Annotated in this window: 56 protein-coding genes and 2 pseudogenes (1 of these 58 running past the window's edge); 27 read left to right on the top strand and 31 right to left on the bottom strand. The window is 48.5% G+C overall.

Going from position 1 to position 57,671, the window contains the following annotated elements; genetic code table 11:
* The 3 genes and pseudogenes from C7B65_RS04245 to C7B65_RS04235 form a co-directional block, all read right to left on the bottom strand.
* Positions 1–154, bottom strand: partial view of a class I SAM-dependent methyltransferase gene (locus C7B65_RS04245; protein WP_244913158.1) — the beginning only. 572 nt of this gene lie to the left of the window's left edge; the window shows 154 of its 726 coding nt (coding positions 1–154); the start codon lies at positions 152–154; the stop codon falls past the left edge of the window.
* Position 155: 1 nt separating this feature from the next.
* A complete protein-coding gene (locus C7B65_RS04240) occupies positions 156–2,309 on the bottom strand; it encodes a caspase family protein (RefSeq protein ID WP_106253924.1) in 2,154 nt (717 codons plus the stop codon).
* A gap of 467 nt (positions 2,310–2,776) precedes the next feature.
* Positions 2,777–3,330 (bottom strand): annotated as a pseudogene (locus C7B65_RS04235) (ISKra4 family transposase); the annotation flags it as partial.
* 167 nt (positions 3,331–3,497) lie between these two features.
* On the opposite strand from C7B65_RS04235, the gene C7B65_RS04230 reads away from it, so the two are divergent.
* The 5 genes from C7B65_RS04230 (at position 3,498) to C7B65_RS04215 (ending at position 7,128) form a co-directional block, all read left to right on the top strand.
* On the top strand, positions 3,498–4,781 hold the full coding sequence (locus tag C7B65_RS04230; RefSeq protein WP_106253923.1) for a PKD domain-containing protein: 1,284 nt from the start codon (positions 3,498–3,500) through the stop codon (positions 4,779–4,781).
* 102 nt (positions 4,782–4,883) lie between these two features.
* The gene (locus C7B65_RS04225) at positions 4,884–5,282 is read left to right on the top strand and encodes a hypothetical protein (protein ID WP_106253922.1); all 399 of its coding nucleotides are present in this window, start codon (positions 4,884–4,886) and stop codon (positions 5,280–5,282) included.
* A gap of 497 nt (positions 5,283–5,779) precedes the next feature.
* Entirely contained in the window at positions 5,780–5,914 is a 135-nt protein-coding gene (locus C7B65_RS29175) for a ribbon-helix-helix protein, CopG family (RefSeq protein ID WP_106253921.1), read from the top strand.
* Positions 5,915–6,012: 98 nt separating this feature from the next.
* Positions 6,013–6,165 carry a hypothetical protein gene (locus C7B65_RS27630; RefSeq protein ID WP_181314331.1) on the top strand — a complete coding sequence of 51 codons (153 nt, stop codon included), beginning with the start codon at positions 6,013–6,015 and terminating at the stop codon, positions 6,163–6,165.
* A gap of 102 nt (positions 6,166–6,267) precedes the next feature.
* Positions 6,268–7,128 carry a fructosamine kinase family protein gene (locus C7B65_RS04215; RefSeq protein WP_106253920.1) on the top strand — a complete coding sequence of 287 codons (861 nt, stop codon included), beginning with the start codon at positions 6,268–6,270 and terminating at the stop codon, positions 7,126–7,128.
* Between the two features lie 7 nt (positions 7,129–7,135).
* On the opposite strand, the gene C7B65_RS04210 is transcribed toward C7B65_RS04215, so the two are convergent.
* Both C7B65_RS04210 and C7B65_RS04205 read right to left on the bottom strand, forming a co-directional pair.
* Positions 7,136–7,441 carry a hypothetical protein gene (locus C7B65_RS04210; RefSeq protein ID WP_106253919.1) on the bottom strand — a complete coding sequence of 102 codons (306 nt, stop codon included), beginning with the start codon at positions 7,439–7,441 and terminating at the stop codon, positions 7,136–7,138.
* Positions 7,442–7,515: 74 nt separating this feature from the next.
* Entirely contained in the window at positions 7,516–8,340 is an 825-nt protein-coding gene (locus C7B65_RS04205; RefSeq protein WP_181314330.1) for a hypothetical protein, read from the bottom strand.
* 440 nt (positions 8,341–8,780) lie between these two features.
* Between C7B65_RS04205 and ctpB the strand changes: the two genes are divergently transcribed.
* Together ctpB and C7B65_RS04195 are read left to right on the top strand one after the other, a co-directional pair.
* On the top strand, positions 8,781–10,094 hold the full coding sequence (ctpB, locus tag C7B65_RS04200; RefSeq protein ID WP_106253918.1) for a carboxyl-terminal processing protease CtpB: 1,314 nt from the start codon (positions 8,781–8,783) through the stop codon (positions 10,092–10,094).
* A 440-nt stretch (positions 10,095–10,534) separates the two neighbouring features.
* Entirely contained in the window at positions 10,535–14,350 is a 3,816-nt protein-coding gene (locus tag C7B65_RS04195) for a CHAT domain-containing protein (protein WP_106253917.1), read from the top strand.
* Here C7B65_RS04195 and C7B65_RS04190 read toward each other — a convergent pair.
* From C7B65_RS04190 to C7B65_RS27625, 5 genes are all read right to left on the bottom strand, one after another.
* Positions 14,319–15,164, bottom strand: a complete 846-nt coding sequence (locus tag C7B65_RS04190; protein WP_106253916.1) for a DUF928 domain-containing protein — start codon at positions 15,162–15,164, stop codon at positions 14,319–14,321. The two genes, C7B65_RS04195 and C7B65_RS04190, sit on opposite strands and share 32 nt — an antisense overlap.
* Before the next feature lie 25 nt (positions 15,165–15,189).
* A complete protein-coding gene (locus C7B65_RS04185; protein ID WP_181314329.1) occupies positions 15,190–17,091 on the bottom strand; it encodes a CHASE2 domain-containing protein in 1,902 nt (633 codons plus the stop codon).
* Positions 17,092–17,096: 5 nt separating this feature from the next.
* The gene (locus C7B65_RS04180; RefSeq protein WP_106253914.1) at positions 17,097–17,420 is read right to left on the bottom strand and encodes a CU044_2847 family protein; all 324 of its coding nucleotides are present in this window, start codon (positions 17,418–17,420) and stop codon (positions 17,097–17,099) included.
* Positions 17,421–17,764: 344 nt separating this feature from the next.
* Positions 17,765–18,445: a class I SAM-dependent methyltransferase gene (locus C7B65_RS04175; RefSeq protein ID WP_342352999.1), complete on the bottom strand. Its 681-nt coding sequence runs from the start codon at positions 18,443–18,445 to the stop codon at positions 17,765–17,767.
* A 4-nt stretch (positions 18,446–18,449) separates the two neighbouring features.
* Positions 18,450–18,626, bottom strand: coding sequence for a hypothetical protein (locus C7B65_RS27625; protein WP_181314328.1), 177 nt, complete (start codon positions 18,624–18,626; stop codon positions 18,450–18,452).
* 316 nt (positions 18,627–18,942) lie between these two features.
* On the opposite strand from C7B65_RS27625, the gene C7B65_RS04165 reads away from it, so the two are divergent.
* The 3 genes from C7B65_RS04165 (at position 18,943) to C7B65_RS04155 (ending at position 22,796) form a co-directional block, all read left to right on the top strand.
* Positions 18,943–21,483: a mannose-1-phosphate guanyltransferase gene (locus C7B65_RS04165; RefSeq protein WP_106253912.1), complete on the top strand. Its 2,541-nt coding sequence runs from the start codon at positions 18,943–18,945 to the stop codon at positions 21,481–21,483.
* A 193-nt stretch (positions 21,484–21,676) separates the two neighbouring features.
* Positions 21,677–22,120, top strand: coding sequence for a cupin domain-containing protein (locus tag C7B65_RS04160; RefSeq protein WP_106253911.1), 444 nt, complete (start codon positions 21,677–21,679; stop codon positions 22,118–22,120).
* 196 nt (positions 22,121–22,316) lie between these two features.
* On the top strand, positions 22,317–22,796 hold the full coding sequence (locus tag C7B65_RS04155; protein WP_106253910.1) for a single-stranded DNA-binding protein: 480 nt from the start codon (positions 22,317–22,319) through the stop codon (positions 22,794–22,796).
* Between the two features lie 112 nt (positions 22,797–22,908).
* Here the strand turns inward: C7B65_RS04155 and C7B65_RS04150 are convergent, their stop codons facing one another.
* Together C7B65_RS04150 and gatA are read right to left on the bottom strand one after the other, a co-directional pair.
* The gene (locus C7B65_RS04150) at positions 22,909–23,484 is read right to left on the bottom strand and encodes a TMEM175 family protein (RefSeq protein ID WP_106253909.1); all 576 of its coding nucleotides are present in this window, start codon (positions 23,482–23,484) and stop codon (positions 22,909–22,911) included.
* 221 nt (positions 23,485–23,705) lie between these two features.
* A complete protein-coding gene (gene gatA / locus C7B65_RS04145) occupies positions 23,706–25,157 on the bottom strand; it encodes an Asp-tRNA(Asn)/Glu-tRNA(Gln) amidotransferase subunit GatA (protein WP_106253908.1) in 1,452 nt (483 codons plus the stop codon).
* A gap of 128 nt (positions 25,158–25,285) precedes the next feature.
* Here gatA and C7B65_RS04140 point away from each other — a divergent pair, with 128 nt between their 5' ends.
* From C7B65_RS04140 to C7B65_RS04130, 3 genes are all read left to right on the top strand, one after another.
* Positions 25,286–25,747 carry a retroviral-like aspartic protease family protein gene (locus C7B65_RS04140; protein WP_106253907.1) on the top strand — a complete coding sequence of 154 codons (462 nt, stop codon included), beginning with the start codon at positions 25,286–25,288 and terminating at the stop codon, positions 25,745–25,747.
* Between the two features lie 77 nt (positions 25,748–25,824).
* Positions 25,825–26,598, top strand: coding sequence for a DsbA family protein (locus C7B65_RS04135; RefSeq protein WP_244913157.1), 774 nt, complete (start codon positions 25,825–25,827; stop codon positions 26,596–26,598).
* 284 nt (positions 26,599–26,882) lie between these two features.
* Positions 26,883–27,296 (top strand): PPC domain-containing protein, encoded by a 414-nt coding sequence (locus C7B65_RS04130; RefSeq protein ID WP_223257492.1) that lies wholly within the window; start codon positions 26,883–26,885, stop codon positions 27,294–27,296.
* A gap of 144 nt (positions 27,297–27,440) precedes the next feature.
* Here C7B65_RS04130 and C7B65_RS04125 read toward each other — a convergent pair whose 3' ends face one another.
* The 11 genes from C7B65_RS04125 to C7B65_RS04075 form a co-directional block, all read right to left on the bottom strand.
* Complete coding sequence (locus C7B65_RS04125; protein WP_073074864.1) at positions 27,441–28,202, bottom strand: phycobilisome rod-core linker protein CpcG4; 762 nt, start codon at positions 28,200–28,202, stop codon at positions 27,441–27,443.
* A 59-nt stretch (positions 28,203–28,261) separates the two neighbouring features.
* Positions 28,262–29,002, bottom strand: coding sequence for a phycobilisome rod-core linker protein CpcG2 (locus C7B65_RS04120; RefSeq protein ID WP_073074863.1), 741 nt, complete (start codon positions 29,000–29,002; stop codon positions 28,262–28,264).
* 41 nt (positions 29,003–29,043) lie between these two features.
* Positions 29,044–29,880: a phycobilisome rod-core linker protein CpcG1 gene (locus C7B65_RS04115; RefSeq protein WP_073074862.1), complete on the bottom strand. Its 837-nt coding sequence runs from the start codon at positions 29,878–29,880 to the stop codon at positions 29,044–29,046.
* 45 nt (positions 29,881–29,925) lie between these two features.
* Positions 29,926–30,195 carry a rod-capping linker protein CpcD gene (locus C7B65_RS04110; protein WP_073074868.1) on the bottom strand — a complete coding sequence of 90 codons (270 nt, stop codon included), beginning with the start codon at positions 30,193–30,195 and terminating at the stop codon, positions 29,926–29,928.
* 98 nt (positions 30,196–30,293) lie between these two features.
* Complete coding sequence (locus C7B65_RS04105) at positions 30,294–31,154, bottom strand: phycobilisome linker polypeptide (protein WP_073074861.1); 861 nt, start codon at positions 31,152–31,154, stop codon at positions 30,294–30,296.
* A 253-nt stretch (positions 31,155–31,407) separates the two neighbouring features.
* Positions 31,408–31,896 (bottom strand): C-phycocyanin subunit alpha, encoded by a 489-nt coding sequence (cpcA, locus tag C7B65_RS04100; RefSeq protein WP_073074860.1) that lies wholly within the window; start codon positions 31,894–31,896, stop codon positions 31,408–31,410.
* Between the two features lie 96 nt (positions 31,897–31,992).
* A complete protein-coding gene (locus C7B65_RS04095; protein WP_073074859.1) occupies positions 31,993–32,511 on the bottom strand; it encodes a C-phycocyanin subunit beta in 519 nt (172 codons plus the stop codon).
* A gap of 596 nt (positions 32,512–33,107) precedes the next feature.
* A complete protein-coding gene (locus tag C7B65_RS04090; protein ID WP_073074858.1) occupies positions 33,108–34,034 on the bottom strand; it encodes an RluA family pseudouridine synthase in 927 nt (308 codons plus the stop codon).
* Between the two features lie 122 nt (positions 34,035–34,156).
* Positions 34,157–34,621 (bottom strand): GNAT family N-acetyltransferase, encoded by a 465-nt coding sequence (locus C7B65_RS04085; RefSeq protein WP_073074857.1) that lies wholly within the window; start codon positions 34,619–34,621, stop codon positions 34,157–34,159.
* 54 nt (positions 34,622–34,675) lie between these two features.
* On the bottom strand, positions 34,676–35,482 hold the full coding sequence (cobA, locus tag C7B65_RS04080; protein WP_223257491.1) for a uroporphyrinogen-III C-methyltransferase: 807 nt from the start codon (positions 35,480–35,482) through the stop codon (positions 34,676–34,678).
* 103 nt (positions 35,483–35,585) lie between these two features.
* Positions 35,586–36,344 (bottom strand): sirohydrochlorin chelatase, encoded by a 759-nt coding sequence (locus tag C7B65_RS04075; RefSeq protein ID WP_073074866.1) that lies wholly within the window; start codon positions 36,342–36,344, stop codon positions 35,586–35,588.
* A gap of 115 nt (positions 36,345–36,459) precedes the next feature.
* Between C7B65_RS04075 and C7B65_RS04070 the strand changes: the two genes are divergently transcribed.
* Positions 36,460–36,987: a Uma2 family endonuclease gene (locus C7B65_RS04070; protein ID WP_073074856.1), complete on the top strand. Its 528-nt coding sequence runs from the start codon at positions 36,460–36,462 to the stop codon at positions 36,985–36,987.
* Between the two features lie 192 nt (positions 36,988–37,179).
* Here the strand turns inward: C7B65_RS04070 and C7B65_RS04065 are convergent, their stop codons facing one another.
* Complete coding sequence (locus C7B65_RS04065) at positions 37,180–38,289, bottom strand: hypothetical protein (protein ID WP_073074855.1); 1,110 nt, start codon at positions 38,287–38,289, stop codon at positions 37,180–37,182.
* A gap of 31 nt (positions 38,290–38,320) precedes the next feature.
* A complete protein-coding gene (locus C7B65_RS04060; RefSeq protein WP_073074854.1) occupies positions 38,321–39,460 on the bottom strand; it encodes a DNA cytosine methyltransferase in 1,140 nt (379 codons plus the stop codon).
* 164 nt (positions 39,461–39,624) lie between these two features.
* On the opposite strand from C7B65_RS04060, the gene C7B65_RS04055 reads away from it, so the two are divergent.
* Positions 39,625–39,993 (top strand): Lin0512 family protein, encoded by a 369-nt coding sequence (locus C7B65_RS04055; protein WP_073074853.1) that lies wholly within the window; start codon positions 39,625–39,627, stop codon positions 39,991–39,993.
* A gap of 89 nt (positions 39,994–40,082) precedes the next feature.
* Here the strand turns inward: C7B65_RS04055 and C7B65_RS04050 are convergent, their stop codons facing one another.
* The gene (locus C7B65_RS04050; protein WP_073074852.1) at positions 40,083–41,519 is read right to left on the bottom strand and encodes a carotenoid oxygenase family protein; all 1,437 of its coding nucleotides are present in this window, start codon (positions 41,517–41,519) and stop codon (positions 40,083–40,085) included.
* Between the two features lie 24 nt (positions 41,520–41,543).
* Here C7B65_RS04050 and C7B65_RS27620 point away from each other — a divergent pair, with 24 nt between their 5' ends.
* The gene (locus tag C7B65_RS27620; RefSeq protein WP_181314327.1) at positions 41,544–41,699 is read left to right on the top strand and encodes a hypothetical protein; all 156 of its coding nucleotides are present in this window, start codon (positions 41,544–41,546) and stop codon (positions 41,697–41,699) included.
* Between the two features lie 2 nt (positions 41,700–41,701).
* Here C7B65_RS27620 and C7B65_RS04045 read toward each other — a convergent pair whose 3' ends face one another.
* Positions 41,702–42,382: a response regulator gene (locus C7B65_RS04045; protein WP_073074851.1), complete on the bottom strand. Its 681-nt coding sequence runs from the start codon at positions 42,380–42,382 to the stop codon at positions 41,702–41,704.
* A gap of 5 nt (positions 42,383–42,387) precedes the next feature.
* Positions 42,388–43,488: a sensor histidine kinase gene (locus C7B65_RS04040; protein ID WP_073074850.1), complete on the bottom strand. Its 1,101-nt coding sequence runs from the start codon at positions 43,486–43,488 to the stop codon at positions 42,388–42,390.
* 389 nt (positions 43,489–43,877) lie between these two features.
* Between C7B65_RS04040 and kdpA the strand changes: the two genes are divergently transcribed.
* The 4 genes from kdpA to kdpC all read left to right on the top strand — a co-directional run bounded on the left by kdpA (position 43,878) and on the right by kdpC (position 48,755).
* Positions 43,878–45,623 (top strand): potassium-transporting ATPase subunit KdpA, encoded by a 1,746-nt coding sequence (kdpA, locus tag C7B65_RS04035; RefSeq protein ID WP_073074849.1) that lies wholly within the window; start codon positions 43,878–43,880, stop codon positions 45,621–45,623.
* Positions 45,624–45,696: 73 nt separating this feature from the next.
* Positions 45,697–47,799: a potassium-transporting ATPase subunit KdpB gene (gene kdpB, locus C7B65_RS04030; protein ID WP_073074848.1), complete on the top strand. Its 2,103-nt coding sequence runs from the start codon at positions 45,697–45,699 to the stop codon at positions 47,797–47,799.
* Positions 47,800–47,844: 45 nt separating this feature from the next.
* A complete protein-coding gene (locus C7B65_RS04025) occupies positions 47,845–48,114 on the top strand; it encodes a potassium-transporting ATPase subunit F (protein WP_073074847.1) in 270 nt (89 codons plus the stop codon).
* Positions 48,114–48,755: a K(+)-transporting ATPase subunit C gene (kdpC, locus tag C7B65_RS04020; protein ID WP_073074846.1), complete on the top strand. Its 642-nt coding sequence runs from the start codon at positions 48,114–48,116 to the stop codon at positions 48,753–48,755. Before C7B65_RS04025 ends, kdpC begins: the two co-directional genes overlap by 1 nt.
* Before the next feature lie 153 nt (positions 48,756–48,908).
* On the opposite strand, the gene C7B65_RS04015 is transcribed toward kdpC, so the two are convergent.
* Entirely contained in the window at positions 48,909–49,352 is a 444-nt protein-coding gene (locus tag C7B65_RS04015) for a hypothetical protein (protein WP_073074845.1), read from the bottom strand.
* Between the two features lie 107 nt (positions 49,353–49,459).
* Positions 49,460–49,792: an MFS transporter gene (locus C7B65_RS04010; protein WP_073074844.1), complete on the bottom strand. Its 333-nt coding sequence runs from the start codon at positions 49,790–49,792 to the stop codon at positions 49,460–49,462.
* Positions 49,793–49,951: 159 nt separating this feature from the next.
* Between C7B65_RS04010 and C7B65_RS29540 the strand changes: the two are divergent.
* The 7 genes and pseudogenes from C7B65_RS29540 (at position 49,952) to C7B65_RS03975 (ending at position 56,377) form a co-directional block, all read left to right on the top strand.
* Positions 49,952–50,149 (top strand): annotated as a pseudogene (locus C7B65_RS29540) (DUF7680 family protein).
* Positions 50,150–51,085: an RpnC/YadD family protein gene (locus tag C7B65_RS04000; RefSeq protein ID WP_073074843.1), complete on the top strand. Its 936-nt coding sequence runs from the start codon at positions 50,150–50,152 to the stop codon at positions 51,083–51,085.
* Between the two features lie 251 nt (positions 51,086–51,336).
* Positions 51,337–51,525 (top strand): helix-turn-helix transcriptional regulator, encoded by a 189-nt coding sequence (locus tag C7B65_RS03995; protein WP_244913156.1) that lies wholly within the window; start codon positions 51,337–51,339, stop codon positions 51,523–51,525.
* A 356-nt stretch (positions 51,526–51,881) separates the two neighbouring features.
* Positions 51,882–52,094: a hypothetical protein gene (locus tag C7B65_RS27300; RefSeq protein WP_181314326.1), complete on the top strand. Its 213-nt coding sequence runs from the start codon at positions 51,882–51,884 to the stop codon at positions 52,092–52,094.
* A gap of 329 nt (positions 52,095–52,423) precedes the next feature.
* Positions 52,424–54,325: an AMP-binding protein gene (locus tag C7B65_RS03985; protein ID WP_073074842.1), complete on the top strand. Its 1,902-nt coding sequence runs from the start codon at positions 52,424–52,426 to the stop codon at positions 54,323–54,325.
* A 60-nt stretch (positions 54,326–54,385) separates the two neighbouring features.
* Positions 54,386–54,835 carry a YlqD family protein gene (locus C7B65_RS03980; protein ID WP_073074841.1) on the top strand — a complete coding sequence of 150 codons (450 nt, stop codon included), beginning with the start codon at positions 54,386–54,388 and terminating at the stop codon, positions 54,833–54,835.
* Positions 54,836–55,078: 243 nt separating this feature from the next.
* Complete coding sequence (locus C7B65_RS03975) at positions 55,079–56,377, top strand: dihydrolipoamide acetyltransferase family protein (RefSeq protein ID WP_073074840.1); 1,299 nt, start codon at positions 55,079–55,081, stop codon at positions 56,375–56,377.
* A 55-nt stretch (positions 56,378–56,432) separates the two neighbouring features.
* Here the strand turns inward: C7B65_RS03975 and glyQ are convergent, their stop codons facing one another.
* On the bottom strand, positions 56,433–57,317 hold the full coding sequence (gene glyQ / locus C7B65_RS03970) for a glycine--tRNA ligase subunit alpha (RefSeq protein WP_073074839.1): 885 nt from the start codon (positions 57,315–57,317) through the stop codon (positions 56,433–56,435).
* Positions 57,318–57,671 lie beyond the last annotated feature (354 nt).

Raw genomic sequence — 57,671 nt, 5'->3', positions numbered from 1 at the left:
CGATTTCTCGTCCCATGTAAACCTTGCCGATGCCATCTGGGTTGTGGAACGATCGGGTTTCGTAAACCAATCCATCTGCGAGGGCAGCGGGAAAGAATCCCAGCCCCAGCAAAACCAGGATCATCGCCCTCAAAAGAATCTTTTTCAACACCACTTCACACCACCTGATAACTAAATCGAAACGTTGCCCACGCATTCACACTAAGCGCGTAGGTGTCTCCAGTTGCTCCTAGTACGCTAGATTGGCTTGCTTGATGCAAGTCTTGCAGCACCGCTTGAGCCACCTCTAAGGAATTAGGTAGGGGGCGAATCGTCCCCGGTTCTGAGTTCTGTTTAAAGGTTTCTGCTAAGAGCGTCTGGGTTTGCCTGAGCGGAGCGCGACTGCAAATTAAGTGAGTTTCGGTTAGCCCGATCGGACTTTGCACCACCCACTCAAACGTCGGCGCGACAGCAGGCACCGTCAAGGTTTCTTCTGTCTGTAGAGTTGCGTCTACGGTATGAAAAGCAAATGCACTGCCGCTACTGTCTAACCCAATCAGCACCCCATAAATTGGCTGCTGGCTGTCATTTTGAATGCGATATTGAATGCGAGTTCCGATCGCAACAGTAGGCATCTTTCCATCCAGCGGGACGGTGAGGGTTTGGTCAGATTGACCCGGCGCTCGATCGGTTCTTTTCTCGATGAGAATTTGTGATTGAGGAGCCGTTGTTTTGAGCGTTGCGCGAACGGCTAGACGCGACGATCGTTCATTGACAGTCAGTCTCAATAGCTTGGCTGTGAGTAAAGTTTGCAGTTGCGGAGCCAAACGCTTGACAGCAACTTTCACGGCTTCTCCTGCCTCGCCTGCGGTGCTAGAAATCATCTCTCTACCTTGAGAAAACAAGCCATAGCCAGAAGACGTGGCTAATCCCACGATCGGGGCTGATGGCAACGCGGCGACTTGAGTATTAGCCGACACCTTGCCAAACAGATAATCAGCAGGTTGCTCTCCGGCAGGTGCCGCCGATAAATGAGGAATTGCAGAAAAAGCACTGACGGCATCGACTCGCTCAATTCGCTCTAAGGTGCTGTCTAGCGCCACACTCAGCCCAAGATTGCGCGGAATGATTCGCACCGCTTCTTGCACCCATTGCCCAACGGTGAGCGTTTCATCAGGCAAACTCGACAGCAGACGAGCCTTTGCGATTAAGCCATCACGGGCGAAGATCTGTAGCTGAGAGGAGGTCTCCACCTTCATCATCAGCGAGTCTACACCAGATTGTTCTAACACTTGAGGAGAAAGCCCTGCTAACCAGATCTGCCCCGCTTTGCCATTTTCTGCGACTCGAATCACCACTCCGTCTGCTGAAACTTGTGACACGGGCAAGTGATAAGGCGTTAACGGGCGATCGTGACTTTTTTGCCCTTCTAAGCTGGGCTGCTGTTGATGGGCGCGTTGCCCAATTTCTGCGGCGGCTCGACTGAGAACCACTCGTAGCGTGGTCGCAGGGGTTGATTGCCAAAGCTGTTGAGTTAGCGCGTAAGTCAATAAACCTGCGTTAAAACCATTCCAGCGCGCCTCGCCTGCAAATTGGTTTGAATTAGCCGCCCCTAAAATCACACCCGGAATTTGCTTTGCCTGTCGTTGCCCTCTCAGTTGAGTTCTATTGAGTTTTAACGCTTCAAGGCGCTGCGCTTGAAACACGATCTCTGCATCCTGTAAGTGATTTGCAGAGGGCATCGGCTGCGATCGTATCCGCAAATTTCCTTGAAGCGTGGCTCCGATATCGGCATAGCCCGCGTCGAGAATCGTCGTCACCTGATCAGTAGGCAACGACTTTAGCAGTAATAGCAGCGTCTCTTCGGGAAGTCTGTTGACGATCGAGTCTGCATCAGAAGCTGGATCGTCGATCGTCACTAAACTCGTTTGGGCATCTTCTCCTGCTCCGCCTAAATTGAGCAAACTGCCGTGCCCACTGAAATGAAACACGATCACATCACCCGCTTTAGATGGATTGACTAAATGTTCAATAAAAGCGGTTTCGATCTGCGATCGCGTTGCCTGCTGATCCGTCAGGGTTAAAATATCAGACGGCTGAAACCCAAATCGATGAATCAATAACTCTCGTTGTAGATCAACATCGGTGAGACAACCTTGAAGCGCTGCACTGCGATATTGATTGATGCCAATCAGTAACGCCAGCTTTCGGTGAGTTGACTGAGCTAAGACTTGACGAGAGCGATCGACCGCGAGAGCGAGTCCTACTTGACTTGTGCCCCATGCTGCTAGTAATAAGCCCGTCTGCTGCAAAAACGATCGCCGCTTCATCTCTTGCCATCTGCCCCTAGCCCTTAGCTATTAGCCTAGCAAGAAAGGGGAAAGTGCGCGTTTCTAAAAGAAAGCCTAAATCCCTGGCTGGTATTAGATTTTCCTCTACTGCTTTGCAATAGGGAGAGGAGAGTTAGTTCTTCCGATCGTTCTTGCCGTTAAGGATTGGAAAGGTTAACAATTTATTAGCCTACATTCTCAAAGAAGTGAGGGGTCCAACAACCAAGTTGAGCCGCCGCAGACAACCTCTAGAAGATCGGCTCCAATGATTTTATGGAGAGACGATCAATAGAAGGGTAGAGGAGACGACCATGCATAGAGTGACAGCATTCATGACTACTAACATATCGTTCTCTCCTCGCCATGAACCGAAACCGATTGCAGAAAAGCTTAGAGAGTAAAAAAGCGGGAGAACCTACCAAGGCTAGAGGCGACCATCCAACGGAAGTCACTGGATGACTACTAACATGATGATTACGGAAGTAGGTGATAGCATCTTGCCGTCCATCCCGAATAGTGGCAGATAACCGCTTCGGCAATGACATGGCTTCCATTTCACTCAACAGACGAACGGCTGCCCCAACTTCATGCTTGAGCCGATGACACTGTTCTTTCATCCAGAGTTTCTGAGCTTCCACACTGCGAGGATGAACGGCTTTAGCAACTTTATCGAGATACTGGGTCGCATGGTAGAAATCTAACACTTGAGTTTGGGTCAAAGGCTCTAAAAACGTCCAATTCTCCGCTGCGCCATCGGCTAATCCTTGATACTGAGCCGTCGGATACAGTCGCTTGACTTGTTCCACTTCACGCTGCATTCGAGCTAGAAAAGTCGCCCGTCCGGATTCGGGACTGGCGGCGACACAAGTAGTGTGTTGTCGTTCACCACCTGAGTCGTACAAACTAATCGTGCCGACCATCGCTTGTCGATACCCACCTTCACACAACAGCAAGCAGGTGCCATCCATGCCAATACTGACCGTTGAGATCGGGGTCACTGGGGAGTTTGGTAGTGCCAGTCTTACTATCGTTTAGCTTAATGATGCTGACATTGGACTCCGAGATCGTAACCGTAATGGTAGACCCGATCTTGCTTATGTAACTGGGACAGGGGCATTTGACCGCATTAGCTTAAGTAATGCAGGTGGAGGCAATGTAAATGTCAATGTTGATGCCTTCAACAACCAAATGCGGAGTAATCGTATTGATCAAACGGCATACTCAATTAATTTAAATACGGATACAGAAAGGGAAATTCTTGTCGATTCCAGCATCAACAGTGATGAAGTCGTTGTGGATGCTAGAGCTAGAACTGCGGCCGGAACTGCGGCAAACTTTCGACTTCGAGGTGGTACAGGAATAGACTCTACTACAGACGCTAGTGCCACCGAGTCGGATTTGCTGACTTTGCAGAGCAATGGCTTGATTGGAACTTATATACCAGGTACTAATGCAGGTTCTGGTATCGTCAACTATGCGGGAGGCGCACAAATCAACTTTAGTGAATTTGAAAATGTTGAAGCCGACAATATTCCTATTACCGTTAATCCACTAACGTTGAGTAGTTCCTCAATTCAGGAGGGCGACACTTTATTTCTCGATGGAGACTTCATCAACATTGATACCCGCGACACGCACGAAGTCCTGATCGATTGGGGTAATGGTTCAACGCCAACCTCCATTAACCTAGTGCTAGGGCAGCGGACATTTAACTATCGGCATCGGTATTTGGACGATAACCCTACAGGAACTCCTAGCGATAACTACACGATTACAGTGACTGTTACCGACCAAGATGGTGATTCGGGAACTATTCAGTCAGCGATCGCCGTTGCCAATGTAGCTCCCACTATTACTCGCTTGGCGCTTGATTCTACAAACATCAATGAGAACGATACAGTAACACTGACGGGAACATTCACCGATCCAGGATTGCAAGACACCCACACCGCTATCGTCAATTGGGGCGACGACACGACTTCAAGTCTACCCATCAACCAGAATCAATTGTCGCGTACATTCCAGATCACGCACCAATATCAGGACGATAACCCGACTGGAACCCCCTTTGATATTCTCCCAATTACTGTCACGCTGACTGATGATGACACTGGTTCCGCTCAAGCCAGCACTGCCATTCGAGGCAATAACGTCGCTCCAGTGATTACGAGCTTTACGAGCAACGCAAACTTTGCCGATCGCGCCCAAATCAACAAACCCGTCAACATCAACGCTACCTTTACCGATATTGGCACCCTAGATACGCATCGCGCCTTTGTAGACTGGGGAGACGGAACACCTACTCAGGAGGTGAGCATCCTACAGAGCAGGGGATACGGAACCGTTCAGGGCAGCCACATTTACGCGAAGGGTGGTGCCTTTAAAGTGAGATTGATCTTGAGCGATGACGATACAGGTGAGGATGAGTTCACCAGAGCAATTATTATCGGTACTGGCGGCGGTCCTGGTTGACAAATGACGATACTTTAAAGGCAGTAATTGGGAGGAGAGGGTCGCGTACTTTGCAGAGGCTCCGCCAACGCTTAAACTGTAAGCAGTTGCAGAACTAACGCCATGACTCAATCCAATGACTTGTCTCAAAGAGTTGATCGTACCGAAAGTCAGATTGTTGACCTCCAACTCACTGCCAACCTGATCCTTCAGGCGATCGGCAAAAACTCAGAAGACATTGCTGTCTTGATCGAAGTTAGTCGCCGCAACAGCGAAGGAATTGCAGCCCTACGGGATGGCACAGCAGCATTGCAGAGGTCTCAACTGCGAACCGAGGCTGGTTTGCAAGTGTTTCAACAACACACAGATGCAGCCATTGAGCGCATCGATGCAGCCATTGAGCGCATCGATGCGTCCATTGGGCGAATCGATGTGTCCATTGAGCGCCTCACAGCTAGTGATGGGCGGACAGAGCAGCTTCTTGAATATTTAATTCGCCGCGATCGAGGACAACTAGAGTAGAAGTGATCGCCCCTCTGAACTAAACCTGGGTCGGCATAGCCCGTACAACGCACATATCGCTCTTCTCAAATTATTTAGGGAGGAAAAGGGCGACCACATTTTGTTTGGGAGGAGCGTGGGCGATCGCTTCCCCAATCCCTTTAGTTAAGCGTTCGCATACAATAGACTTGACGCACTCCCACCTCTAAAGAGAGTGGGATTCAGCGATACTGGCAAACGATGCGAGGCGAACCCCGTCTGACACATTCTCTCGCTCTAGACAACGCCCTGCCTAGTTGGATGACTCCAAACAACCAGAATTGGTTTTCTTTCTTGAGGACTGACAGACAATGCGAACCCCGGCTTTTACCCCTAGCGATTCAAGTTTTCCAATTAAACTGCCAAGTCTACATTCTTGCGGTGCGTTTGAGCCTTTACCCATTCAACTTCTGAATGGAACCCGCCAAACCCAAGTGTGGTGAAGAACTTATAATTAGTGTACCGCATTGGTACACGGAATGACTGAAAAACAACTGCACGTTAGGATTTCCGAGCAAGAAATGAAGACACTGGAGCGATATGCTAAAAAAACGAAGCGAAGCAAAACAGACATTATTCGAGAGTTCATTAGGACTCTTGACTCTGTGGCGTGAGCGCCACGCGGGAACCCCTTCTACATCTCACGACTAAAGCCAGTGGGCTTTAAGGGTTCCCCAGCCCTCCCTTTTCTGTAAGAATTCGGGAGTTAATCATGCCGAAGCAAATCTTCTACGCCGAAGCTTGCGATAACTTTGAGCAAGTTTATGGCAAGGCACTCTCAGGGCAAGAGCCGATCGAGGGAGAAGGCAGAAAATTAGGCTCTTGCTCTCGCCCTGGTGGGAGAGGGGCTGGGGGTGAGGGATAAAGTCTCTCGCGACAATGAAACTACCCTGCCCTGAGGGGTAGGCATGGGGGATTGCCCCTACGGCCACCTCATCCGCGCATTCTGCAACGCCAAGTTTCTTCTATGTGGACACACATTGCCGAACACATCAGTCAGTCAACGGGGCGACGGTTTGAGAGTCTCGATCGTCGTTCTGTCAGTGGCGGCTGCATCAATCAAGGCTATCGTCTCACCAATGGCGCACAGACTTATTTTGTCAAACTCAATCAAGCCAGCCAAGTCGCCATGTTTGAAGCCGAAGCGCTAGGACTTGAGCAAATGCGCGAGGCTGAGACAATCTTGGTTCCTACTCCGATTTGCTGGGGAACTGTGGATGACTCCGCTTACATCGTTTTGGAGTGGTTAGATTTGGGGCGAGGAACCAGTCAAGCCTGGGAAGAAATGGGACGACAACTTGCGAGACTTCACCGGGTAAAAAAAGTGACTGCTTTCGGCTGGGAGCGAAATAACACGATCGGGGCGACTCCTCAAATCAATTCGTGGACATCAAACTGGAGTGACTTTTTTACCCAATATCGAATCGGTTATCAGCTTCAGTTAGCCAGACAAAAAGGGGGACATTTCCCCCAAGGCGATCGCTTACTCGCTGCAATTCCTAAATTTTTAGAACATACGCCTCAGCCTGCTCTCGTTCACGGTGATTTGTGGTCAGGCAATGCAGCCGTTACTCAATCAGATGAGCCTGTTATTTTTGACCCTGCGATGTATTGGGGCGATCGTGAAGTTGACCTGGCAATGACAGAATTGTTTGGGGGATTTCCGGCTGAGTTCTACCGAGGTTATAACCAGATTTTCCCGTTGGAAGCTGGCTATCAATCACGCAAAACTCTTTATAATCTCTATCACATTCTCAATCACTTCAACTTGTTTGGCGGCAGCTATGAATCGCAGTCAAACCGGATGATTCAGCAGCTTTTAAATTGAAAGAATTTTAGTTTTTGTTCAGCGATCGTAGAGACTCGTGATCCATATTTAGCGAAACATCTTGAGTCCTTCCGGCAATCTTGGTGTCAGCTTTTTCAATGTTGACGTGATCCATCTCAACAGACGGAGTTCCCTCCCTTCTGCCGCCGGGTGAGGGCATCCACCAAGCCAGAATGCTCGTGATGCCGCTCCAGTAAATAGCATTGCTGCCTTGATTTTCTGGTGTAACGGTGAGTTTGAATATACAAAACATGAGGACGATCGAGCTAAACGCAATCTGAACTCCAAATCTACAGGTGTCTTGGCTCTTCATAGAAGTTATAGAAGTCTTTTCTATTTCTATTGAAGCGCTGTGATTCGTGAAGTCTATTACCCACTAAGGGACTTTTATTTTGCTGCACCCGGCGGATTTGGCTGTGGTTTTGTAGGTTGTGAGAAGGCAAAGAAATGTCTTCCTTGCGCGTCTACTTTCTCCACGCCTCCCAACGCTAATATCTCTTGTTTAGCGCGGGCTTGAGTCTTGCGATCGCTCATCGCCTCTGCCTGTTGATAAACCGAACTCCACGCCTGAAATCGCACCAGCCGACTATCGGGATCAGTCTTTAAAAAGTTAGCAGTCTCTTGAAAAATAGCAGCAGCTTCGCCATATTCGGGCACGTCATTTGCCCACTTTGATGCCATTTCTAAAGAATGAATTGCACTAGGAGTGTCGCCTAGCAGCAGCAGTTGATCGAGAGCAGCATAGCGCCACACCGTAAAGGCTCTCGGATGATTTTGAGGCGAAAGTGCATCCGTGCCCCGCTTCAGATACTTCAGCGATCGCTTTGGCTCACCCAACTGATAAGACAATGTTCCTGACAAAAATAAATAGCTATCGACAAATCGAGGGTCGCGCCGAGTAATTAAATCAAAATATTGGGGACTTAATGAATAGCCCGTCTGTTTGCGAGCTTCGTCGTCACCGTAATATTGCAAAAAGTTGAGAAAAGCCCAGTCGGCAATCAGATTGTCGAAGCCAAATGTGGGCGATTTCTGCAACAGATCCAATCGTAAGGTTTCTTGCTGTTCGGCTTGCTGAGGGTTCTCGCTCCAGAGCGAACTTTTGTTGAGTTGGATGCGCTGCATCGTGATTACGCCTGCGATCGCAGCACCCGCGATCGCCAAATGCAAGAGCAACGATCGCCAACGGTATTGATTGCTACTGATCTCCATTACTGACAAACTCCCCGATTAAACTCTCTTTGAGCTAATATTTCACTCCTCAAAAAGGAGATGAATTAGATGTCAAAAAACTTAATAAAACTCGTCATTCAACTCTAGAATATTCCATATAGATTCAGTTAGATTGGCATGGAGCTTGCATTCAAAATTCAAACACCTGTCAGTGCATCACCCTCGCCTTCTCAGAGAGACACTTCACAAACTGTCATAGATTCATTGTGGCTCTCAGTGGAAGCATGTGTAATCTAAAGCTAAATTAGCTCCGTGATTGGTTTCGGAGGTTACTTCGCGATCGACGCGCTTCATTGCAGTCTATTGAAAACGTTACGATATTGGCAATTGCTTTGTGAGCCGTAAATTTACCTCCCCAAAGCCTGCCCACGATGCAGCCTTGCTGCGACCGCTATCCACTTCACTCCTAAAACAACTCGATGAATCGACCTACCAGGCGCTTCCCGCTTCTCCAAGTTGCCCTTTGCAGTGGCGTAGTGGCTGCTACGGCTACCTTGACTCTATTTGGCTCTGATCGCTCTGTGAAAGCAGCGTTGCAAGATAGCCCCAAAACTGTTGTTGACGAAGCGTGGCAAATCGTTAACCGCGAATATGTAGACGGCACCTTCAATAAGACGGATTGGCGGGCAGTTCGTCAAGGCTTACTAGCCAAAAACTACACCTCACGCACACAAGCCTACGATGCTCTGCGCGATGCCCTCAAGAAGCTAGATGACCCCTACACTCGCTTCATGGATCCCAAACAGTATGAGGCTCTCAGCAGCCAAACTTCTGGAGAGCTTTCGGGGGTCGGCATTCGATTAGAACTCAATGAAAAAACTAAAGTTTTGACCGTGGTTGAGCCGTTAGAAAACTCTCCGGCGATCAAAGCGGGCGTTAAGGCGGGCGATCGCATCACCGCGATTAACGGCAAACCAACCAAAGGCATGAGTGTTGAAGATGCCTCAAACCAGATTCGGGGCGAAGTTGGCTCAAAGGTGTCACTGAGAATTGGACGAGACGGCACCAGCGAATTTAATCTACCGCTGACGAGAGCCAGGATTGAGCTACAGGCTGTCCGCTCTAGCGTCAGGCAAGAAGGCAAGAACCGAATTGGCTACATTCGACTCAATGAGTTTAGCAGCCACGCTGCCGAACAGATGCAGCGCGCAATTCAAGACTTATCGGCTCAAAAGGTCAATGCTTATGTGTTAGATCTGCGAGGCAATCCGGGTGGTTTGCTGCAATCTAGCATTGAGATCAGCCGGATGTGGATGGACAAAGGCGCGATCGTTCGCACGGTCGATCGCAAGGGCGGCAAAGAAGAGTTTGTTTCTAACGGCAATGCTCTGACCAAGCTGCCTCTAGCGGTGATTGTTGATGGCAACTCAGCCAGCTCTAGCGAAATTCTGACCGGAGCGCTAAAAGACAACAAACGCGCCACCGTCATTGGTAGCCAGACCTTTGGCAAAGCATTGGTGCAGTCGGTTCACTCGCTGTCAGACGGTTCGGGGTTAGCGGTGACGATCGCTCACTACTACACACCTAACGGGACTGATATTAGTCACAAAGGCGTTACGCCAGACATCAAGATCGATTTGACTGATGCTCAACGTCAGTTTTTGGCAACCAATCCAAAATTGATTGGCACCAAGCAAGATCCTCAATATGCACGAGCGCTCGCGGTTCTTGAGCAAACGGCGTTCAATCCAACCAAGCCTTCACAGCAGAGTTTGGTGAATTCCGTAAAATAGATTGACTCGATTTTGATAAGTGGGGGCGTTTCTAAAGGTAACGTCCCCTATTTTTTGGAGCATTGCTGATGCTAGGCATGAATGGCGTGTTGTTTGAGAGCGATCGTGGGCGAGATCCCCTAGCTATTACCCACAAGGCTAAAAGCCTTTATAGCAAGGAATTTTGAGTAACTCCTTGTGCTCATCGATTCTTGGCTATTGAGAATAGTCTATGAGACTATCAGTATTCTAAAGGTGCAGTCACTATAGCTCTTTGTGTAGGAAAATGTATGGGTAATAGTTTAGGGCAAAGCCGGAGGTTGGTGACTTTTTGATTGTCATAGACAGTTTAGGACTAACAGTATAGTTAGTACAAACCCTAAGTTTTTCTATTGAAGTCATCTAGACTTCTGTGGATCCTTCTGTTCTAAAGAGAGAAATTCAATCCGTGGTACAGCAAAATGCGCGAAAGAATTTGGTGGAATCCGTTTAGCAAAATTATGAGATCGCATCCTGCCTTGATTGCGGGGTTGGTGTTAGCGATCGAGCTTCTGGGGCACGGGGCTGTCACTGCACAAACGCCACAACTTTCTCCTAGCCCAGTCCCCTCTGCAAAACCTGCGCCCTCTCCCTCGCCAGAACCCAGAGTGCTAATTGCGGAAGTGGCGGTGAGTGGAGCGGATGGCAAATTGCGAGACGAAGTTTACAAAGCCATTAAAACAAAACCAGGTGGGATTTCCACCAGATCGCAACTGCAACAAGACATTAATGCGGTGTTTGCAACGGGCTTTTTCTCGAATGTCAAAGCAACGCCAGAAGATACTCCGTTGGGTGTGCGCGTCACGTTTGAAGTGAAGCTTAATCCCGTTTTGCGATCGGTTTCTCTCAAAGGGGCAACGCTATTACCCAAGACGATCGTGGAGACTGTCTTTCAGCCGCAATACGGCAAAATCACGAATCTTCGTGAGCTTCAGGCAGGCATTCAGAAAGTTAACAAATGGTATACCGACAACGGTTATGTCTTAGCGCAAGTGGTTGACACTCCCCAAGTGGCTCAAGATGGAACCGTAACCCTGACTGTGGCTGAAGGTGTGATTGAAGCGATCCAGGTGCGCTATGTGGATAAAGACGGCAATGATCGCGATGCCAAAGGCAATCCGATTCGGGGGAAGACACCTGCTTCTGTGATTCTTCAACAAGTCCGCTCGAAGCCAGGAGATGTGTTTGATCGATCGCGCTTTGGAAAAGACCTCCCGCGCATTTCTAACGTGGGCTTTGACGATGTTAAACTCTCACTCGCACCTGGGCAAGACCCACGTAAGGTGATCGTCGTGGTAAACGTCACCAACAATGATGATGTGGAGCAAGCGATTAATTTAGGTAGTCGCGTGGAAGCAGAAAATACTGACGAGGCACGACGACGGGCACTGACTCACTACCAAACGGCGTTGAAACTTGCTCAAGCGCGCCAAGATTTGCTGACAGAAGCCTTTACAGTTAACCGAATTGCTAAAGTTTATTATGACTTGGAAGAGTATTCACAAACGCTTGATTTTTTTAATCGATCGCTTGTCCTCTCTAAACGTTTAACCCTACCCGTTCTAGAAGCCACGACATTAACTAATATCGCTAATGTTTACTACAATTTAGAAGAATTTCAACAGGCGTTTGATTTTTATAATCAATCAATTTCCATTTGGCAAGTTGCCGAAAAATCTTCCGATCAAGATATTGATATAACAGCTACATTTGCAGCCGGAATCTCTTCCACAAAAGGTAAATTTATAGAACTCTATTTCAGTCCTAATCGACTGTTTGAAAAAAATGAAAATGAGTCAAATGCAATAGGTGCCAGATCTATTGGTAAAGCTGTTGCACTTTTTAGAATAGGTGATCTTTATCAATTATTAGGAGACTACCCACAAGCTTTGTACGCTTTTAACGAATCCCGAAAGCTTCTCCAGAATACTCAGATTCAGGCAAAAAAGGAAAGCGAAAAGCTAGTCCTGGAAATGCTGGAAGTCTTTAATCTTACTTCAGTTTCAGGTGTATATGCAGATTTAGACGACCGTTATCAGGCAGACACTTATATCGATCTTTCCCAAAAAAGAATTGCCTCTTTGATACCAAAATTTTTGAAGGATTCTGAGCAATTTAGTACTATCTTTATCTCTTTGTTTTCTGCCTTGCCCGAATCTGCTGTCAGGCTTGATAGCGATCAGCAAACGGGCTTTTCCAAGCAGCGAAGAGACTTCTTCAATCAATTTACCTCGCTTCTAAAAGGCACATCTGGACAACCAATCTCAGCATCTATTATTAATATATTTGGCGATAGTTATATTGACTTAGGACAACCTCAAGAAGCCCTCAAAATTTATGAGCAAGCCTTACAAATTGGACAAAGCTCAAAGGATGATTCATCCAAAACTCTGACCTTGGCGAGTACTTACAAATCGATCGGCAAAGCACAGTCGAACTTAGGAAACTATCGATCTGCGCTCGATACCTATAATCAAAGCCTGAAGCTGCTGCAAACATTAAACAATTCGTTGGAGAGCAAGTTTGAGAAGGCTGAAACCCTCAATCTTAAGGGTAAGAGCTATCTCCAGTTGAGGCAGTTTTCGCAAGCCAGGAAAATGTACAACCAAGCCTTAACCCTGGCACAGCAGATCAAGAATGCTTCTCAAGTTACTGAAGCATGGTTAGGGCTTGCTGGAGTAAACCGGGCAGAAGGCAATTTGGCGCAAGCACAGACTGAAATTGAAGCTGCCCTTACGCTTCTCGAAGACTACCCCCTGAAGCCAGGTGGCTCAAATCTAAATCTGAAATTTAGCGTTTCTAGATCGGGACAGTCCAATACCTGGATCGATCGATCTGCTACTCCCAGCGTTCCAAAACCCAGCGAGTTCAAATTCTATAAAGCGCTAACTTCTTATTTCGCCTCGAAGCGCAATTACTACGAGTTTTATATAAATTTGCTGATGCAGCGATATCGGCAGACGGGAAACAAACAATATGAAGCCCTTGCCCTGCAAGCTAGTGAACGATCTCACGCTCGGAGCTTGTCGGCAATGTTGGGCAGGAGCGATCGCACCGCCGATCCCCGCTATCAGCAACTCACCCAACCTCCCCAGTTAAAGGAGATTCAGCAGCAAATCTTAGACAATGACACAATGCTGCTGGAATACTCTTTGGGCGAAGAGCGCAGCTATTTGTGGGCAGTGACCAAAACCGAGATTTCTAGTTATGAATTGCCCAAACGCAGCGTGATTGAGGCTGTTGCCAAAGACTTTTATGACTATCTGACCGTTCCCAGCTTACGCCTAAAACCCTCCAAAACGGCTAATGCAGGACTGGCACTCAGCCGATTGGTGCTCGCTCCCATTGCCGAAAAATTGGGCAAAAAGCGCCTGGTGATCGTCGGAGATGGATTGCTCCAGTACATCCCCTTCAGCGCTTTACCCAGTTCTACTGGGGCATTAGATCCTTTGCTGACTAATCACGAAATTGTTAGTTTGCCGTCTGCTTCGACACTGACTTTAATTCGTCGCGATCGCGCCAATCGTCCTGTCCCCAAGAAAACCCTAGCAGTTCTGGCAGACCCAGTGTTTGACCGCAGCGACGATCGTTTCTCTGCCAAGCTCAAAGAAACCCTTCAATCTCTGGATCTAGAGCAGATCTATCCTCGCTTACCGGGAACTCGTACCCAGGTTGAAGAAGTGTTTGCTTTTGTACCGCCCAACCAGCGGTTAGAGAGATTTGGGTTTGCAGCCGATCGCCAAACCGTTCTTAATCCAGAACTGAGCCAATATCGCATTCTGCACTTTGCCACCCACGGCATCTTAGACAGCCAGCGACCCGAACGATCGGGCATGATCCTATCGGTGTTCAACGATCGTGGCGAACCGCAACGCAGTCTACTCTCGCCATCCGATGTCTTTAATCTCAAGCTGTCAGCAGATTTAGTGGTGTTGAGCGGCTGTCGCACAGGGCTAGGAACGGGAACCAAAACAGAAGTCAAAGGGGAAGGGTTGATCGGACTCACCGGCAGTTTTCTTTATGCTGGAGCCGAACAAGTCGTTGCTAGTCTGTGGAGTGTGGATGATGTCGCCACCAATGAATTGATGAAACGCTTCTACAACGGCATCTTCACTCAAAAGCTGACCCCTGCCGCTGCCCTGCGGGATGCTCAACGCAGCCTCTCGCAAGACCCGCAATGGCAAGCGCCCTATTACTGGGCAGGCTTCATTTTGCAGGGCGATTGGCAGAGTCCCTAACGGGAGCTAGTTTGCAGCAGGGAGAAAGCGGCTCCGGGGCGATCGTTTCCAATTCTACAGATTGCAGCAGCGTATCCCAATTAGCAGTCACCGCTAAATCAGTCGGGCGTTGACGACGCAGTTCCGCCAGGGTAGTCAGGGTGTCGTACCACAATCCGTGATCGGCGTAGAGAGAAAGCCGTTGCTCTGGCGTTGTCGCTTGCTTTAGTTGAGTCGTTAATGTGGCATCGGGCTGTACACGCTGAATCCAGCCGTTGATGGTGATATCGCCCGATCTGTTACCACGATCACAAATCACCGACAAAACCCAACGGTAAGATTGCCCCACTTGCAGCGCTGGTACGGTCTTCGGCAAAGATAAACTGATAACTCCAGGTTTAGCAATGTCGGTTGTGAGAAACGTGCGCGTGTAAACATCGTTTTCCTGTTCGTCGATCAGCACAAACTCGATCGGGCGTTGCAGTCGAGCCGAGTAAGGCACATAAAACCAGAAGGTGGGATGGTCTGAGAGCGTCGCTCCCATTGGTTGGTCAGGTGGAGTCGGGCTAGCAGGAACTAAGGCAGTCAGCGGAATGGCTGAAAGCGGAGTGGGACAAATCCCGTGGGTTGCTCCACCTTTGCGACGACCAGAAGGCGCACCCCGATTAGATGTTTTAGGCGGAAAGAAAATCCATCGCAGTCGATCAATCAAACTTTGCGCCACCCAGCTTTCTCTGGCAGGCTGTGCCTCTGTACCCAATGGCAACCCCACGCAGGCTACCGCCACTACAAAGGCAAGAACGAAAGGCTGGAGGCGGCGTTGAGGTCGAGGCATAGTGAAAATTTAGACAAGACTGAAATTAAGATGGCTTACCCGGATTAGTGGAATAGATGACCACTCTCACACCAGTTGTAGCAAAAGCTAGGGCAAACCCTGAAGGAACTAGCGGCAACCATCCACCCCGCATTAACAAAATCACACAAATGAAGCAAAGACCCACGATCGCGCCTCCCACGAATACTAGAAGCGTCAAGAACGATCGAATGCGCCAAGCTAATAATCCACCAACCGTTGCCCACGCCCAAATCCACAGCAGTTCTGCCCATTGAGGCAATGTCCAAATTAAGGGTCTTTCCCTCTTGATGACGCTAAGGATTTGACTCACCATTTGGGCTTGCACCGTGACACCAGGAATCTGCTCTTGATAAGGTGTATTCCAGCTATCGCCCTTGTCTGGATCGGTCACACCAATGAGGACAATACGATTTTGGAGTCGATCGACGGTCAAGGGGTCTCCAGCTAGAAAATTCTTTAGGGTAATGCGTTCTGCAATATTGCGGGGCGAGCCTTTGGGACTGCGGTAGTTGAGCAAAATTTGATGTCCGCCTGCATCAATGCCTTGATAGCCGCCCGTGTAGCCCTGCAAGGGTTTGAAGACGGTGCCTTTGAGGGAGTATCCTTCTGGCGTAGGTTCTGGCTTGGCGTGGAGATAGTGAGCAGCAAGCTGAAGGCTAAAGGCAAACTGGGCAAAACAAGGCGGTTCTCGTTGCTCTAGGCTCATTTCCAGCAGTTGACGGCGTACGATCGTGCCTTCATCAGCAACAAAATCACTAAATCCTACTCGGCCTGGAGTCCGGTTGCTGGGCACTTCTGGCGGTGGTTTAATGCCGCTACTGCCACTTCCCGAATCAGGCACTTTGCAGACGGTAATCACACGATCGTCTCTTCGCAGCCGTTCCCCCAGGGTTCTCTTAAATGGTTTGGTGACTTCAAAATTGCGGTAGATGTCGAGTCCGATCGTTTTTGGCTGATAAGCATCGAGTTTTTGTAACAGGTCGTTTAAGGTTCTGTCTGACAAGGAGGCTGAACCGCGTCGTTCATTAGGGTCTTGGTCATTAATAGCTGCCTGGTCTACTTCAATAATCAGAAGTCGATCGTCTGCCTCGTCGCTGCTTAACCGCGATCGCATCAGTTGGTCAAACATAGCTAGTTCTACTGACTGCATACCTCCTAGAAACCGGATACCGCAGATCGCAACCGTTACCAAGCCACCAATCCGCAGTGCTGTGTGCAGATTATGATCGCGCCAGAACCTGAATGGATGAAATTTGAACGGGTTTGGCGAGGGTGGAGCAATTTCTTCGGGGGGAGGTTGCAGTAAGTCCGACGATCGCGCTGCCCAAACTTTTTCTAATGCTGTAATGGAGATCGCAAGTCCTTCCTGCCCTTTGTCGTCCTTGCGATGAATCACCACCCCCGTGACTTCTCCAGTTTTTTCTTGTACCACAGGCGACCCACTACATCCCGGCTCTAGCCTTTCTCCTTGAGTCACTTCCAAATTCCAGGCAGACAGCAGTTCTGTACCATCTGCTAACAACACCCGATCTACGTCTCGTTGCTTCAGCTTGACCCGATTTTGCAGCAGTTGATGCGTCCCCGCAGAAGAGTGAAACCCAGCCGTAATAAATATTTCTCCTACACTAGTGGTCATTCTTAGCTTAAGCAGTGGCTTGTCAAATAACCCCTGAACTGCTAGCACCGCCAAATCTGTACTTCTCTCCTTGCCCAACACCACTAGTTCGACAGACAGTTCCCCGACTTTTAGTGCCGCTTTCCCACCCACTGCATTCACCACATGGGCACACGTCAACACATAGGTGTACTGGTCGTCACGATCTATGACAAACCCCGTACCAAAGTTGCTGTCCTTGGGCTTGTTACTCTCAATCAGTACGATGGACTTCAGGAGATTTTCGCTCACCGAAGTCACTGCCTTGGCTCCTTCGGCTTCAGAGTTAGTTTCACCATCAGATTAGCGCCCGCCTTGGATTTAGTAATGTAAAGATTACCTTCTCCTTCAAAGCTCAAACCGATTTGCACTTCCGCTTGTTCAATATTCATTTCTTGATTAATTTCCTGCCAGGCATCTGCGATCGGACGACAGACGTGGATCAAGATTGGGCGAATGTGATCGAACGATTCGCTCACCTTATCGGCAAAGCCACCAGAAATGGGACGAGCCTGATCAGGCGGAACTTCCACTTCCACTAAAGTGCCGTCTTCCAGTTGGATCAATTTAGTTTCTAGCATATTTTCTCCCCGAATAACCTGGTCACCAACCTCCGGCTTTGCCTTGACTACTACCCACAAGGCTAAAAGCTTTACTGAAAAGTACTTTTGAATAACTCCCTATTCTCATTAATTCTTGATTATTGAGAATAGGCTACGAGACTATTAGTGTTCTAAGGGTTCAGTAGACCTCTTGCAAAAGTCCATTTCTTGAACGAATTCCTAACAGTTTCAGCCTCACATTCTGCTACTTATGCAAGAAGTCTAGTCATTATAGTCTCTTTGTATAAGAAAAGATGTGAGTAATAGTCAGGCGAGACCTGGGAGGTTTTCAAAACCTCTCAGGTCTAATCCTCTCGACGGGACTAAAACGTTACTTTGTATAGCTGAAATAATTCACCGGGTAATGTTTTGATGATTTTTCCCCCCTCGGATTTGATGGCTTTTTCCCATGCAGGTAGTGGATCTAAAATCGCTTCTGCCCCCATATAAGTTTCTAAAATCGCCCAGTTTTCGGCTAACGGCGATTCGGGGTTTAGCACATCAAAGACAAAGACTCCTCCTGGTTTGAGAACGCGCTTAACCTCGGAGAGAACAGTTAGCCAGTAATCGATCGTGTAGTAGCAGCTAAAACCTGTGGCGATCGCCAGGTCAAACTGATTGGCTTCATGGTGCAACTCATGGGCAGCGCCTAAACTCACGCCTTTAAATAACTTAGAGTTGAGCTGTGGGGCACGAGCATTCAGCAAATCTCTTGCGACAGTGCTGATTTCTTGCCCGTAAAACAGTGCCCCCCAATCGCGCCAAGGATAAATCAAAAAGCTGACTCCACAGCCAATATCTAAACAGCGCTGATTTTTTTGCGGTTGGGCAAGTTGCCAAAAAGGAGAGGTCAACTTTGCTTGCAAAATGCCAGAAGTGCGCTCCCGAAAGATCGGCATGGCTTGCACTTCTTCCGGGAGGTCAAATGGCTCTCCTCGATATTCTTGGTTAAAACGCTGGGCAACGGCAGTCATTTGAGACTGCCAATCTAAGGGTTGATTCAAAAGCTTATCCCTTCAGTGCTTTGGTGAAATTTTGGCGATAGGATTTGCTGACCAACAAGACGGGCCACAGCAACGCGAGATAAAACCGTCCTTGACTAAAATTTGTCCGCCGAAAGCCTGTCCAAAACTTCCAAACTCCACCTGCGTAAATAACTAACGCTAAAAAGCCAAGTATCCCCATTTCAATGACCCCCAATCGACGATAAAACAAAGAGAATAGAACTACTAGCGATTCTAGCAAGCCCTGATCAACTACTAGGGGTCAGCGTGTGTCTAAAACGCTGAGATTGGGCGATCGTCCGCAATATTTCTTGAAGATTGCAGTCTTGATGACTCAAAATTCTGAAACAAAACGATTTGCTAACAATTGTTAGGTTGAATGGCACAAAAATTGCAGGCACTGTCAAATAAAGTTAAGCAACCTCATTGACCAAACTTAAACGATCCAGCGTTGTTGAGTTACACCAGAGTTACGCGCAAACCAGCAAGGAGACCGTATGCGAGCAGTGCTAATGGCAGGTGGATCAGGAACGCGACTGCGCCCCCTCACCTGCGATCTGCCTAAACCGATGGTGCCGATTCTCAATCGCCCGATCGCCGAACACATCATTAATTTACTCAAACGCCACCACATTCGAGAAGTGATCGCTACGCTGCACTACTTGCCCGATGTCATGCGCGATTATTTTCAAGACGGCAGTGAGTTTGGGGTGCAGATGACTTATGCCGTTGAGGAAGATCAACCGCTCGGCACGGCTGGCTGTGTCAAAAATATTGTCGAGTTACTAGATGGCACATTTCTGGTGATTAGCGGCGACAGCATCACAGATTTTGATCTGACTGCCGCCATTCAGTTTCACAAGCGCAAACAGTCTAAGGCGACGTTAATTTTGACGAGAGTGCCGAACCCGATCGAGTTTGGGGTCGTGATCACTGACGAAAATTATCGAATTCGCCGCTTTTTAGAGAAGCCTTCGAGCAGCGAAATCTTTTCAGATACGGTCAACACGGGCATCTATATTCTGGAGCCAGAAGTTTTAGAATATTTGCCCTTTGACGAAGAAGCCGATTTTTCAAGAGATCTCTTTCCCTTGTTGCTAGAGAAGGATGAGCCGATGTATGGCTACATTGCCGATGGCTATTGGTGCGACGTGGGGAATCTAGATGCCTACCGTGAAGCCCAATATGACGGGCTTTTGCGAAAAGTAAAGCTTACCTTTCCTTACACAGAGCGATCGCCGGGGCTGTGGGTCGGCGAAAACACTTATATCGATCCCTCGGCTCACATTGAGACTCCCACGATTATTGGAGATAACTGCCGCATTGGTGCCAGAGTGCAAATTGAAGGCGGCACCTCGATCGGCGATAACGTCACAGTCGGAGCCGATGCCGACCTCAAGCGTCCGATCGTCTGGAATGGGGTGATGATTGGTGAAGAAGTCCATTTACGGGCTTGTGTGATTGCGCGAGGCGCGAGGGTCGATCGCCGGGGACACGTCTTAGAAGGGGCGGTAGTCGGGCCGTTATCGAGCATTGGCGAAGAGGCACAAGTCAGCCCAAATGTGCGGGTGTGGCCGAGCAAAAGCGTCGAGGCGGGTGCAACGCTCAACACCAATCTGATCTGGGGCTATACGGCTCACCGCAACCTATTTGGACAGCGCGGCGTTTCTGGACTCGCCAACGTCGATATTATTCCAGAGTTTGCCGTCAAGCTGGGCGCGGCTTATGGCTCGACTCTCAAATCGGGTTCTCATGTCACGGTGTCGCGTGATCAGCGTCCGATCGCGCGCATGGTGTCACGATCGCTGATTGCGGGGCTGATGTCGGTCGGTGTGAATGTGCAAAATTTAGAAGCGACCTCGATTCCGGTGGCGCGATCAGTGATGCCAACCATGAACGTTGCGGGTGGCATTCATGTACGCGTACACCCAGAGCGATCGGATCACATTTTGATTGAATTTTTCGATCGCAAAGGCATCAACATTTCCAAAGGAATCGAAAAGAAAATTGAAGGAGCCTTTTTTAAAGAAGACTTTAGACGAGCGCAAGTTCATGAGATTGGCAATGTGGTGATCGTCAATCACGCCATTGATCTCTACAGTCGCGGGTTTGAAAAACACCTGAATCTGCAAGCCGTCCATCACAGCAGTTCTAAAGTGGTGATTGACTATGCCTACGCAGTTTCGGGGGCTGTCTTGCCTCAACTGTTGGCAAAGTTTGGCTGCGATGCCGTTGTGCTGAATGCGAGTCTGACGCAGACGGCCCCGACGATCGCCGATCGCGAAGGCTTGCTCAATCAGTTGGGTCATGTGGTCGAAGCGCTGAAAGCAACGTTTGGCGTTCAGGTGTCTGCAAACGGCGAACAACTCGTTTTAGTAGACGAAACAGGCAGCCCAATTCGGGGCGAGACGCTGACAGCGTTGATGGTCGATATGATTTTGACCTCAAACCCCAGAGGTACGATCGTCGTTCCCGTTCACGCTTCTAGCGCCGTCGAACTGATTGCCCGTCGTCACGATGGCAAAGTGATTCGCACTAAGGCAAACCCAACTGCATTAATGGAAGCTTGCCATACTAATCCCAGCACGGTGTTGGGCGGCAGTGGCGAGATGGGCTTTATCTTTCCGCAACTGCACCCCGGATTTGATGCGATGTTTTGCATTGCCAAACTGATTGAGATGTTGACCCTGCAAGAAAGAACGCTGGCGCAGATTCGGGCAGACTGTCCTCGGATTTCCCACAAAACTTACTCAGTCCGCTGCCCCTGGACAGTCAAGGGAGCCTTGATGCGTCACTTAGTCGAAAGCCACGCGGTCGAGACATTAGAGCTAATCGACGGGGTGAAAATCTTTAACCATTCGCACGATAGCTGGGTGTTGATTTTGCCCGACGCTGGCGAACCGCTGGTACATATTTACGCAAACAGTCACGATCGGGGCTGGGTCGATGAGACGCTGCGAGAATATCGCCTGCGAGTGCAAGAGTTTGTTTATCAAGAGCAAGGAGTCGAAGAAATCAAAATGGAGAGGGTGTATTAACGATAGTCTGTCGGGACACTCGGTATAGCAATCCCAAATCGGTTGTAAAAATGTTATAGGGTGCGTTGCGCTTTGCGACAATATTCTTATAACTTATTGGTTTAATCATTCGCTAACCTAGATTTGAAAATGTCATAATTCAAATCTAAAAAATTCAGCGTTAGAGATCAATATTTGTATTGGAGAGAAAAATATGACATTCCTAGAACCATCCCATTCTCCTCACAATGTTGGACAGTGTGAACATCCAGAAGTGATCACCATCCGACCTCAGACAGAAACATGGACACACCAGCGCTTACCCTACTTTGTTGGCATTTCTAAGTCCACAGTTGGGGCTACAGGCATTTCGATGAATTTAGTTGTGATCCCACCGGGTGGAACGGCTGAACCCCATTCTCACCGGGATTATGAAACAGCTATTTACATCCTCAAGGGACGTGTGGAAACACGCTACGGTGCAGGACTAAAGCAGTCTATGATTAATGAAGCGGGAGACTTCATTTTTATTCCCCCCAATGTGCCCCATCAGCCCACCAATCTCAGCCTAACAGAAGCAGCGCAGGCGATCGTGGCTCGTAATGACCCCAATGATCAAGAAAATGTTGTGCTTTATGACTTAAGTGAGTCGTCCTGACACTCAAGTCAAGCTCTAAGACAACAACTCTTTTGATAGGGACTTTACCCAGGTGGATAATCTCCTCAGTCGCTTTTGAAGAAGTGCTGGGTTGATCAGCCAACGGTTAAAATTAAGAAGTGGCGGTGAGGACTAATTCGCTGGAAGGACTAGCTCACTCACAGCAGACAATCGACTCAAGAAGGACGAACGACCCATGAATAACTGCATCTTAATGGCGGAGATCATCCAAGAGCCTCAACTCCGCTTTACGCCTGACAACCAAACGCCGATCGCTGAGATGCGCGTTCAGTTTGCGGGGCTGCGTCCCGAAGAGCCTCCGGTGACGCTGAAGGTTGTAGGGTGGGGCAACCTGGCACAAGACATTCAGGCAAACTATCATGTCGGCGATCGCGTCATTCTGGATGGGCGCTTAACGATGAACACTGTCGAGCGTCCTGAAGGCTTTAAAGAGAAAACAGCAGAAATGACGGTGCAGAAGATCTATGCCTTAAATGGGGCAGAGATTACTTCGTCGGCGATCGCGTCTTCTGCGGGAACGGTTGCTCAACCTGCGGCTGTGGCAACGACTCAAACGGCAAAACCTGCTGCAACTCCTAAGGCAAAAACGGTAACCAAAGCTCCGGCGGCACCTGCCCCGATCGATCAGCCTGAACTAGATGATATTCCGTTTTAGGATGGTTTTCCGAAGTTGTTATACCCATTTCAAAAACAATTGCAGATTGAACGACCATAGGGGCATGGCATACCGTGCCCTCATGCAGATCTTCCCCATTCATAAACCAATTCTACGAAATTAAAGTTCTCTCAATGCGACGATCGGGAATCAGCCACATGATCGCGACCAAAACATATAGCGCACAGGCAAACCACGAGTTGATAAACGCAAGCGGAATCGCCACCGCGTAGGGCACCATCGACACTTTTCCTTTAGAGTCTCTGCCAATTGCGATCGCTAAAGCAGAACCTTTGCTGTGGTAGGCAATCAGGACTTTGGTGAGGATAAAGTAAGCGATCGCAGCACACAAAAGCACTACGCCGTAAAGGGCAACAGGCAAAGTGGCGAAATGGTTCTCACCCATCCAGCCAGTGACGAAGGGAATGAGCGACAACCAGAACAACAGATGTAGGTTAGCCCAAAGAATTCGACCATTAACGTGTTCAACCGCTTGTAACAAGTGGTGGTGGTTGTTCCAATAGATGCCGACATAAATAAAACTCAACACATAGCTCAGAAGTATCGGTATTAGAGGACGCAGCGCCGCTAAGTCACTTCCATGAGGAACCTTGACTTCTAGCACCATGATCGTGATGATAATGGCGATTACACCGTCGCTGAATGCTTCTAATCTTCCTTTCCCCATCTGTGCAGAGGCTCATTTTTGCGCTACTTCACCACTTAAAGATATGCGTACCGTCCTATTCGTAAGGCTTCTTGAACCGATTCTGCTACGCTGAAATGAACAGTATCTGACAGTCAGCAGGAATGCGATCGACAACCACATTTCTCGTCTGCTGAATCGCTAGAGTTAATCAAATCAGAAGTTTCAGGAGTCAAGAACCTAAAACCTAAAACTTCTGATCACTAGTCCAACTTGGGGCTGTGCTTGTGCCACTCGGTGGCTTGCTCATAGGCAGAGGCAACCTGAAAAATTTGGTCTTCTCGCAGCACATTGCCGATGATTTGCAGTCCGATCGGCATTCCTTGAGCATCAAATCCACACGGCACACTCATGCCCGGAAGCCCTGCTAAGTTGACCGGAATCGTCATCAAGTCTGTCAGATACATACTCAGTGGGTCAGCCGTTTTTTCGCCCATCTTAAACGCTGTCGTTGGCGCAGTCGGAGACACTAACACATCCACCTGCGAGAAAGCTTGCTCAAAGTCTTGTTTGATCAGCGTTCTCACTTTTTGAGCTTGCAGATAATAAGCATCGTAATAGCCTGCCGAAAGCGCGTAAGTGCCAATCATGATCCGGCGTTTGACTTCTGCGCCAAAGCCTTCAGAACGAGTCCGCAGATACATATCCATCAAGTTTTCTGCGTCTTCAGCGCGGGCACCATATCTCACGCCATCGTAACGAGCTAGATTTGCCGAGGCTTCTGAAGGCGCAATGATATAGTAAGCTGCAATGCCATAGCGGAATCGAGGACAGGAGATTTCTTGAATCTCGGCTCCTAGATCTTTGAGTTGCGCGATCGCCCCTTGAATGGTTTTCTCAACCTCTGGATCTAACCCATCGCCAAAGGTTTCGCGAATCACACCGACTTTTTTGCCTTTGATATCAGGCGTGAGAAACTGCGTATAGTCAGGCACTTCGACCTTGAGACTCGTGGCATCTTTGGGATCGTATCCAGCGATCGCGTTCAGCAAAATCGCAGTGTCTTCGACCGATCGACCCAACGGGCCAATTTGATCCAGCGAGGATGCAAACGCGACTAATCCATAGCGAGACACCAAACCATAGGTTGGCTTCATGCCCACGATGCCGCAAAACGAGGCAGGTTGACGAATTGAGCCGCCCGTATCAGAGCCGAGAGAAACGACACACTGATCAGCCGCAACCGCCGCAGCCGATCCGCCCGACGAGCCACCCGGCACTCGCGCCACATCCCAGGGGTTTGCGGTGAGTTGATAGGCAGAGGTTTCAGTGGAGCCGCCCATCGCAAACTCATCCATGTTGGTTTTGCCGACCATTACGGTGCCTGCGTCGGCTAGTTTTTGCGTCACCGTCGATTCATAAGGCGGCACAAAGTTTTGCAGAATTCGCGACGCGCAAGTGGTGGAAATGCCCTTTGTACACAGGTTATCTTTGATGCCGATCGGAATTCCTGCCAGCAGCCCAATCTCTTCTCCGGCGGCAATTTTGGCATCCACTTGCTGGGCTTGCTCTAGGGCGCGATCGGGCGTGACGTGCAAAAAACTGTGAATCTTCGGCTCGATACTTTTAATCCGGTTCAGGGCTTCTTGGGCGATTTCAACTGCCGATCGTTCTTTATTGATGAGTTGTTGATGCAACTCGCGGATGGATGCCATGCAATGTCCTCTCTGATTCAGCGTCCAACTTTCCAGTATAGAAGGGAGTGGAAAGTTGGGACAGTCTTAATCCTCACGCTCGTTAGAATAAAGCTGTTGGTTCTGAAGGATCACTAGGAGGTAAATTGATGTCTGTACAACTCGACACTGACATGGGAAAAGTTTTAACGACTCTAGTGATCATCAATCGGGCTGACCAAATTCGAGCCGAAGATGGAACGATATTACCCGAACAGGTGCGATCGCTCACCCTCAAAAATGTTTTAGTAGACACGGGTGCAACGACGCTGTGCCTACCCAAAGACGTGATCGAGCAACTTGGACTAAAGCTTCTCAAGGAAGTGGATGTTTCAACCGCGATGGGCATCGGCAAAGCCAGAGTTTTTAGAGATGCCACGATTTCTTTACACGATCGAGAAGGCACGTTTGAGTGTTTAGAGTTGCCAGGAGGTCGAAATCCGCTGCTGGGTGTGATTCCACTAGAGGCGTTAGGAATCGAGCTTGACTTGCAAAATCAAACATTGAAAGTGTTGCCCATCAGCTCAACCGAGACGTATTTGACGATTTATGGGCATTCGATTTTGGAGTAGCTTCAGACTTTGTGCAGCAGTCAAGCAGTAAAAGCTAGAATCTTCTGATGAAAGGTTTGGTGAATGGGAAAGAGAACGTGAAAGAATTTAAGACGCGATCGATGATCAAACAAGCATCAAAACTAGCCGGACTGTTGCTGTTAAGCTGGACGCTCTTTAGCTGTTCTGCCCCAGTGAAGGCAGACACTAACATTAGTCCGCAGTTAGAACAACAAGTGTTAGAAATCATTCGCAAGCACCCAGAAGTCGTGTTGGAATCGGTGCGAGATTATCAAAAACAACAGCAAGGTCAGCAGCAAAAAGCGCAACAAGCGTTTGTCCAAGACCTGAAAACCAATCCGAAAGCGGTGATTGGTCAGTCTCCAACAACGGGCGCAAAAACGGCAAAAGTTGTATTAGTTGAGTTTTCGGATTTTCAGTGCCCTTATTGCAGCGCAGCCCACGCAACGCTGAAGCAATTCATGGCAAAGCACCAAAATGATGTGACCCTGGTTTATAAGAATTTTCCGTTGACTTCGATCCATTCTGAAGCGCTTCCGGCAGCAAAAGCAGCGTGGGCAGCCGGACAGCAAGGCAAATTTTGGGAGTATCACGACGCACTTTTTACGCAGCAAAAGCAATTAAGTGATGCTTTTTATCAAGAAACTGCCAAAGCTCTAGGCTTAGATGTGCAGAAGTTTAATCAAGACCGTGATAGCAAAGCAGCAGAGGCAGCGATCGCGCAAGATGTGCAAATGGCTGAAAAGCTAGGCGTTGACGGCACTCCTTTCTTTGTGATGAATGGCAACGTTTTCTCTGGCTCAGTCGAGTTGAGTGATCTCGAAGCCACCCTTGCAAAAGTCAAAGGCTAAAACAAGTCATGAATTCGGGTTGCATAGAGACGTTCCGGTGGAGCGTCTTTACTGTTTGAAGTTAGATTAACGTCAGTTCGACGAGGTTTTTCGCTTCGTTGTAGCGGCTTTTGCCCCCTAAATCCCCCACTTTGGGGGACTTCAAGCCAAAATCTCCGGTTCAAAGTTCCCCAGAATGGGGGATTTAGGGGGCTTCCCAAATTCATCACCGAAGCGAACTACTGCTGTCGAACTGACGTTAGATCAATAAAAATTGGGCTGTGAGCGAGATGAAACGTTTTTGGATGATAGTCATTGCTTTGGGAATGGGGTGCGATCGTGGCGCTGCGATCGCCCAAAACAAAATTTATACGCCCATTCCGCTGACTCCGGGCAATGAAATTAGCGACAAACTCTCAGAAAATGATATTCCCACGGGTCAAGGAAACTTTGCCCGCGACTATTCAGTGCCGCTACAGTCGGGGGATCAGGTTTCGATCGACCTTTCGTCAGACAATTTCGACACGATCGTTACATTGATGACTGCCAAAGGTGAAACCGTTGCCGAAAATGATGACGGCCCGGATGGCACGACCAATTCTTTGCTGTTTACTCGCATCACCAAACCCGGAAACTATGTGGTGAGAGTTAAAGCCTTTGGGGAAACTCCGGGTGGCCCCTTTAAGCTCAAGCTGACCAAACTCAAGCCGACGAACTGAAGTCTGAACGTTTAAACAACGGCTGGGTTTGATTTTTATCGATACAACAATCGCTCAAAACTGAAACACAGTGAACGATCGCTCTATAAACAGAAATCAAACCCAGCAAAAAGGTTTTGAGTCAACGCTCAAAACGCTGTTGATTTATCGCTTGTCCCGCGAAGGAACTTTGCTCATATAGTCAATGCTCGACGCTGCAATCCGTTGAGCATAATTGACCTTGGGCGCGATCGCCGCTGCCAACTCCCGAAACTTACCCGGATCGCCTTCACGAAGATTGCGCTCTTGATATTTCTTGGTGTAGAACTTGTCTACCGTGAAGCGCCAATCATTTTTGATCGTGCCTGCGGTTTCTTGGAAGTCTTCGCCATAGCGAGGAGTCACCAGGTTAAAGGGGCGAGCCTCCATCCGCTTGCGCTGGTAAGGGACTGTGTAATCACCAAACGCCTCAGTGTATTCGTCGCTGTCGAGCAACGCATCGACAAAACCGTCAAAGCCCAGAGTGGCAATTTTGATCGACCAGGCAATCTCTTCATCTTGGTTATAAGAATCGCGACCGAGCAAGCGCTTGAGGCAAACTTGCACGAGGCGATAGTTATTGTTCACAGAAACGACTGTGCTGTAGAAACGCTCAGATTTTGCCAACTCGCGAATAAAATCGCGCACGGTAATCGCCCGATTTTTGACGCGAGACTCAGAAGCGATTTGACGGTTAAACTTTAGCGTCTCGTGTTCGCTAAACACCTGCCGATAGGCTGCCCAGATCAACTCCCCTAAATCGTTGGCATCGCTCATATCTTCGATGCGATAGATATAAGGAGTGTCTTCGTTTTGGTCGGCAAGCCCAAAGCTCTTGACTCGGTGGTTTTGGGTGCTTGGTCTATAGTCCAATAATGGCAGTGCCATTTTAGAATCTCCCTCGTGTTGATGAACAAATCAAATCAGTAAAACCAGCAGATCAACCGCTAACGCAACGGAAAACTGGCTGGAGTGCTAATCGAAACGGGCGTGTTTTGAGGAACGCTGCGTGTCATGTCAGGAATTTGAATGTTTGCCGTGTTGACGGAAACAGGCTGCACAGTTTCGATCGGAGTCGATCGCGCCATCTCCAAGAAGTTCTCGATCGCGCCCCATTTATAGCGCCCAGTTTCTAGCTTGTCGCGCCAATAATCGCCATAGCGAGGAGTCACCAGATTAAAGGGACGATCTTTATAACGACGACGCTGATAAGGCACGGTGTTTTCGCCAAATGCCTGCTCATATTCGTCGCTGTCGATCAAAGCATCGACAAAATGATCCCAGCCCAGGGTGGCAATTTTGATCGACCAGGCAATCTCTTCGTCTTTGCTATAGGGAGCGCGACCGAGTAACCGCTTGAGCGTCAGTTCCACAACTCGATAGTTAGAGTTGGTTTCGACAACCAATCGACGGTAGGTTTCAGACTTTGCCAAGCCGCGAATAAAATCGCGCCCGGTGATGGCCCGATTTCTTAGCTGTGATTCTAAATTGCTTTGACGATTGCTCTTGAGAATCACGTGCTCACTAAACACTTGACGATAACTTGCCCAAATTAGGTCGGTCAGGTCAGTGTCATCGATCGCGTCTTCAAGTCGATAAATGTAAGGCGTATCTTCGCTAGGAACCTCGTAGCCAGCAACACGCTGATTTTGCGAGGCGGGATTGTATTCGAGCAAAGGAATTGACATAGCGGACGCAGAATGAAGGGTTGTTTGGAGGAATGAGTCCTTTAAACTTTAGGATTGCCAGGGATATAGCGATAGGGCAATGACACTGCTGTTCTCTTCACCGTTTGAGTAGAACTTGTCGCGGCACGGCTGCTGTCAGGCACTTTGATATTGCTAGAAGTGGCTCTGGCAACATCGCGCTGTGAGTTTAACTGAGGCGTGAGAATTCCTTGTGCCATATTGAGGAAGGTCATCGGAATTGCCTGACGAATCACCTGTTTGTCTAAATCACCCGAACTGTAAGTCCGCACTTGATAGTAAGAACGGGTTGCCAATTCGCGCTCTAAGAGACGGTTGCGCCAAAAATCGCCATAGCGAGGATTTGACAGATTAAAGGGACGACCTTCCATGCGCCGACGCTGATAAGGCACGATGTCAGATCCAAACGCTTGGCGATATTCGTCTCCATCGACCACGGTATCGATAAAGCCGTGTAGCCCTTGGGTAGCGATGACGATCGATTGCGCGATCTGCTCATCTTTGCCGTAGCTCGATCGACCTAAAAAGCGCTTAAAGGTGATGTCTACCAGGCGATAGTTAGAATTGGTTTCGCCAACTAATTCCCGATAGACATCCGATTTGCCCAACCCTCGGATCAATTCTGACACCGAGATTTGGCGGTTTCGCAGTTGCGATTCTAAAAAGGGCTGGCGATAGCTGTCTAAAATCAGATGTTCACCAAAAATTTGACGATAGGCTGCCCAGATTAGAGCATCCACTTCGTCAACGCTTTTAGCATCACTGAGTCGATAGATTTGAGGATCATCCTCATCCAGCACATCGTAACCAGCAACTCGCTGATTTTGAGTTTTGGGAGTGACGTTAAGTAATGGCAGCATAGAGGTTATGAGTCAGGTTAAATCGCCGTTCTCTGTAAGAATTTCTTATCGTTTAGCCTTGGCGAGAGTATGGTCGCTCTCATCCACTTCGAGAGGTGTAATGTTGACAATTTTGCCGCCCATCCGCAAAATGCGCTGCATCTCGTCGTTCATGCGGCTGTAGGGCACCGTGATAAACACACTGCCACTGTTGCGAATGGGATAATTCATCTGGTCGGTCTGGTCGTTTTGACGCAAACCCACCACTTCGTAGCGAAATATCCGGCTTCCAGAAGTCGTATTTGCTGCGCTGCCCACTGCGGTTTGACCAAGCATCGATCGCAATCTCCTGTAACGAGGTTTAAAGTAAAAAGCGGTTAGCTTTGAATTTTGAATTAGAAAGCCTAATCCAAAATTCAAAGCTCAAAAGTTTCTTAAGCAACCGTGATGCTGACGATTTTTGCGCCTGTGCGCTGAATCTGCTGCATCTTTTGAGACAACTGCTCGTAGGGCACTAGATAAGCAGTGCTGCTGCGACGCACTTCAGGATAGCCACCGCCCCGGATGCCAGCCGCGACGACCCGATAAATCCGACCGCTCTCACCAAAAGAGCCGCCCAAACACTTGTTGGGAGCCGAATCGCTGGAAGCCACGTAGTGTGACCAACCAGCCCCACTCGAAGGCTCTTGGATCATGGTTGCCGTGTTTTGAGCTAACCCACGAGCGAGACGAGATTTTGAACCTTCTGATTGAGCACGATCGCTGTTGGCATAACCGCGATAGAGCCGAAACATGTTGGTGAACCCGATCGTTCTCGCGCCTGTCTCAAACTGGAAGCCGCGATAGTAAGGCACCACGTTGTCGCCAAAGTTTGCCTGATATTCTGCCGAGTCGATGTAAGAATCGATTTCAGCATCAAACCCTTGTTGTTCGTAGATATCGAGGTGACGAATCACGTCAGATTCATCAAACGGTGCCCGACCCAATAAGTGCTTGTGGTTGAGTTCGATGACTCTGGTTTGAAAATTGCCGTAGAGAAACTTGGTTTTATATAGTTCAGACTTGGCAACAAACCGGACGAATTCTCTGACCGTGATTTGACCGTCGCGCAAGAGCGATTCTGCACTGGTGAGACGCTCAGACTTCATGATGTAGTCGTTGCCCAACACCTGACGGTAAACCGCTCGAATCACATTTTCAACATCTTCTTTTGTCCAGGGTGAGCGCAACTCAACCTGACTGGTTTCCGCGTAGGGAGAAGTTCCTAAACGCGCTGCTGCGGTTGTAATAGCCATCGATCAAGACTCCTAAGTGAACGGCGAACGTTTATATGTAGCGGTGTCGTCAGCATTCAGTCGTCAGCAGCTTGGCGAAGATTTGCTGAGAGCCGAATCGCCAACTTAATCACTCCCGATTTGGTTTTTATCGTTGAATTTATACTCAAACATTCAAACCTGGAGTAACCCTAGATAAAACAATGCCCGGAAAGGTAAACAACAGTCAGCCGGAGCCGACGGGTCGCGATACCTTTCCGGGCAAGACGCACTGTTAGCTCAGGGCGTTGATCGCGTAGTCGATGTAGGTGTTAGCTTCGTTAGCAGCCTGACCGCCCAAACCGTGGCTAGCCTTGATGTTTTTCAGAGCTTCTACATACCAGCTAGGAGCGAGGTCAAAGGTGCGGTTGATTTCATCCAAACCAGCAATTAGATACTCGTCCATGGGGCCTGTTCCACCAGCAACCAAGCAATAGGTCACCATGCGGAGGTAGTAGCCGATGTCACGAGAGCACTTAGCTTTGCCTTCGGGACCCGCAGCATACTGAGAACCCTGCATTTGGGTGGTGTACGGGAATTTTTGGTAGACAGCTTGAGCTGCACCGTCAATTAGCTTTTGAGCGTTGTTGGTCAACGAACGAGCCGCTTCCATGCTGGCAGCAGCGCGCTCAAAGCGACCATTGACTGCTTGCAGTTCGGTGTTGCCAAGGAAACGACCTTGGGTATCGGCTGCTGCGATCGCTTCAGTAATCGGGGTCTTCATGATCAATATCTCCCTTAAAGGTGTCTGTTGTTATTAGGACAAGGTTCTGGCGTTTGGCTCTATCGCTAGAGCGCAAGCGATGGTAACTAATTGCAATTAAGCAACAGCAGCAGCAGCGCGATCGAAGTAGCTAGACACTTCAGACATCAGCGCCGAGCAATCGCCTTTGGTGATTCCGTTGGTGTCGTTGGCCAAGCTGATTGCAGCTTCTTTCATTTTTTGAACGCCAGCAGCGACAGAACCGCCGGGAACGCCCAATGCTTGGTAGGTCTCACGCAGACCGTTGAGGCAACGATCGTCAAGAACGCTTGCGTCTCCAGCCAAGGTTGCATAGGTCACATAGCGCAAGATGATTTCCATGTCGCGAAGGCAAGCAGCCATGCGACGGTTGGTGTAAGCGTTGCCGCCGGGGGAGATTAGCTGAGGTTGCTCGGCAAACAATGCGCGCGCTGCGTTGGTGACGATCGCGGAAGCATTGCTGGTCATGCGGTTAACGGTGTCTAAACGCTTGCTGCCGTCTTTGACAAGACCAGACAGAGCATCTAGCTGAGAGCTGCTCAAAAACTCACCTTTGGCATCAGCCTGAGAGACTACCTTAGCGAATGCGTCTAGCATGAATGTTTCTCCTAATTACTGGAAGTTGGTTCGTTTGACTCAGAACTCGAAGGCTCGATCGAGCCATCTTTGAGACTGGGAATGATTTAGCCGAAAGGGTGAAAACCCAATCTGATTATTTCAAGCTGTCTTCTCATTTACGTCACTTCTTAACACTTGTTAATAAACTGGTTCATGAAGCAACGTTTAGAAATCTGAGAAAATTTCGTTTTTATTATGAGAAGGCAAGAACCCGGAGTTATCAGTGGTTAGATGAACTTCATCTGTTGTTTTTACCCTTCAGATTAGTTTTATACAATGTGGCAAGGGCATTATTTGTTACAAATTATTGAGTTGTATCAAGTCTGGCGATACAAATCGTCAAAGCTAGAGCAGACACGGCTTTAGTGTCGATCAAAAAGCTCTTTTTCCTTAGCGAATCACACAATTACAAATTTATTAGTAAACTTGTCTTAAGTTAATCGTTTCTCAATATCGCCACAAGCTGCTTTCAGACAGGGTTCTGAGTTTAAGGTTGACTGGTACTCTGTAAAGGTTTCTGTAGTTTTGTAACACGGCTTTCGAGATTTTAGACGTGGTAGTGATGACTGTCTAGTTCACAGTCTCCGTTTCAGCACTTCTAGCAGCTTTTTGAATGTAGACGGTAAAGGCGCGATCGCCACCACCCATTCTTCTGTGAGCGGATGTCTGAGCCGCAATCGCCAAGCGTGCAGGGCTTGCCCTGGAAGGTTCACATTGACAGATTTGCGCCCAGACCCGTAGACCTGATCACCGACGATCGGATGCCCCATAAAAGCGCTGTGAACTCGAATTTGATGAGTTCGCCCAGTTTCAAGCTCAAACTCCATCAGCGTGAAATTTCCTAAGCGTTCCTTCACATGCCAGTGAGTGATGGCTCGTCGTCCTTTTTCTTCGGGCACGACGGCCATTTTTTGGCGCTCGACTGGGTGCCGTCCGATCGGCTGATCGATCGTGCCCTTTTCTTGAGGCGGCGCACCGTAGACGATCGCTAAATAATCTCGTCGTGCGGTTTTGGTACGGAACTGTTCTTGCAAATGGTGAAAAGCTTGCTCGGTTTTGGCAACCGCGATCGCGCCTGTGGTGTCTTTGTCCAACCGATGGACGATACCCGGACGCTGAACCCCATTAATTCCCGGTAAGGTCGGACAGTGAGCTAAAAGCGCGTTAACCATCGTTCCTGCCTCGTGTCCGGCAGAGGGATGTACGACTAACCCCGCAGGTTTATTGAGAATCAGCAGCGAATCGTCTTCGTAGAGAATGTCGAGGGGAATGTTTTCGGCTTGCAGTTCTAACGGTTGGGCTGCGGGAATGTCGATTTGAATGCGATCGCCCAATTTGACCTCCAGCTTTTTAGACGTGCAAACTTCGCCATTTACCTGCACGTGACCTTGCTCAATCAGCTTTTGCAGTCGCGATCGAGATAAATCGGTAACTCGATCAGCGAGATAGCGATCAAGGCGATCGGGGGTTTCTTCGACAGAGAGATCAATTTGAGAAGACAATTCTTGAGCAACCTAATAATCCAACTTCATCTATTGTCTGATATTCACCAGGATTGCTGAAAATGATTACCGATAAAAGCTAGAGAATTGATTACCGATAAAAGCTAGAGAATTGAGAACTTTTACGATAAGTAGCGCTCCATCACAAAGTTTATAAGTTTGACCCCTCGACACTCGACTTCTTGGGGTTTGACGATCGCAAATCCCCGGTGTTCAAAAAAGGGACGGGCGGTAATGCTGACTTCAACAAATAAGCGAGACAGTTGTAATTGAGTAGCTTGAGTGACGATCGTATCCAACAATTGCGTTCCCACACTCTGACCCTGAAAGTCTTTGTGAGTGTAGAAACAATCGATGTGACCATCGGGTTCAAACTCTGCAAACCCAACAATTTTCCCGTTGTGGTCAGCAACAAAGGTCTGTTTTGTGTCTTGTCGTTTTACCCATTTGTCTACGGTCATGGTGTCAGGTGCCCAAGCGTTAACTTGTTCTTGAGAATAGTCTCTGATATTAATTGTATGAATAGTTTCATAGAACAATTTCATGATTTCAGAGGCATCTTGTTGAGTAGCTTGTCTGATTTTCATGGGGATGAATAGCGATCGCTAGAGAACCGCTTCTAACTTACAAAATTTAGGGCTTTATGTGCCTAAAAATTGTGGGCGGCAGTCAGATAGAGTTTCGTGTAGGTTTACCACGCTGCCAATTACGACGATCGCAGGTGCCCCAAATCCCTTCGCTTCGACTTGAGCGGCGATCGTCTCTAAGGTTCCAATCAATTCTTCTTGTTCAGGTCGAGTGCCCCAGCGCACCAATGCGATCGGCGTTTTGGCACTCAATCCTGCTTGTTGAAGCTGCCCTGTAATGTAGGGCAAATTGTGAATGCCCATGTAAATCACGATCGTTTCAGACCCGTGCGCGATCGCTTGCCAATTCACCGCAGGGCGATATTTTCCGGCTTCTTCGTGCCCCGTCACAAACGTCACCGACGAGCTATGAGACCGATGAGTCAGCGGAATGCCAGCATAAGCAGGAGCCGCAATGCCAGAAGTCACTCCTGGAATCACCTCGACGGGAACCCCGGCTTTTACGAGATCCTGCATCTCTTCGCCGCCGCGACCAAACACGAAGGGATCGCCGCCTTTGAGACGCACGACGATCGCCGCAGTCTTCGCTCTATCAACTAATACTTGCGTAATCTCTTCTTGCACCATTGAGTGCCGTCCTCGTCGCTTGCCTGCGCTGATTTGCTCGGCGTTTGGGTTGATCATTGCCAAAATCGGCGCACTGACTAACGCATCATAAACGACGACATCCGCGCACTCTAGTAAGCTTTTGCCTTTGAGCGTCATCAAGCCCGGATCGCCGGGCCCTGCGCCCACCAAATAAACTTTGCCCAAGCACTTTGGCTTGTTGGACATGAGAGCGGCATCAGAGTTAAGAGTCATCAAATAAGGCAGTTAGAGAATTGAGTAGATGAGTACTGTCATTAACGCTAGACAGTTAGCGGCTCAAGAGTTGCAGTCTTAGATACCGATTAAGACAAAATAATTACAGCGACGGATTCGCAGTTATCTCTTTTGGGGATTGTAGACTCAAATCTAAAACCAGGTCAGCCAAGCGATCGCTCACTTCTAGCGGTGTCGCCAAGTCAAGCTCTAAGTTTGGAAACTGCTGAGACAGTTGATCAACCGCTTGAGCGATCGTGCCTATAATTCCTCCAGTAAACAAAAAGTAAGGCAAAATCGCAATTTTCTGATGTCCTGACTGAGCCAATTCTTGCAGACGGGCTTCTAGCTTGGGAGCCACTGACCAATAGGCAGAAACCGCTCCTATTTTCGATGCTAACGTCTCGACGGACTGATTTCCTCCCGATCGCCGACTGCCGTGTGACATCAAAATATAGGCATCGGCAGAGCGTTGAGCGAGACGATTAGCCAGAAGATTTTCCATACCTGGATGGGTGCCGATGTGAGGAGATAGGGCGATCGTGACCGTTTCCCCTAGCGTTTGTTGAGCAATTTTGACCTGTTCAGGAATATCTTCCATCACATGAACGCCTGGAATCAAAAAGAGCGGCACGATTTGAATGTGACGAACATTTTGTGCGATCGCGGTTTGACTAAACTGCTGAATTTGCTCGTGTAGAGGCAAAGGAGCGCATTCTAAAACAGCCGCCCCAACTAAAGCCAACGGTGTATCGGATTGCATTTTGTGCTGCACTCGTTGAGCAAGTTGCGCGATCGCCGCTTGCGGACGCGGATCTCGGCTCCCGTGAGACACTAGCAGATAAGCAGAAGATTGCGACAAAACCAAACCTATAGACAATTCTTAAAGTCTATAGATTCTACCCCAACGAACTTCTGTTTGTGGTTCTTAGCTGCATCCATAATAGAGGGGCACATTCAGAAAGGCAGGTCACAGAATGACTGCATCCACTGTTGCCCCTTTACAAGAACTAGAAGCCGACTTGCCAGAAGGCATGGAATTTGTCGATGGAAACCTGATTGAGAAGACAGGAATGACCCTTAAACACAGTTCGGCGCAAGCAGCTTTGGCAGCCGAATGGAGAAGCTATGGTTTTTCTAGTGGGCAAGGGGGAAAAGCTTACACAGAAGCCACTTGCCAAACTGATAAACAGAAGCGTCGCCCTGACGTGGCTTATTTAACGGCTGAACTGATTCAGCAATTTGGTGAGCCAGCCATGTTTCCTCAAAGCTTTCCGCTAATTGCAGAAGTAGCTTCACCCGACGATAGTGCCGAAGCGTTATTTGCGAAGGCACGAGAATATTTGCGATCGGGCAGTCAAGAAGTCTGGCTGTTGTTTCCTGAAACGTTGCTCGTGATCATTGTTACGCCGCAAAAATGGTTAGTGTTTGCAGAAGCAGAAACCGCCAGCACTCAAGCAATTTTGCCAGGATTCAGCATTTCTGTAAAAGTGCTGTTTGCTTGATTGCGCTCCTGTAGATGGGTTTTTCGTTCGATCGTTCCTCCCGCATATCTTCCCAACTTACAGCTTTGGTGGTCGTCATATATGACCGATCGGGTCTACCCACTTAACTGAATGGAGGCAGGTGACTTCGGCAACCCCACCAAGATTTCTCAACCGTCCGTTGCAATACGGTGTCCCAGGGAGTAGCCTGCTTCACAACCTCAACACAGCATCCAGTTTTCGTCTTAAGATTGCTTTCAGTAGCTCAACCTTCGGAGGAGTTAACTTAGGCAACAAAATGTCGGTGAAGGTATCACTTCCGTCAAAGTCTATACCTGCATCACCATCTATAGCGGCTTTGAGTGATATTGCCTGTCTGCCGTCTAAGTCTGCGAAGTAATGCATTATCACCAAGCTAATGTTTCGTTGAGGATGGTTCGGGACATCGACTGTTTTTAGGCGTGTTGTAAGTTCAATATTATGAAGTAAAGCATCTTGAATAACCCAAATTGTCTGTCCGCCCCATTCGTAAGATAGGGCTGTTTTTGCGAATAGCTGCGTCACCATGCGCCCCCAAACTTGGCGCTTATTAATTCCTGGACTACTATGTTCAGAAACCAACAAAGCATTACGAAATGCACTTCGCATATCTGTAGAATTCTCAGTATCAGAGCCACTTGTACTAGCGGTCATAATTTCCAAAATGAAGAGATTGGAAAGATCTGGCAGAAGAATTGAAATGTCAGCTAGATCTCGTCGAGCGTCTTGAAAATAACCACTTTTCTTTGCTGCTCTGACGAGATCATCTAAATCGTTTTCAGTTGAGCCGACAAAATCGCTTTGTTTCAGTAGATTCCTGAGAGAAGTCACAGCCAACGGAGCTAAAACATAGTCAAAGTGGTAGTTGATTTCAGCATCTTCTACCCGATGCTTCAAAGAGACTTCTGCCCAAGCGCCGATATCAGTATCATGAGGCAAACCCGCCTGAATCAGCAAAGCACGCTCATACGGCTGTAAAGCACGATTCGCAGCAGGAATATCTTGACCGTCAAACTTTGCGGCGAATAATCTTCGTGGGCATACAACCCAGATATCCTTACCTGCTTGAATTGAACATACGCCAGGTATTACCTCTGTAATATCACTATTGAAGTAGTGTGTTAGGGGTTCCTGCTGCGTTAGCTTAATTTTGGTTTGATAGCGATTGCCACCGCCATCACAAGTTGCACCCATAAACGGACATTGACGAGACTTTCGTATCGCCTCTACTTTTTGACTTCGGTCATCCATTGGAAAACCAAATAATTCATAAATCGTAGGCATAAATGAGTATTGCTTCTAATGGCATCAGCAGCTAGACATTTACAAACGGTTTCCTTGAAGATTTACTAAGGACTTTTTCCCTAGCAATAAATTCCAAGACTTCTTTCGCAATAGCACAAGCAACAGGCGGAGGTACAGAATTAGCTATTTGGCGATGTTGATCTAGGTGTCGTACCCTACCTGAACGCCCCCGAACAGGACCTTTTAAGAAATAGTTATCAGGATAGCCATGAATACGCATATACTCGCGTGGAGTCAGATACCTATCTTCAATAGGATGAAAGAAAATTTCCCCGCACCTTAAGGTCAGTGAAAGTTTAGAAAAGGAAAGCCTGCGAAATTTCGTTGTGTCCTTTTTGGTCAATCTGCATCTCTGAGTTTCTGGAAGATGTAGTTCTCTAGCCAAAAAAGAACCTTCAGGCACTCCATGAATACGCCTTCTATCTCCTGCTGGTGTTATATCTATATGACTGTCTTCAGGCTGATTATCTTTGTCTTTTGAAGGACTACCTAATCCCTTTAAAGCCTCTCCAACTGTTGTACATTGCTTAATAGGAAATAACGAAAACTGAATGTCTAATTTTCCGTGGGTTGGCAATGGAAAGTCGAAGCATGTTCCGCTCTCTGTGGCAACTATAAAAACTCTTTCTCTAGTTTGAGCTACGCCATAGTTTGCAGAGTTGATAATTTGTAACTTTAACTTATATCCCAATTCTTCGATCTGACCTATAAGCGATTCACAAACGCCCCCAACTTTCCCAAGCTGGTCTAAGGCTTTCAATACACCTTTGACTTGCTCAATAACAATTACCTTGGGTTTTAAAGCTTTAGCAAATCTAACAAACTCAAACAGAAGCAAGCCCCGTTCATCCTCCAAGGAGCCATGTTTACCAGCTTGAGAGAAGCTTTGACAAGGACTACCACCAAATAATAGATCTAGCTCACCAGTTTGCAATCCTAAGTCTGCCTTTAGCTGAGATGGATCGACCTGCCTTATATCTTTCTCAAAAAGAACAGTTTTCAAACCTTCTCTCTCAATAGCGCTTCGCAAAGTCTGGCAACAGTGGGGATCGACTTCAATGCAGGCTAATACCTCAAAGCCCGCTTGACGAACACCAATATCCATCCCACCCGCACCAGAAAAAAGAGATAGAGCAGAAAACGTAGGCATAAGACCAGTACAAAGGCTTTTGTCTTTCCACAAGACTCACACAGTATCACAAAAGACCTGATGCTCTCAAATAAATTTATGGTAGCAATAAAAACAGGTTCACTGCCTTGCAGTTTACCAAGGAAGTAGGATAGTCAAATCACTCACTTTAGGGCAAGAAACCTGTGGCTCGAAAACGCTTCATCATTGAGATGGGAATGGGAGTCGATCAACATGGACAAGAACCCACAGTTGCGGCGGCTCGTGCTGTCAGAAACGCGATCGCGCACAATGCCCTCCCCGGTATCTGGGAAGTTGCAGGTTTAGATCACCCCGATCAAATGATCGTCGAAGTTCAGGTAGCGGTGCCTTATCCCGAAAAGGTGCGAGAGGCAGAGGTGTTGGCGGTTTTGCCGTTTGGACAGAAAACCCTCACCGTTACGACAGGTGGAATGGTGGTGCAGGGGCGAGCGATCGCAGAATTCAACGACAAAAATGACGAGATGCTAATCGCAGTTGCTGCCGTGACCGTGTATATCGAGCAAGACGATTGAGATAGCGTGAGTTAGCAGATTTATGTACGGGCATGGCACTGCTGTGACCATTGACCTTGCAAATAGCCGACATGATTTAATTCACAATCCTAAGCAGGTTTCCAAGTGCCGTGAAACCCTAATGGAATCACTTCGGGTAATGCTAGACGACACACAGGCTGATCATTTAGGCGATCGCTGTCAAAGATCCAAACTTCGCTACGATCGCGGTTGCCATCATAAACGACTGTGACAATCCAGCCTTGATCGGGGTTCTCGACATCGGGGGCATAAATCGGCTCCATTGGATAGCGATTTTCACCTAAATCAGCTTCCATCAACTCTCCGGTTTTTTGGTCGAAACGAGCGATCGAGCCAAAAAAGTCTTGAGTCGAGTCAACGCCTCGACGGTGGAGTAACAAATAGGTCGTGCGATTAAATTGACCTACTTCTTGAGGTTTCACCACTGGAAATTCACAGGAGCGATCGAGCAATTCATGCGTCTCGATCGTTTCTCCAGTCAGCGGATTTAATCGAATTTGCCACAGTGTTGATTTAGATGATGTGTGGGTTTTACCTGTTGAGACTTCTTTGAGATATTGGTTAGTGTTGAAGTTATCATATCGAATCACGTCAATCACTGCGTCTCCATTAGCGTTAATAAAACCGTTGCCAAAGTGCCACTGATACCAGGGCTGTGTTTCACCTCGGCTCACTAAGTCTAGAGAGTCGCGATCGAAGACTAAAATCTGCGTTCCCTGCTCTGGCTTCCACTGAAATGAGTCACTAAAACTTTTGAGCTTGAGCAGCAGAGGCACAGCATTCAATCGTACGGGCGGAATGAAGAAGATCAGATAGCGCCCCGCCATCACAAAGTCGTGAATCAATGGCAACCCATCTAGCTCAACGCTGCTTTTTTGTTTGAGGGTGCCGTCAGCATCTACGCGATAGACATTTAGCATTGCCTCTTTGCCAAAACTCACCCCAAAATTGTAAATATCGCCTGTTTGCAAATCGCGTTTGGGATGGGCAGAAAACGGCAATGACTTAGGCAGCCCGTTTAAATCGTGAAGTCCATAAGTCTCTAGTGTTTCTGGATCAAGTGCGTAAGGGTGTCCGCCTTCCCAAAGGGCAAGGAGCCGATCGCTTTGAGAACCGCCGGACAACGCCAACACCGATGTATTGCCTGCATTTTTTGTGGGCTTAAATCGCTCCCAAAACGCGCCTGGCGGGTTCATCCCATAGCCTCCATAGATGAATCGCCTCGCTTGTTCTTCGGCTTGATATTCGGCAGATTGCACATAGCGATAAACGCCCGTTGCCCCTGCCCTAGTGAAGTGGACACCGAGAATTGCCCCATCTCCATCAAACCAATGCCCGACGCGCTGCCCACCCCGTTCTAGCCGTCCGGGGCCGTTGCGGTAGAGCGACCCGCGCAAGCCTGCCGGAATCGCCCCTGACAAAACCGTGAGTGGAGACGGCTCAAACCCCTTTGCCGTATGCAATATCGCCTTTGCCCAAGATGTTGTTTGCGGGAGACTGATCACGGTTTGTTTCCTAATGCTGTCGCTATGCTAACGGGTTTGGGTGGGCGATCGCCGCTTCAGAAAGTCGGCGTTGCAGAACGAGGAGATGAAATGGCTGTAGGGGTAGCGCCCCCGTGCCTACCCCTGACGGCGGGCAACCACGGGGGGATTGTCCCTACCCACATTCTTCGTCAGGTTTAGGGTTATTTATCTGGTAGCAAATCTTTCGCTACTAATTTTTTTTGAATGGCAAAGATCGCGGCCTGAGTCAGATCGGGCACCTTCAGTTTGTGCAAAATCGAATGAACGTGAACTCTGACTGTGCCCGGCGCAATGTAGAGCATTTCAGCAATTTCCTGATTGGTTTTGCCAGAAGCTACGAGGGCGAGAATTTCTTGTTCACGCCGAGTTAAAGGATTTGCAGTGGGGGTTTCTGCGATCGTCACGGCTGGGTTATTTTCAAACAAATCTCTAATCTCAGTGGTTGCCGTCGAATCCCACCACGAGGCCCCAGCCGCGACTGAGCGAATCGCTAAGATCAGTGTTTTAGAATCAATTCCTTTGAGGCAATAGCCTTGCGCTCCTGCCTCGATTAAACGATGAATTAGAGATTTTTGAGTGCGGGATGTCAACACCAAGATCGACAGATCAGGCTGCTGTTGTTTGATTTGACGACACGCTTCGACTCCGCCAATTCCGGGTAAGCCAATGTCTAACAACACAATATCGACCTGATGCTGCTTTGCCAACTCAACCGTCGTTTCACCATCTTCTGCTTCTGCAATGATCTCTAGCCCTGGCTCTTGTTGCAGACACATTCTTAAACCGAGCCGAAAAAGTTCGTCATCTTCGGCTAAGAGAATTCGTAAGGGATCGGAGAGCATTTCAGCTAAATTAAAGACGGTTGAAATGGCAAAACGGGCAGACGAAACGCAAACAGTGCCCCGTGAGGCACATAGTTCGCTGCCCAGATTGTACCGTTGTGTGCGTCGATAATTTGGCGAGTTAGATAAAGTCCTAGCCCGGAACCTCTGGCTTGACGATCGCTGCACCCTTGATAAAATCGCTCAAACAAATAGGGCAGTTCTTCAGGAGTGATCCCAGCTCCGGTGTCGATGATTTTGACCGTTTGGTGAGCAGAACCTGCGTCTAAAACGACTTCTATTTTGCCCCCTCGCGGTGAGTGGTTAATGGCATTGGTTAAAAGGTTGACAAAGACTCGTTGAAGCTGAAATGCATCGCCATTCACCCAGAGAAACTTGCGGAAATCTGAAGCGCCGTAGCTCAATGAAATATGAACGCGACGACTGGTTGCCAACGTCCTTAAAGTTGATACTACGTCTTCGGCAATTTTGACTAAATCGACAGGTGCGAGTTGAAGCGTTAACCCTTCTGTGTCATTGCGATAGATGTCTAAAAGCGTTTCGACTAGCTGCAAGCTGGTTTGATGGCTGCGAGTCATGGTTGCCAAAACGGTTTGTTGAATCGGCAACACTCGCCCGAAATCTTCACGCTGAAGCGCGTTTAGAGTCTCGATCGCGCCCAGTAATGGTGTTTTTAGATCGTGGGTCAAGGTAGACGCAAAATCTTCTCGAACGCTGGCAATCTTTTCTTGCGTTTGAAGTTTTGCTTGTTGCTGTAAAAGCCTTTCTTGATAGAGACGGTTACGATCGCTGAGAAACCCCGTTACCAGCAGCGCTAATATCACGATTAGCCGATTTGCAACCATTGGCGGCTGCACCACATCCCCACTAGGAACCCACACATTTAACAGGGTGAGTAGGCAACCAATGAGCGTGGTTTTTAGAGCAGCGACTCCGCCAAAACGAGCGTTGACGATCAGAATCGGGCCAATGTATAGATAACCAAACACGTAGTTTGACGGCGTGGCAAACTCCAGCCCTGCAACTGCCGCAAACAGTCCGATGATTAGCCAGATCTCATTTAGATGCAGAGATTTTAATCGTGCGATCGGTTTGAGCGGTGGCATCAGTTATTCAAAACGCGATATAGAAAGTCTAGATCTAATTTGAGTGTTTAGTTAATGTTTGGATCACGCTATATTTCCAGATATAGAGTTTAACTAAACACTCTAAATGGTTTCAGCTCTCAAGATAGTTTGACAAATATACAGTCACATAAACATAAAAATATACCTTGAAGTTTTTTACAAAGTCTTCCATGATTGGTTTTGTAAATAATTAGGTGATTAGCTAAAACAATCATTTAATACCAATTTGCATTGGCGCAACAGATCCGCATGAGAGCACGACATGTCGTGCCCCTACGCAATCATTTAACTGTTGAGGATGATTTAGTTTTAGCAATCACATACCCGATCAAAAATTTAAGCTGATTGTATTGGAGTTTATCGAACCCATGCTTCAAGGGTGGATTCAAATTGCATTAACGCTGCTGATCGTGGTAGCGATTACTCCCTTTCTGGGAGGGTATATGGCTCGTGTTTTTCAAGAACAAAGAACGATTCTCGACCCTATTTTGAATCCCGTTGAGCGAGTTCTCTACTCATTAGCGGGCGTTCAAGCCAAAGAGAATATGACGGGCTGGCAATATGCACGAGCGATCGTCTACGCCAACATCGCGATGGCACTCTTGCTGTTTTTGATCATCATGAGTCAGGGTTGGTTGCCCCTCAACCCGACCGGGATCGGTGCCCCCACCTGGGATACGGCACTGCACACTACCATTTCATTTATCACCAACACCAATCAGCAGCATTATTCTGGCGAAACTTACATGAGCTATGCCTCCCAGATGTTGGGGCTTGGCTATCATATGTTCACATCGGCGGCGACAGGGCTGGCAGTTGGCATTGCCTTTATTCGCGGCTTGACGGGCAGACCGTTGGGCAACTTTTATGTCGATTTGATCCGGGGCATTACCCGAATCTTGCTGCCAATTAGCATTGTTGGAGCGATCGTGTTGATTGCGTCAGGGGTGCCCGAAACTTTGGCAGGTGCCGCGATCGTGCCGACGTTAGAAAATCCTGCACTCAGTCAAGCGATCGCGCGTGGCCCAGTCGCTCACTATGAGATCATCAAGCAGCTTGGCGAAAACGGCGGCGGCTTTTTTGCCATTAACTCCGCTCACCCTTTTGAGAATCCAAACCCATTCACAAATCTGATTCAAATTGTGGGAATGGTGACTATTCCTACGTCTTTGATTTATACCTATGGCGTGTTTGCTAACAATCGCAAGCAAGCCTGGTTGGTATACGGAATGGTGTTTGTGATCTATGTGGTGTTTATTGGCGTGACGGCGATCGGAGAATATCAAGGCAATCCTGCGGTCAATGCACTCCTGGGCGGACAAGCTCCCAATTTAGAGGGCAAAGAAGTCCGGTTTGGCTGGGCGCAATCGGCACTATTTGCGGCAACAACGACGGGCACAATGTGCGGCGCGGTGAATAGTCTGCACGATTCATTTATGCCCAATGGTGGGTTTGTCACCCTGTCTAACATGTTTCTGCAAATCATTTGGGGCGGACAAGGCACCGGAACTGCTTATCTGTTTGCTTATCTGATTTTGGCAGTGTTTGTTACCGGGTTAATGGTGGGACGCACTCCTGAATTTTTGGGACGCAAAATCGAAAAGCGGGAAGTCGTGTTAGCCAGCTTTCTGATTTTATTAGTGCATCCGATCGCGATTCTGATTCCAGGTGCGATCGCACTGGCATTCCCAGACCAACTCGCAGGCATTAGTAATCCTGGTTTCCACGGGTTATCTCAGGTGATTTATGAGTACACCTCTGCGGCGGCTAACAACGGCTCTGGGTTTGAAGGATTAGCCGATTCTCAACCGTCTCCGTTAGCGATCGCCAATGGCACTGCCACTAGCGCTACTGCTCTATGGTGGAACCTCAGCACTTGTTTTAGTCTGCTGGCAGGACGATTTGTTCCGATCGGGGCACTGCTGTTGCTGGCAGATAGTATGTCTCGCAAACAACCCGTGCCGATGACAACTGGCACGCTTCGCACTGACACAGGTCTGTTTACCGGAGTCACGGCTGGCACCATTTTGATTCTCGGCGCACTGACGTTCTTTCCAATTTTGGCACTTGGCCCGATCTCAGAAGCGTTTCAAATCGCTAGAGGAATCGGCTAGCTGGGCGTTAATTTTTCTGCATTTGATCAGCCTTTTTTGATGCTATTGACTATTGACGACAGACCCAAAATTTATGCAAACTCCCCAGGATTCGACCCGTCCTTCTCGTTTAAGCACTCCGAGCGGCTCCCGCGAGAGTCGGAGACACACGCCCAAAGCCGATATGCGGGGTTTATATCAACGAGCCATCCACGACTCGTTTGTCAAACTCGACCCGCGCACTGAGGCGAAAAACCCCGTAATGTTTGTGGTTTGGGTCGGCACGATCGTGACTTTTTTAGTGACGATCGACCCAAATTTGTTTGGCACTGTTCAGGCAGATCCGGGACAACAACGCTTACTCAACGGCGTGATTACGTTCATTCTATTTTTCACATTAGTGTTTGCTAACTTTGCAGAAGCCGTTGCCGAAGGGCGCGGTAAAGCTCAAGCAGACGCTTTGCGCTCAACGCGATCGGACACGGTTGCCCGCAAACTTTTAGCCGATGGTTCCGTTCAAGAAGTCAGTTCTACGGCACTGCGGAAAGGCGATCGCGTCAAAGTGGTTGCGGGTGACATGATTCCGGCAGACGGTGAAGTCGTGACAGGTGTCGCGGCGGTAGACGAGTCCGCCATCACGGGAGAATCTGCGCCCGTCCTCAAGCAGCCAGGGACGGACATTGCCAGTTCGGTCACGGGCGGTACGCGCATTCTTTCAGATGAACTGATTATTAATGTCACGTCTGATCCGGGTCAGGGTTTTATCGATCGCATGATTGCCCTAGTTGAAGGCGCAGAACGCAGCAAAACGCCTAACGAAATCGCGCTCACCGTGTTGCTATCAGTGTTAACGCTCGTGTTTTTGATTGTGGTCGCAACCGTTTCGCCATTGGCAAATTATGTGCAGGCCCCGACGACGATCGCGATTCTAGTTTCGCTGCTGGTGGCGTTAATTCCGACGACGATCGGGGGCTTGTTAAGCGCGATTGGTATTGCCGGGATGGATCGAGTCGCTCAATTTAACGTCATCGCCACATCAGGTCGAGCTGTCGAAGCCTGCGGCGATGTCGGTACTCTTGTACTCGATAAAACAGGCACCATTACGCTCGGCAATCGTCTCGCCGATGAATTCATCCCAGTCAACGGTCATTCTCTTGAGGAGATGTCACAGATCTGTCTCGCTGCCAGTGTCTTTGATGAAACGCCTGAAGGTCGCTCGATCGTTTGGCTGGCTGAAAAGAACGGCGCTGAAGTTGATTTCAAAACCGACGATGCAGAAGGGCTAGAATTCTCAGCAAGAACGCGCATGAGCGGCACAAATCTACCCGACGGACGCGAAGCTCGAAAAGGGGCAGTCGATGCGATTAGAGGCTTTGTCCGTTCAAGAGGCGGCAAGGTTCCTTCTCAGCTTGATGAAGCTTACGAGCGGGTATCTAGACTGGGTGGAACGCCGCTGGCTGCCTGTCTCAACGACGATATTTATGGAGTGATTTATCTCAAAGACATTGTAAAGCCAGGATTGCGAGAACGGTTTGACCAACTGCGCCGCATGGGTGTGAAGACGATCATGCTCACGGGTGACAACCGGATCACCGCTTCAGTCATCGCTCAAGAAGCGGGTGTTGATGATTTTATTGCGGAAGCCACCCCCGAAGACAAAATTGACGTGATTCGCAAAGAGCAGTCAGAAGGCAAGCTTGTTGCGATGACCGGAGACGGCACCAATGATGCACCTGCCTTGGCTCAAGCAAACGTGGGTGTGGCGATGAACTCTGGCACCCAAGCGGCAAAAGAAGCGGCCAACATGGTGGACTTGGATTCTGACCCCACCAAGCTGATTGATTTGGTAACGATCGGCAAGCAACTCTTGATCACACGCGGCGCGCTAACTACTTTCTCGATCGCCAACGACATTGCAAAATATTTTGCGATCATTCCCACTATTTTTGCGGCGGCTGGCATTGGCGCACTCAACATTATGGGGTTAAAAAGTCCTCAGTCTGCGATCATTTCAGCGTTGATTTACAACGCGCTGATTATTCCGGCTCTGATTCCATTAGCGTTAAAAGGAGTGCAATTTCGTCCGTTAACAGCAGACCAACTACTGCGCCGTAATATTTTAATCTATGGCGTTGGCGGTGTGGTTGCTCCTTTTATCGCAATCAAGATCATCGATCTGATCATTCCATTTTCTTAAGCAAGAATTTCTGAACTAGTCCACACGATTTTGACTTTAACTGCTATGAAACTTATCCATTTACCCCACATACCCAAACAGACTCAAATCATCGAAACCGTGGCCGAAATCTGGTCTGAATGGCGCAGGCAAAAACTTCCGCTTTATCTATTTTTGGGGCTGTGTTTTAACCTGGTGCTGGCACCTGCTGTTTTTGCCGCTACTGGTGGAGAGTTTTCTCGCACTCAAGCTTACTGGCTGGCGGCACTGGGTCTGGTGACGATCGCCCTGGCCATCTATCTATTTTTTGTCATGTTTGTACCGGAGAAATTCTAATGAGTTTTGCACGTGAGGCAGGTAGAGCCGTTCGATCTACGTTGGTGCTTTGGGTTTTGACTGCGATTATTTACCCGTTTGCGATGATTGCATTTGGGCAGATTGTTTTTCCCTTTCAGGCAAACGGAAGCTTGCTCAAAAACGCTCAAGGTCAAGAAGTGGGTTCTGCGCTGATCGGTCAACCTTTTACGTCCGATCGCTACTTTAACAGCCGCCCCAGCACGACTAGCTACAGCACTGCCGATCCCAAAAAAGATGAGGCAGGCATTCTACAAACAGGCGTATCGGGAGCGAGTAATTTGGCTCCTAGCAACCCAGCCCTTTTAGACCGGATCAGAGGCAAAAGTGACCCTGATCTCGCAAAGGCGATCGAGGGCGATCTGCCCCGTCTGCAAAAGGCGAGTGTTAAGCCAACGGCAGATTTAGTTTATACGTCTGGTTCTAGCCTTGACCCCCACATTACGCCCGAAGCAGCAACGGCACAACTCGATCGAGTTGCTAAAGCACGTAGCCTACCACCCAACCAGGTTGAAACATTAATTGCTCAAAACACTGATGGGCGGTTTTTGGGACTTTTTGGAGAGCCGGGTGTCAATGTATTGAAGCTGAACTTAGCGTTAGATGCACTGAGTCCAACTTAGTAATCAAATCGATGTAGGGATATTTACAGAATGTCCCTACAAGGATCTTTACAGTGTAGTGACTTGCGAAACTTTCTTATTAGATGCAGCGATCATGCCCATAATCAAACTAGCAGCAATCGCAGTGTAAATAATGTCTTGACTGTTGTAACCTCAATGGCATTGTTCGGGAACGACGATCGGTTTCTGAGGATTGGTGAGATCGAGTTTCATCGGAGTAACTGTAGTGTCTCGTCCATTTCCATCGCGGATCATGACGCTGAAAATTGGGGTTCCCTTTTTGGATTGCGTGATCGTGTTGACGAATGGAAAATTGAGGTTTTGGTGTTTGATGACTTGGGGCGATCGATAACCTGGTTTAGACCAACAGAAGAGGTAGGCACCGTCCATGCTACGGGCAGCATACATTAAGTAAGACCGCTGTTGAGTTTTGAAGGCGAACTGGTAATCGATCTCGAAGCCGTCGGAAGGGGATTCGGGTGCTGCAATTTTTTGACAGGTGTTGTTGACCCAAGTTCCACCAGCATGAGCAGGCGCGCTCGTACTCGCAATCAGAGTAGCCGCGATCAGGCTTATGACTAGCAACTGATTTCTCATAAGTTTAGCCGTTGAAAATGGGTGTATTTTATGTTGAGTGACGATCGAAACCAAATCTACTATTCCCATTTACGTTTGATTGTCCACTCGTTTTTGATGTCGATTTATTACTCAGCTAGTGGTTTAGGCAAGGCATAAACGTCACCGCCCTGCCCCAAAGCAAATCGAAGTGACTGAGACAAATCTTTGCTGCACAGCGCTAAGAAGATGATTAAAGCCGCCAGAGCCAGCGTTGAGGCAACGCCAAACGCGCCACGATAGCCCACTCGATCGACAACCACTCCCAAGATTGTTCCAGCAAGGGCAATTTCCAGGTCAAATCCGTTCATAAAGAGACCTAAAACCCGTCCCCGTTCGTGAGGGTGACAGCGATCGACAACCAGCGCGATCTTGATTGGCAAAAACGTTCCGCCCCCAATTCCTTCTAGGGAGCATCTCACTTCTGCGATGAGTATCGATACTCAGTGATAAAAAGCCAAACGGATTGGGCGGCTGAAGGGACAAGCGTTAGTGCAAGCGCGGCAGGCGGTTTATGGCTGTCTTAAAGCGAATGATTACGACCCGAAAAGCCTCAACCAGCAGCGTCAAACCCCTACATTTTGGATGAAGAGTCCGGCGTTAATCTTGCCCTGTTGTTTCAGACCCTTCAGCCCCTCTCTAAGCCAGAGCGAATCGCAAATATTGCCGCTGGGGTGTAGGCAATGAGTAATGAGGAAGCTCATTATTGGTTTGCTAAAGTGAGCAATGGTAAGCAGAATCAGGCGCTGAGAGCCATTCGGGTATTGTTAGGAGACTAGATGACGCGCACTCCCCATGACGAGTTTGCAAAATATTATTTGCGTGAGTTGTTGGAGCCACTGGGCAAGATTGAGATTTCGCGCCAGCTTAAGAGTGAAACTCGATATGCGGATCTCTGGTTTAGTCCTGACTCTGCCACCGATCGCGAGCGTCAAAGGCTTGGATTGCTCGGTCGGCTGGTGGATCGCCCCTGTCTGATCGAACCGTTTCGTAACCCTGCGGCAAAATCAGAAGCTCGGAGTTGTCTTGGCAAACTATTCTCACTGTTCGCGGAACTAGAGCGCAAAGCGAAACGGGAAAAGCAATCTCTGAACGAAAACAATCTGCCGCTGCTTTGGATTCTGGTTCCTACTGCTTCACCGGAGTTTCGTAAGGGGCTGGGGGCGAAAAAGAGAGGGTCTACGATCGCATCTGGAATTTATGACTTTCCAGAAATTTACCGAGGTGGATTGATTGTGATCCACCAATTGCCCCGTAATGAAGATACTTTGTGGCTCAGGCTGTTGGGTCGCGGGCAAGTTCAGAAACAGGCAATAGAAGAGTTCACTGCTTTGCCAGAAAGCCATCCTTTGCGCGAAAATGTAGAGGAGCTATTGGGAAACTGGCGTGCGATTTTGGAGAGTCGGAATCGCTTAACAGACGAAGAGGAGGAACTGATTGTGAACTTATCACCTGCTTACTTACAGAAACGCGAGGAATGGAAGCGAGAAGGCATTGAGCAAGGCATTGAGCAAGGCATTGAGCAAGGCATTATTAGAGAACGTCGCACCACGATCGAGGCTCTCTTCAGAAATCGTTTTGGATCGTTAGATGAACCACTGCTTCAGGTTTTGTCGGCTTTGCTGCGATTATCAGATGCAGAGTATGAGGCAGAACTGCCTCAACTGTTCCAAGTATCACGGGAAGATTTAATCGATCGGTTTATCGACGTTTAAATCTTGCTGGAGTGATGTCTCAATCGTCGTTACTACATTACAAAAAAACACGATTGTTGAAATTGAGCCATTCATCTACGATCGGAAAATTCTACCCAATCTTCGATGATCCACTGAGTGAGAGAAATAATAGTTTTCTGGAGTTTTCCAGTGGATCACGTTGCCACCTTAAGCACCCATAAAAACTTGAGGCATTTGTTCAAAATTTAGGTTATTCTTCTTATTCCACATTTCGCACTCCATCCTTGGCTATGACTCTGTTTGTGTCTGCAATGACGTTTAGTGAGCGGCTCCGTTTCAAGCGTCAGAGGAGTCGGGTTCGCCAAAAAGACTTGGTGGAAATGTTGGGTTTGAGTCCGCAGACGGTTAGCGCCTGGGAAACTGGGAGGAGCCTTCCGAAACTAACGCCGCTTCAGATGCAAATCTGTGTAAAAAGCTGAATTGCCCACTTGATGAACTCGTGCAATATCAAGCAATCGCAGAAGCTTCTTAGGTTGTCGCAATTTCGGTGCGATCGGATCGAGCTTCGTCTAAAGGACTTGGGTCGCTGTACGCCACAGGGGAAGCAAGCGTCTAGAATAACAACGGACGAGACGCTTGTAGCCAACATGACAACCCGAAAATCCGTGTTCATTGAAAAGATGATACCTGTGACGCTCCTCAATGAGCAGGTGTACTATGAGCATGGAGCAACCCGTTTAAAGGGCTGCCTCGGTGGTATTCGCGCAAGCCGCTGTCGTTTAGTCGAGCGAGTGTGTTGGGTCGCTGCTGCCTGCGGATGTCTCGCTGGAGGAATTTGAGTATCTGCTGGTTACATTGGGTGAAAGATGGCGTGTTTGGCGAGGATGATGCACCGTTTGGGCAGCCCACCCCCGCTACCAACGGGTCGGTCATCCGCAATTTTGTGATTAACCTCTTCCGACAGCATGGCTATCCCGGAATTACGAAAGCCCAACGCTTGCTAGAGCATGATTTGGATGCCCTCTTTGGTCTGCTGACAATGAATTAGCCCTACCAAAGAGAGGGGCTTTCAATTCTCTAATGCAAAACTTTTAAGTGCTTTTCAACAGAATTACTCGAAGAACTCTTATCAACAGAATCCAAAGTTGGTTGCTGTTAAGCGATCGATTAATTCACTCTGATTAACAATGTTTGATTGGCGCTTTAAAATTGTTTAAGCAAGAAACGTATTGATTGTCACTATTAAGAAATGTTTATAGGTAGACAAAAGAAATTCTGTCTGATTAGAACCATGTCCGCTGTGTCAGAAGGCTAGGGTGAAATGGAGTATGAGAAACTTGAGGAATAATTGTTAATAGGTTTTAGGAGGTACTTATAATGAATCGTTCTGTCGTGCTTCGATCGTCAGACTATGAATCCGTTGAGTCGCTGCCCGATGTGTGGACGATCGTGGCTCAACGATTTGCCAATATCACGGCAGTTTATGACCCTCATGCCAAGCCAGAAGTCAAAATGACCTATGCTGAGTTGTATCAAAAGATACATCAATTCGCCTCTGGGTTACAGGCTCTGGGCATTCAAGCCGTGACGGATGCGATTCCGCTTCGCGTTGCGTTGTTTGCAGATAACAGCCCGCGTTGGCTAATCGCCGATCAAGGCGTGATGCGATCGGGCGCAGCCGACGTGGTGCGCGGTTCTCAAGCAGACCCCGACGAATTGCTGTTTATTCTTAAAGATAGCGGGGCGATCGCGCTGATAGTCCAAGATTTAGACCTGCTCAAAAAACTCCGTTCTGGCTTAAACGATCTGCCGATTCAGTTTGTGATTGTGCTATCTGATCAGACTTCTGCCGATGAATCGCTAAAAATAATTCCCTTCTCACAGGTTCTAGAGTTGGGTGCAAATCATTCGCTTCAGCCCGTTGATCAAACTCGTCAGACCCTCGCCACTTTGATGTATACCTCCGGCACGGGTGGAACCCCAAAAGGCGTAATGCTAAGTCATGGAAATTTGCTCTCGCAAGTGACGGGTGCCGCTGCCGTTGTCCAACCTCAACCGGGAGAAAAAGTTCTCAGCATTTTACCAATCTGGCACGCCTATGAACGGGCGTTTGAATATTTTATTTTCTCTAATGGTTGCACTCAGATCTATACAACGATTCGTCACGTTAAAAAAGATCTTAAAGATCATCAACCTCACTATATGGTTGGCGTTCCCCGGCTGTGGGAATCGATTTATGAGGGCATTCAAAAACAATTTCGTGAGCAGCCAGCCAATCAGCAAAAGCTGGTGAATTTTCTTCTGAACGCGAGTCATCAGTTTGTGATGGCGCGCCGAACGGTGATGGGGTTAAACCTCGATCGTCCCAATCCTTCCGTTTTAGAACGTAGCGCCGCATCGCTGAGAATGTCTGCGCTGTGGGCACTTCACCAACTGGGAGACAAGTTAGTCTATCAAAAAGTTCGTGCTGGGACGGGCGGCAACTTAATTTTTGTCGTTAGCGGTGGAGGCTCGATCGCCGAACACTTAGAAGACTTTTTTGAACTCGTCGGCATCGAGATTCTCGGCGGTTATGGATTAACGGAGACTTCGCCGATTACGAATGTGCGTCGTCCGTGGCGGAATATTAGAGGGGCAGATGGTGAGCCACTCCCTGGCACCGAGATCCAGATTGTAGATCTTGAGACTCGTAAACCTCTTCCTGCTGGACAGCATGGACTGGTATTGATTCGCGGTTCGCAAGTCATGCAAGGCTATTACAACAATCCTACGGCGACGGCAAAAGCGATCGACGCTGACGGCTGGTTTGATTCTGGCGATCTGGGCATGGTGACGGCTGACAATAATCTGATCATTACTGGACGGGCCAAAGATACGATCGTCCTCACCAATGGCGAAAATATTGAACCGCAACCGATCGAAGATGCCTGTCTGAGAAGTCCTTATATCGATCAACTGATGATTGTGGGACAAGATCAAAAAGTGCTGGGTGCCCTGATCGTTCCTAACCTAGAGGCTTTAGACAAATGGGCTTCGACTCAAACTTCAAACTCAAATGTTGATCTCAATAGCCAACCGATTCAAGACCTGTTTCGACAAGAGTTGACGCGGTTGGTCAAAGAGCGACCGGGATCTCGTTCTGACGATCGCATCGGCACCTTCCGCTTGCTTTCAGAACCTTTTACAGTTGAGAACAATTTACTCACCCAAACCCTAAAAATTCGTCGCAACGTCGTGATGGATCGCTACCAGGGTATGATTAACGAGATGTTCGATTGACGCGAGATCGTTCTCAGACAGCTAGTTGACCTCTCTCAAACTTCTCTGAACACAGCATTTATGGACGACTCAAAATCTCATTTGTTATTGCAGCGAAATGTCAACGTCAAAGCGATTGTGACACCCCGTTGGAAAGAGGAGGCGCAGCAGCAACTCCAGTCACAACTCAATCAGATTGACAACCAGTTGCAGCAGCTAGAAATGCAGTTGCAGCAAGTAGTTTCTGAAATGCAACGGCAAACCATTCAGCCGCCTGGGCCTGAAGCGACCCAACAGATTGAAAGCGTCAAGATTCAGTTTAATCAGCGCAAAAGTGAGCTACTAGAGCAGAAAAATCAACTTCTCCAGCAGCTTCAACAAGTGCAGACGTTAGAACTCAATCAAGAAGTCAGTCAAGGGCAGGTAAATAGCACCTTCCGTATTGAACCTGGCGATAATCTGATCGAAAAGATGCAAGTCGAAATTCTTCTCCGCGACGGCATTGTCGAAGAAATCAGAGGAGACGTTTAAGGGTAGGGGCGAGGCATTGGGTGCAAAGTTTCTGCTAAAGACATAAGGACGATCGTCTGATCGCTTCGCCCTCGATCGTTCGGATAACCCCACAGTCTTCCTTCCTTCTCCAGTACTCTTATTCTGAATTCGATAGAATCTGATGGACAAGCTTTATCGTCCGAAATAGACGCTTTGATAGTTAGTCACGCACCAAGACTAACGACAAACCTTGATCTCCTTGTTGACCCCGACATCACCGCAATGATTAACGAAATCTTCATGCCTGCTCTCAGTTCCACCATGACCGAAGGAAAAATTGTTTCTTGGGCCAAATCTCCGGGTGACAAGGTTGAAAAAGGCGAAACTGTGGTTGTGGTTGAGTCCGACAAAGCCGATATGGATGTGGAGTCCTTTTATGAAGGCTATCTAGCGGTGATTGTTACGCCAGCCGGAGAGTCGGCCCCCGTGGGTGCCGCGATCGCCCTTGTCGTCGAAACCGAAGCAGAAATTGAAGCCGCTAAACAAGGAGTCGAAACGGCTCAACCTGCTGCGGTTTCAGCACCTGCCAGTGCCACCACTGCTGCTCGACAAGAAGCGGTTGCGGTTCAATCTGGCTCTTCACCAAACGGCGGGGCTGCCCCTCGGCAAAACGGACGGGCTGTGGTGTCGCCTCGCGCCCGCAAGCTGGCAAAAGATTTGAAAATTGACCTCGCGACCCTGCAAGGCAGCGGGCCTCATGGGCGAATTGTGGCAGAAGACGTTGAGGCTGCTGCTGGAAAGTCTGCTGTTGCCCCTGCGACTTCTACAGCGCCGATCTCACCTCCTCTCATTCCACCAGTAGTTGCCCCTAAAGCTCCGCTGACTCCCGCGCCCGCTCCTTTGCTGCCGGGACAAATTACGCCGATGACCACGCTGCAAAATGCGGTCGTGCGAAATATGCTAACCAGTTTGGAGGTGCCAACTTATCACGTCGCTTACACCATTACGACCGATAGTTTAGATAGCCTCTATAAGCAGCTTAAGTCTAAGGGCGTGACCATGACAGCACTGTTAGCGAAGGCAGTTGCAGCCACGTTGCAGAAGCATCCGCTACTTTACGCGAGCTATGTTGATCAGGGCACTCGTTATAATGCTGCGATCAATATTGCAGTTGCGGTTGCAATGCCTGATGGTGGGTTGATCACACCTGTGTTGCAAAAAGCCGATCAAGTCGATATTTATTCGCTGTCGCGCAGTTGGAAAGATTTGGTCGATCGTGCCCGTTCTAAACAGCTACAACCTGACGAATATAGCTCTGGAACCTTTGTCATTTCTAACTTAGGGATGTTTGGCGTTGAGATGTTTGACGCAATTCTACCGCCGGGTCAAGGGTCGATTTTGGCGATCGGGGCATCTCGTCCCCAAGTTGTCGCCACCGATGATGGAATGTTAGGGGTGCGTCGGCAGATGAAAGTCAATATCACCTGCGATCACCGAATTATCTACGGTGCTCATGCTGCCGCATTCTTGAAAGACTTGGCGAAGCTGATTGAAACTAATCCGCAGTCTTTAACTATGTAGAGTTGCGCTTGGAACAAATATTTCTGTAGAGACGCAAAATTTTGCGTCTCTATTTTTATTTAATTTTGTTTTTACCTTTCAACAGCGGAAACCCAAGCTCCTCACGCTGCTTTAAATAAAGCTGTGCCACCTGCCGCGCCATCGTCCGAATCCTGCCGATATAGCGCGTTCGCTCTGTGACGGAGATTACCCCTCTAGCATCAAGCAGATTAAATGTGTGCGAACACTTCAACACATAATCCAGCGCAGGCAGAACCAGGGATCGCTCAATCAATTGTCCCGCTTCCTGCTCATACAGCCCAAATAAGTTAAACAGCAACTCAGGGTTCGACGCTTCAAAATTATAAGTAGACTGCTCGATCTCCCCTTGCAGGTGAACGTCACCATAAGTCAGTTGATCGTTCCATTGGATCTTCGCAAACGCATCCACTCCTTGCAGATACATCGTCAGTCGCTCTAAACCGTAAGTGATCTCGATCGACACCGGGCGGCAGTCAATTCCTCCACACTGCTGAAAATATGTGAACTGCGTCACCTCCATCCCATCAAGCCAAACTTCCCAGCCTACTCCCCACGCTCCGACAGCAGCATCTTCCCAATTATCTTCCACAAACCGGACATCATGATCCTCTGGTCGAATTCCCAACGCCCTGAGAGAATCTAAATAAATCTCCTGAATATTATCTGGTGATGGCTTAATCAACACTTGATATTGATAGTAATACTGATAGCGATTCGGGTTCTCTCCATATCGTCCATCTCCCGGACGACGGCACGGTTCCACATAAGCCACCGACCACGGCTCAGGACCGATCGCCCTCAAAAACGTATGCGGACTTTTGGTGCCCGCGCCCTTCTCGGTGTCGTAAGGTTGGGCAATTAAACATCCCCGATCGCCCCAAAACTGATGCAGTGTCGCAATCACCGACTGAAAATTCACAGCAGCCCACCTTATTGTTATTCTGTTCGCTGATCAATTGTCGCTCAAATTGGCAAACTGGTCAGATGATCAGCAGAAGGGGCTGTCCGAATCTAGTTAAGTAGACTTCGGGTAAATTAATGGTGAAGCTACTCTTGCTTGATAGCACGTCTGCTGGTAGCGATCATGCTGAACTATGTGTGTGGGACAGGGAAAAGCGGTTCAGAAGCTGTTTGGTAGCGATCGGCTCAGAATCCCTATTACCCGGGTTTTTGAGCAGCCCCAAACTTTCCACAGATTTTGCTTGACACGGTTCGCCTTGCCAAGTTATATTAGTCAAGCGGGTGAGAGGAACGGACGCGAAAGCGAAGGTTC

This window comes from Phormidesmis priestleyi ULC007, assembly GCF_003003695.1.
Classification (GTDB): domain Bacteria; phylum Cyanobacteriota; class Cyanobacteriia; order Leptolyngbyales; family Leptolyngbyaceae; genus Phormidesmis_A; species Phormidesmis_A priestleyi_A.
The sequence above is the reverse complement of the archived record's forward strand: the minus strand, read 5'-3'. Positions and strand labels throughout refer to the sequence as shown.

Coding starts and splice junctions, on each gene's coding strand:
- C7B65_RS04115 (WP_073074862.1), bottom strand. CDS start 29,880: ATGCTGCCATTACTTAACGTCACTCCCAAAACTCAAAATCAGCGAGTT.
- C7B65_RS04215 (WP_106253920.1), top strand. CDS start 6,268: ATGTGGACACACATTGCCGAACACATCAGTCAGTCAACGGGGCGACGG.
- cpcA (WP_073074860.1), bottom strand. CDS start 31,896: ATGAAGACCCCGATTACTGAAGCGATCGCAGCAGCCGATACCCAAGGT.
- C7B65_RS04070 (WP_073074856.1), top strand. CDS start 36,460: ATGACTGCATCCACTGTTGCCCCTTTACAAGAACTAGAAGCCGACTTG.
- C7B65_RS03995 (WP_244913156.1), top strand. CDS start 51,337: ATGACTCTGTTTGTGTCTGCAATGACGTTTAGTGAGCGGCTCCGTTTC.
- C7B65_RS29175 (WP_106253921.1), top strand. CDS start 5,780: ATGACTGAAAAACAACTGCACGTTAGGATTTCCGAGCAAGAAATGAAG.
- C7B65_RS04195 (WP_106253917.1), top strand. CDS start 10,535: ATGCGCGAAAGAATTTGGTGGAATCCGTTTAGCAAAATTATGAGATCG.
- kdpA (WP_073074849.1), top strand. CDS start 43,878: ATGCTTCAAGGGTGGATTCAAATTGCATTAACGCTGCTGATCGTGGTA.
- C7B65_RS04160 (WP_106253911.1), top strand. CDS start 21,677: ATGACATTCCTAGAACCATCCCATTCTCCTCACAATGTTGGACAGTGT.
- C7B65_RS04125 (WP_073074864.1), bottom strand. CDS start 28,202: ATGGCACTGCCATTATTGGACTATAGACCAAGCACCCAAAACCACCGA.
- C7B65_RS04120 (WP_073074863.1), bottom strand. CDS start 29,002: ATGTCAATTCCTTTGCTCGAATACAATCCCGCCTCGCAAAATCAGCGT.
- C7B65_RS27630 (WP_181314331.1), top strand. CDS start 6,013: ATGCCGAAGCAAATCTTCTACGCCGAAGCTTGCGATAACTTTGAGCAA.
- C7B65_RS04225 (WP_106253922.1), top strand. CDS start 4,884: ATGACTCAATCCAATGACTTGTCTCAAAGAGTTGATCGTACCGAAAGT.
- C7B65_RS04095 (WP_073074859.1), bottom strand. CDS start 32,511: ATGCTAGACGCATTCGCTAAGGTAGTCTCTCAGGCTGATGCCAAAGGT.
- C7B65_RS04040 (WP_073074850.1), bottom strand. CDS start 43,488: ATGCCACCGCTCAAACCGATCGCACGATTAAAATCTCTGCATCTAAAT.
- C7B65_RS04065 (WP_073074855.1), bottom strand. CDS start 38,289: ATGCCTACGATTTATGAATTATTTGGTTTTCCAATGGATGACCGAAGT.
- C7B65_RS04110 (WP_073074868.1), bottom strand. CDS start 30,195: ATGCTTGGTCAAACCGCAGTGGGCAGCGCAGCAAATACGACTTCTGGA.
- gatA (WP_106253908.1), bottom strand. CDS start 25,157: ATGGCATCCATCCGCGAGTTGCATCAACAACTCATCAATAAAGAACGA.
- C7B65_RS04205 (WP_181314330.1), bottom strand. CDS start 8,340: ATGGAGATCAGTAGCAATCAATACCGTTGGCGATCGTTGCTCTTGCAT.
- C7B65_RS04180 (WP_106253914.1), bottom strand. CDS start 17,420: ATGCTAGAAACTAAATTGATCCAACTGGAAGACGGCACTTTAGTGGAA.
- C7B65_RS04150 (WP_106253909.1), bottom strand. CDS start 23,484: ATGGGGAAAGGAAGATTAGAAGCATTCAGCGACGGTGTAATCGCCATT.
- C7B65_RS04015 (WP_073074845.1), bottom strand. CDS start 49,352: ATGAGAAATCAGTTGCTAGTCATAAGCCTGATCGCGGCTACTCTGATT.
- C7B65_RS27620 (WP_181314327.1), top strand. CDS start 41,544: ATGCTAACGGGTTTGGGTGGGCGATCGCCGCTTCAGAAAGTCGGCGTT.
- C7B65_RS04240 (WP_106253924.1), bottom strand. CDS start 2,309: ATGAAGCGGCGATCGTTTTTGCAGCAGACGGGCTTATTACTAGCAGCA.
- cobA (WP_223257491.1), bottom strand. CDS start 35,482: ATGACTCTTAACTCTGATGCCGCTCTCATGTCCAACAAGCCAAAGTGC.
- C7B65_RS04045 (WP_073074851.1), bottom strand. CDS start 42,382: ATGCTCTCCGATCCCTTACGAATTCTCTTAGCCGAAGATGACGAACTT.
- C7B65_RS04130 (WP_223257492.1), top strand. CDS start 26,883: ATGATAGTCATTGCTTTGGGAATGGGGTGCGATCGTGGCGCTGCGATC.
- C7B65_RS04060 (WP_073074854.1), bottom strand. CDS start 39,460: ATGCCTACGTTTTCTGCTCTATCTCTTTTTTCTGGTGCGGGTGGGATG.
- C7B65_RS03975 (WP_073074840.1), top strand. CDS start 55,079: ATGATTAACGAAATCTTCATGCCTGCTCTCAGTTCCACCATGACCGAA.
- C7B65_RS03985 (WP_073074842.1), top strand. CDS start 52,424: ATGAATCGTTCTGTCGTGCTTCGATCGTCAGACTATGAATCCGTTGAG.
- C7B65_RS04230 (WP_106253923.1), top strand. CDS start 3,498: ATGCGGAGTAATCGTATTGATCAAACGGCATACTCAATTAATTTAAAT.
- C7B65_RS04190 (WP_106253916.1), bottom strand. CDS start 15,164: ATGCCTCGACCTCAACGCCGCCTCCAGCCTTTCGTTCTTGCCTTTGTA.
- C7B65_RS27625 (WP_181314328.1), bottom strand. CDS start 18,626: ATGGGGATACTTGGCTTTTTAGCGTTAGTTATTTACGCAGGTGGAGTT.
- C7B65_RS04140 (WP_106253907.1), top strand. CDS start 25,286: ATGTCTGTACAACTCGACACTGACATGGGAAAAGTTTTAACGACTCTA.
- C7B65_RS04085 (WP_073074857.1), bottom strand. CDS start 34,621: ATGAAAATCAGACAAGCTACTCAACAAGATGCCTCTGAAATCATGAAA.
- C7B65_RS04025 (WP_073074847.1), top strand. CDS start 47,845: ATGAAACTTATCCATTTACCCCACATACCCAAACAGACTCAAATCATC.
- C7B65_RS04165 (WP_106253912.1), top strand. CDS start 18,943: ATGCGAGCAGTGCTAATGGCAGGTGGATCAGGAACGCGACTGCGCCCC.
- C7B65_RS04210 (WP_106253919.1), bottom strand. CDS start 7,441: ATGAAGAGCCAAGACACCTGTAGATTTGGAGTTCAGATTGCGTTTAGC.
- kdpB (WP_073074848.1), top strand. CDS start 45,697: ATGCAAACTCCCCAGGATTCGACCCGTCCTTCTCGTTTAAGCACTCCG.
- kdpC (WP_073074846.1), top strand. CDS start 48,114: ATGAGTTTTGCACGTGAGGCAGGTAGAGCCGTTCGATCTACGTTGGTG.
- C7B65_RS03980 (WP_073074841.1), top strand. CDS start 54,386: ATGGACGACTCAAAATCTCATTTGTTATTGCAGCGAAATGTCAACGTC.
- ctpB (WP_106253918.1), top strand. CDS start 8,781: ATGAATCGACCTACCAGGCGCTTCCCGCTTCTCCAAGTTGCCCTTTGC.
- C7B65_RS04000 (WP_073074843.1), top strand. CDS start 50,150: ATGACGCGCACTCCCCATGACGAGTTTGCAAAATATTATTTGCGTGAG.
- C7B65_RS04105 (WP_073074861.1), bottom strand. CDS start 31,154: ATGGCTATTACAACCGCAGCAGCGCGTTTAGGAACTTCTCCCTACGCG.
- C7B65_RS04155 (WP_106253910.1), top strand. CDS start 22,317: ATGAATAACTGCATCTTAATGGCGGAGATCATCCAAGAGCCTCAACTC.